We start from the raw sequence: 54,972 nt of genomic DNA on the forward strand, positions 1-54,972 counted from the left end.
AATACTGTTTGACAACAGGCTCACATGGAACTTCGTCAATCGTGTATTCTACAGGCTTTGGAGCAAGATAGTTCACACGAATTGTTTTTCCGTCCAGCAGGGGACAGGAAAGAAAAAATTCCCGAATGCCCTCTATAATAGAATTCATTTTGGCTGACCTCCTACATAATGCGCTAGACTGTTGAGAAGTTCCCGGCCGTGATCGGCAATCATACGCTTATCCCAATATTTCCCGCGCTGTCCATTATCACGATTATTTTCGTAGTATTGCTTCCTGGCGTACGGCTGCACATATAAGACACCGTCTTGCTGAACCTGTGCGGTGTTCTTTAAAGGACCATGTAAAAGTGGAACATATGGATCGCAGAGACGTTTGATTTCAGAAGCCATGAATTTTTGCGCCGGACCGTTATTATTTAAATAACGTCTCGCAAGAATCGTCTCAACTGAATCGAGTTGAATTTTAACGGATGTTCCCATTAGACCGCCTCCAGCTTCCAGTGTGCGCCCTGTCCGCGCCGATTATCATGTACGGCCGAAATTGTCACAGCATTATAAGTGCCCCTCAGATCGGCGTCATTTGTTCCGATAGGGGCGTCACAATCACCGAGAACCAGCATATCGTCTTCGTGTGGTGAAAAGCAGCGGGTGTTTTCTACTGGAATTCGGCATTGAATCACTTTCCCCAGGGAAACGCTTTTGTTTGAAACCGTTGCTACCGTATGAGCGTACCAAGACGCGCCGGAAATTACAGTGCGGGATACGGCGTTTCCGTCATCATCCAAGTGATAATAAGTGACCGTTTCATTTGCCATCTGCATATCAGTCCACCCCCGCATAGCGCAGAGGGTGGGAAAGAGGAAGGTACAGATTTACTGCATCCTCTTTCTGTGCTGCATACTGGCTTTTAACAATCTGCATGGATTCATAGGTTTCGCTGTAGCCGTCATTGCTGTATGATTTGATATCCTCATGGGATGCGGCCTTTTTAGCTGCCGCATGTTCATTCAGTACGACATTGGCGACTGCACAGACTGCCAGTTTTACTTCATCGGGAATATCTTCCGTATGGTTCCACTTTAACCGCCAGTAAGTCAGTAGGTTAACGTACCCTTCGGCTTCTCTCTCAATAGTCGGCCAATCGGCTTCCGATACGAGGGAACCATGGTAGGTCCCCTGATAGTAAGCAAAATCTGCATACATGTATTTTCCTCCTTAAAATTAGGCGTTTGCAGGTAGAGTAATATCTTTTGTAACAGCCGTACCCGCGACTGTGATGGTATCACTTACAGTGCGGTATCCGGACTTCTTGACCGTTACAGGATAAGTGCCGGCGCGCAGGTTGTACACAGCTTTACCGCTGTCATCCGTCTTTGCACGTGCACCGTCAACATCTACTGTTGCACCGGAAACTGCTGCAGGCGTTTCTGCGTTGTCCTTAACCGTTAAAGTTACCTTTTGATCAGTAAAAGCAGTAGACGGCTCTATATAAGCGAACGGTACGGCGAGACGATCGCTGTCCAAACGGGTTGCATAATTTGGCAAAGCCCAGCCGAGACGCATCACCACACGCAGGGCAATCATGTCCTGCTGCGCAAGGTTATAGACAATTTCTTTTGTGGCAGGATCCTGGATAACGCCCTGATCGAGAATTTTAACAGTGATGTCTTGCCGCATTGCGTAAACGGCCTGAGACCAGTCGCCGGCGACCATGAGTGCAACGGAATTATCAAAACTCCCGTTTACAGGGAAAGAAATTGGTGTGCCGTCCAGCGTGTAAGGAGTTGCCGCTTTCATGTCGCTCATAAACAACGGATGTCCAGTTGTATCTTTGATTCCGCGCAGAGCAGAACGAGTCTTAACGGAAGCGATAATTCCATTGACCATATGTCCGGTATCTTCAACTTTGGAAATCAGACCGCCGGTTCCGAGTAAAGAGTCGTATGTAATACCGCCGGAAACGTTATTCCCGGCATTGCGTGCGCGGGTGATAATATCGGTCTGCCATTCGTCCGGGCGGTTGATGCCGAAAGCGATTGCCTGATCAATCCGCAGTCCCATAGCTTCATTGACACGTGGGGTAACTTCGCCCATGATGTCGTAACTGGAATCGTCGAGGACTGCTTCCGGGATAGGAACAATGACGGCCAGTTCTGCGGCAGTCATGTAAACATTGTCCCATGCCTGCATGCTGGTCTGCTTAAAACCGTTGTCTCCATTAACCCAATATGCCATAGGCAGCATATCGAGAACTGGAATTTTAGTCTGTTTGCTGGTCATGTTCGGCATTTTGCGCATAAGCGGCAGTACCGAGGACTGTTTTGGAACGTCCTGAAAAATGGTCTGTGTAAGCTGCTCCTGAATTAATGCAGAAGCCTGTTCTCTTGTAATCATATGTTATTCCTTTCCGCCGCCCAGAGCTTCTCGCAGGGCGGCATTTGCTTTTTCATGATCTGTGAGTGTCCCAGTATTGGGACCGGGAGTGCGTGCTGAAAATTGTGGTGGTTTTTCGTCAGACTCAAAAAGAAATCCATAATCATTTTTGACATTATCAAGCTGTTCTTTGAGTCCGAGAATCGTGTCACCGTCAAGTTTCAGCGCATCTGTCTTAAGGTGTGCTTTTACTCCGGTTACGTCCTTGGCTTTTGCCGATTTTAGCGCATCGCTCAAAGCGTAGTCGAATTTTAGAGCATCGACCTGTTTTTGAGCGTTTTCTGCGGCCGTGTCGGACTTTGTTTTCCACTCCGGATCATAACCGGTCAATTTTCCGTTGGCAGTATCCAGCTGCGTTTTGTAGTTATCACGCTCAGTTGTGAGTGTGCCGACGGAATTCTGCAGTTTCGTGATATCTTTTCCATGCAGAACCATTACTTGAGAGGCCTGTTCGTCAGTTAAACCAATAGATGTGAGTTCTTCTGTTTTCATAATTTGTCCTTTCCTCATAAAAGCAATAACTAGGCGTTTTAAGTGGTCGCTGGCACTCGATTATTGCTTTCATGCTCTGCTTTATTAGGGCTGCAGATTGTCCAAAAATTAAAGGTATGAAAAAAGCAGCCCTCAAAAAAGGCTGCCTGTTTCTAAAATTGAGCATAAAAATACCGCCGAGCAATACGCCGGGCGGTTTAAACATTTATTTAAAAAATGGCTCTAATGGAATATCAGATTTAACATAAACAGCATCTATTGAGACGTCATTATAAACTCGAATTGTACTTTTTCCGCTTCTATAGATTTGAATTAGTGAGTTGTCTACATCGGTCAATAATGAATCTTTATCAAGGTTAGGAATGTGCTTTTCAATTGCTAAACATTGTTTATAAAAAATGTTTTCATCTGCTCTATTGCAAATATTATAGTCGCACATACTCTATTCCTCCAATCCTAGCTGCTTATTAACTGTTTTGTTAGGTTTAGCTGATGTCTTAACAATATCCGCTAAGGCTTCATCTCTGCTAATTCCTTTTCTCTTCATTTTATCTTGGACTGTCTCTTCAAAGCTTTTATTTGAATGTTCAATATCCAATGCTTTTCTCGTCTTTTGATCCCGCATTAAATCTCTTGCCTGAGTTCTATATCTATTTCGCAATTCGCAGGCTTGCCTTGCTTGCCCCTCGAGTGAAAGACTTTTATCGACGATTTCAGGTATTTTTTTATCATGAGCAATATACCACTTGCGAACAGTGACATTGTCAAGGGATTCAACAAAATCAGTTAATTCACTAAAGTCACTATTTATAACTTTTTCTTTGAACTGGTTTTTAATAACTTTCCATTTTTCAGGTTCATTATATCTCAATTTTTGAAAATCTTCAACGGTTTTAGAGAGAGTTGGTGAACCTAAAAAAGATGCGTATTTTTGGAATTCTTTTTTATTGACATATACAGCTTTTTGTGCCGTACTCCGTCCGAATCCAAATACCTGTTCCAGGTTTCGCTGGCGTTCGAGTCCTGTCTTCTGCGTAAAATCTTTCAAGATTGATTCCTGCTGTTTGAGTTTTACCGCTGCAGAGTTAAACTCCTGCTTCATGGCTTTTGCAGTGGCTTCATCTTTTGCGGACTTTACTGCCTCATCATATCCGGCTGCCTGCCGCTTGCTGTCACGAACGGCGCGTTCCATTGCCCGCTGCCGTTGGGTAGCATCGTAATAGCTCATTTTTTCGCCCTGATATTCGACGGTCTTGTTCTTGTATTCATCCAGCTTTTGCTTTGGATAAGCACTTTCGGATATTCCTTCAAAATATGGGTAAAAGTTGTGCCGGCAGTTCCATCCACAAAGGCCGTCTCCATATCCATACCGTGTGTTTTCCACAAAGTCAGGGTATTTCCGATTGTTTCCCGATCGGCTGAATACTTTACCCTGCCAGACAGCATGTTCCGGGCGTGCACCAATATGCGCCGTCGTTTCCACGAGATCGCATCCCATGTCATCGGCATAAGCAAGACTTACCTGTGCCGATGTTTGATTGACGCCGGTCATCACAGCGCGGCGGGTTGCAACGTCCAAACGGTCGTGATGGCCGGTAGGATACGTGATCCAGTTCCCGCCTTCAATAGCAGAACGTACTGCGTTGCGGATCGCTGTCGTGTAATCAAAAGCGCCGCTGTCAACCTGCATTTCTGCAATTGTTGCGGCATGGATATAAGCTTGCTGTGCGCCGCTGGCGGTCGTCTGAGTTAGGTTCTGCAGATATCCGCTTGTCTTGCGAAGACCAGCATTCAATACCTGCTGTGCTGTGGGTGACATGGCAAGCGGAGGAGGAGAAAGGCCGGCTGCTATGTAAATGGTACGATCGTAGTTGATCGCTTCCACTCCAAAGTCTTCGAATAACGCGCGGACTTGTGATTCTGAAGCTCCGCTGAATTTTGAAACTTCGGCGATTACCTCATTGTAAAGAAGGCCGGAGTCCTGTACTCTATCAATCTGCCATGCCGCTGTGTCTGTAATGCGTCCGGCTTTCATGATGCGCCGCACAATATCACGGATGATGATCTGATCAAGCTGACTGTACAAATCAACAATATCATCCGTGACGTGTTCAAGATATTCAGGTGGCAGCATTGTTATCACCAGACTGTTGTTTAAAATCAAACGGATTACTTAGACTGCTGGCAGCTTCATTCGCAATCTCTTTGGCATCCTTTTCGGTATAGTGTTCAAACTCAACCAAATAGCGCCAGAACGGGAATTTCCCAGCAGTAACATACTGCCAGTACATTTGCTTGCGCTGCTGTGGATCGTTGACGATACTGTCATCCCAATCATAGGCAGTTTGGTAACTTCCCTGCGGCGCTAATTGATACAGCGTCGCAAGTTTATCCATGGAATAAATAAGATCGTCCAGAGCGCTTTGCAGGGACTTCTGAATATCCCGTACAGTGGAGAAGCTGCGCTGCTTTGATGCCTGAATTTCTGTTGCAGTTTTAGCAACGTCCTGCGGATCGGATAGAGTTCCATAAGCAAGCCCGCACTGCATTTCAATCTGTTTCAGCATAGTATTCATGCCGCGTGCAAGACTTTCGTCTCGCAGTTGAGGTGCAAAGATTTCATAGAATGACTGATCCTGTGCACGAACGCTGTGTCCACGGTAAAGACGCTTATCGCGTTCCGGCATTTTAATGGTGCCGTCTAATTGGGTCTGCAGTAAATCATCTGCCGCATCAATAGCCAGTTCGCCGCCTTTAAACTCCCAGAGATATCTTCCATACTGCTCATCAAAGTTGTGTATGGTATCGACGGCATCCGCAAAGACTGAAGTCCCAAGTGGTGAATGCCGGTCCTGACGGTTTGCCTGCGGTACTCGGAAATAAGCAAACAGAGGACGATCAACCTCTTTAATTTGCATATCCGGTGTAAGCTGCGCCCATTCCGGCACGTCGGACAGGGCAATAGGAGTTCCGATGGATTCGGAAGAATGACTTTGGAACGCTCGGTTTTGAATGGTATAGGTTCCGTTTGAGTATTCATGATGCTCTGCACGGGTAAAGATATTGTTTTTACGCTTGATTTGCTCAACAAATACACAGCCGGTCATTTTCCCAGAAGTGTCAAATGAGGTAGGAAAGAAGTCGTCCCCCTGCACTGAATCAATTACAATCTGGTTATTACTCACATATGGTTTAAATACAATGCCGCCCAGGGCGCATCCAAATTCTATATAAGCGCGGATATCAATTAGAAAGTTTTTAATCTGTTCCTGCAGAAAGTCCGCACGCGGAGATCCGGTTATATCAACTTCCATCTCCAACGTAACCAGCCTGGCAAATTCAGAAGAGATAATGACGGGCAATTTGCAGCTGTGCAGTCCTGTCTTTTCGTTGCACCAGGGACCACCATCTTCATACATTCGCGCCCAAAGATCAATGGCTGCACTCATCTTTTCAGACATCATCACGTCTTGCTCGGTATTTTGATCAAATATCTGATTGAGCATTGATCTAATCCATTTCAATAACTTTTTGAACATTTAAATCACCTCGCTTTCCAGTCAGCCCAACGGAACTCACGTGCTAAAACGGTATAGCAGAAGTACCGCATATCATCCATGGCGTGATCGTTTTCTTTGATAACTGTATCTGAGTTTTGCTTTTCATCCCATCGGTATAGTCCAAATTCCCGGATAATATCTTTACAGGATTCGTGAAACTGCAGCATGCCTGCGTGGAGCAGGGAAGAAGTTACTCTGATACCGTCAAGAACGTCATTATCTGCAGCCCAAACACTGAACTTTCGATGTCTCCGGATGCATTCAAGAAATGATGCGGCCGAAGGATCAACAATAACTTTTCGTATGTAATACCCAGCGGCCAGTTTTTCGAGAGCTTCGTAGTATTCCTCATCTGTCCACTGGCCTTCTTTGCGCCCGTCATGGTACCATTCTTTTACTCGGGTAGCTTTGTGATCCTGTACGCACCATAGTCCCATACTACAGGGATTGAGAGTACCATAATCGATACTGACAAACCATTGCCCATCCATACCGGCGAGTGATCCGTGCCGAATAAAAGAGTCTGGACTATCAGTGAACATAGGATAAACTCTACCTTCGGCAACAACCCACAGGCCGAGAATATAGCGATCATAAAAGACGCCGGTATAACTGCTGTAATACTCCTGCTTTTTTTCTTCGCTCAATGAGGGATTATCGTCCAGCAGGAAATGCAGGTGCAGGGCGTTATGTTTTTCGGGATGCAGCACCCAGTCTTGATAGAACCAGTGCTGTGGCCCTTCCGGGTTACAGTTGAACCAGTATTTTGAACCGTCCACACTGCAGCGGGCAAGCGCCTGATTCACAAATGATTCAGGCATTAAGGCCACTTCATCCAGCAGCACTCCGGCTAATGTGATGCCTTGAATCAGCTGATAGCTGGATTCGTCTTTTCCTCCGAAAATATAAAAATGATTGCTTTTATTTCCACGGGAAACAGTAAGCACATGATTCGCAAAGTGAATTTTGAATTGCTGCTGTAGATAGCGAATTCCCATTAGTGGGCGGATAATGTTGCGTTCTGCCGAAACGACGGTTTTGCCGCAGATTCCAAAATTCTGTCCGTTAAAGCTGCCCATTGCCCAAAGGACAAATGATAAAGACATCACGCAGGTCTTGCCGGCACGAACGGCGCCATCACAAATAAGCGCAGAATATTCAGAGTAAGGGAAAGTGAGAATTTGCTTTTGCTTTTCAGAAAAACTCATTTTTTCTCGAACTCCTCCTTCAGTGATTTTGTAATTGGATCATCTTCGACGGCAACGGTAGACTGCTGTGCTTCTGGATGTTCAGACCAGCCCTTAAAATTGTTTGCAAGGCTGAACTTTGCACCATTGCTTCCGTCTTTATCGTAGAGCCTTGCTTCCGCGTATTCTTCGCATCTGGACTTTGCGCGCGTAAGCGTGTCATTAAATGCTTTACTCCTTGCTTGGTAATTAAGAAGCGCCTGCCTGGAATTGAATCCTAAAGCAAGCGCTAAGCCTGTTACAGTGGGGGGCTTTCTGTTTAAAATGATAGGATAGCCGAATTTATTAAGAACGGGATTTCCTGTTTTTAAGTCAATTAGAGGTGCACCTTGGCATTCCTTAAAATACTGATCAATCGCTTCCTGCATTTCTGTGGCATTTTTATATTTTCTAGGACGTCCAACAGATTTCATTCAGGACCACCACCCGGAGGGCGCTGACCAATCAGCATCAAGTCAGTAGCCCATTGTGCCCGAAGGCGACGAAGATCAGCCTCTTGCTGGATAGAACGATGGGGAAGACACTCAAGATTGCGTATCTGCTTATCGAGGTCGATCCGGTGATGCGGATCCAGCGGGCAATAGGGGAGGGCACACGCTGGAATGCCGGTCTTTATAGTGTTATTCTGCGGACAACGATCACATGGCAGCATGGTGCCACCTCCTTAAAAATGAGTATAAAAAAGGACGGCCTGAAGGTCGTCCAAAAACAAATCCATTTTTAGCTATTTGACTGTTGTATTATAAAAACTTTTAACTTCATCTATAAATGGTTCCATAATTTTAAAGGCATCAATTGCCTCTTTGATTTTTGGCCTGTAATTAGTTTCATAGGCTTTTAAAATATGGACATTATTTCTCAAACGATATAAACTAACGATTTTGTCTTTTGTATTTTGTGAAATTATGCCTTTACTGACGGCAAAATCCGTCTTAAGATCTATTGTTTCTAACTTTATTGGCTTTTTGACCATTTTTTTAGTACATGGCAGATAGTTCTGCGATTTATATGTGACTTTCAATACTTGCATTATAGACTTGTTTAAATGGTACTCTGTTCGCAGATACTTTTTTTGAAAATCATTTTTAAAATATTTTTCAATCGTATATTCGAGGATTGCTTCATATATGGAAGCGTACTGTATAATTTGAAATTTTAAAATAGCATAATACTTAGCCTTTGATAACCTAAGTCCGCTCATAATTTTATACATAAAACGAGCTTGATAAAAAGCTTCCCCTAAATGCTTTACTATATTAGTATCATGCAGAAAACTAAAATAGTTTTCAAACCATTGTGATGGATAGTCAAATTCGTCTCTTGAGGTTTTATTGGGTATAATATCCAAATTACAATAATTTACAACCGCTTTTCTAACTTTTTCGTCTAACATTTTCTTATCCCCTTTTTACATAATATCCATTATATAGACGAAATTCAAGAATAAATTCGCATAAAAGTGAGTGTCAATTTTTGAGTATAAAAATGGTGCCAGCCACCAAAGGGGAGGGCGCTTGAAACATTATTTGTACAGTCTGTTAATTATTTCATTGCTTCCTTTAATTCCGATGTTATCTCTTGGGCATCTTGAGTGGCTCCGATACAAATAACCTCCGTAGACACGATGTCTCTGTGATCATATATATATTTGCCATTTTTATAATCCCTTGCACTATTGCTTGAACGACGGAAATCGGTAATTCGCTTTTCCAAGCCTCTGCCGGACTCAGTTGCACAACCAAAGCAAATTACGTTCCCTTTAGGATCCTTGAATCTGTAAAGTCCAAAAACACCTTTTAATTTTGATAAATCTGCGCTATCCAAAATACCTATCGGTTTCCAGCAATTATTCCATTCCGTAACCGTTTTACCATGAATTAGTATTTTCATGCTTTTTCTCCTTTTTCCTTTCATAATATTTCCAATTATTGAAAAAGTAAAGAGAGATCCTATATTTCTACATAATGCAACAAAAATGGTTGCAGACTTTGTAAAGTAAAAGCACCTAGCTTATTGACCAGGTGCTTTAGGGGGTAGGAAAAAGACTATTTGTCTTGTAATCGGTTTATAGCTGTTTGGTAATACTGCCGGTCAAATTCCCAGCACACATAATTTCGCTGGGATTGTTTGCATGCGACCGCAGTCGTTCCGCTTCCGCAGCAGCTGTCGAGGACGAGTTCGCCCGGGTTCGTGTAAGTTTGAATCAGGTAGTCAAATAGCGCTACCGGCTTTTGGGTTGGATGTAGGCCGCGCTCGCACTTGATTTCCAATAGCTGACGCGGATAATGTACGAAGCAGGTTTCTGTGTCATGGGATAGACTGTTGTCCATGCGGTAAACAGAGTCTCCATGGGCGGGAATCTTTTTGCCGTTTCTTTTGATTGGTTTGTCCAAAATAATTAGTCCCTGTGGATTGTAAGTGGGAAGGTGCTTGTAAAATACACACACTTCTTCAATACACCGCAGGGGCATTCTTTTGGCGTTGGCGAATCCGGTCGGCTGATTTTTGTACCAGTACCAGCAATACCGAAAAAGTTTTGGTTGACTGCTGATAAGCTGCGTCGTGAAAGGCTGGCATCCGGTTAAACAGATTGCACCGTGATCTTTGATGACTCTGAGATATTGTTCCCATAGTTGATCAAACGGCAAAAGGCTGTCCCAGCGACACCCCGTGATCCCATACGGGAGATCGGTGAGAATCATGTCTACACTGTGATCGGGCAGCCGGTGCATTCCGGCAATGCAGTCTTCGTTAAAAATATGATTGATATAGTTTTCCATGTGTAATCTCCTTTTTGTCAGAGACCCGCATGGCCTGCACTAAAAACGGTATAGAAAAAGGAGCTTCTTTTAAAAGCCCCTCTCTGCGAAATTCCGTAATTATATGTTAGCACACATTGATGCCGGAGTGATCATGAGAAGCTTTGAGTCATAAAGAGAAATGTCGAGAAATTGGGAGTGTTTTCAGTTTATCCAGCTAAAGACCTCTTGCGGAGATAAATCAGACAACTCTTTTAAAAGAGAATCTGCTTTTTGACTGACCCATCCGGCGTCACAGTATTCTGTATCGGCGGCAATTTCTTTCCATGCTGGACGACGCCCACTCCACTTTTCACGCTGACGCCGATCTTTCGGACCCATATATGCCAACTCTAGAATCCTTCGTTCAGCTCGTCCCAATGTCCCTAATGCCACTCGGCACCAGTCACGCTGTTCCTGTAGGCGAGAGATGCGCTTTTGACAGGATTCAATCTGCCGGTCAAAATAGACGGTATTATCCCGCATGGCTGCGTTTGCGGTTTGATCGCTGGTGCTGCCTTTTCCAGTTGGTAACCCAGAGAGGATGGGGGAGGAAAGAGAAAACTTTCCGCGCTCTTCCTGACAGTGCCTGATCGTTGCCAATTCTTCATCAATCATTTGAGGAATGTCGTAATATTTCTGCAAAAGTTTCTTGATCTGATCTGGCGTCATTGGTTCCATTCAAAACATTCCTCCTAATTTCAGTCTACAATAATTTCTCGGAAAGCCCATCCATTTGGACGGCAGTATTTTTCGATGAATAACCTTCGGCGGTATATGTAATCTCTTTGGAGCCTCCGTATAGCCTTTGATTTCGTTTCTATGGCTTCTATGGTTCCATTGCGGTAAGTTATGAGAAAGTCGGGAGTGTAACGCGCTGAGGGCAATTTTAGGCCGCAGTACTCGCTTTTCGGAAGCAACTCAAAACTTTTGTGTAACTCTATATCAATGATCTGCCCGCTTAGAATTTTCGGAAGGAGATCGGTTATGTAAAAGTTGCGTTCCAGCTGACTGTCAAATTCATCGGATCGTTTCGGTTTGCAGTGCTCTTTTTGCTCATTTTGCTTTTGACGTTCTTTTATTTGCCGTTCTAGTTCGGCACGGACAGCCGGACCAAGTTGACTTAAGTCGTCAATTCTCATGGAAAAACGTTTCTCCCATTTTGCATTTCTTTTTTGCGCCGAAGGAGTTCGGCCTGAATGATTTCAATTTCTGAATTGGCAGCGGATACCGATTCCTTTTTCCCAAGTTGCCGGTTAAAATTGAGCGCTTCTTTGAGACTATCAATGCGGTGCTGAAGCCTTTCAACAGGGAGTGTATGGTAATCAAGACTCATTTTTCATAACCTCCAATTTTGGCAGTATGTATTTTTCAAAATCCAGCCGTTCGCTGTCAGAGAGAGGACACCAGTCCGCAATCCCCTTCCAGTGTTTGTAGCGCTTATACAGCGGCAGAACGGCCGGGTGGTTGATATTGACCCGAAACCCATATGGATTGTGTTCCAACAGCAGCCCGGTTTCTGCCGGATCGTTATTATAAATCATGGGTCATTTCCTTCATACTGTTTTTAAGATATTCGTCCCAATCATTTGTTATTCCGTTTTGGGGCTGAGGGATTTCCTTCTGACCCTGTGACCTGGAAAGCCATGAATTAATAAATTTTTTGATCCCGCTTTTCGTCTTTCTGCGGCTTGGGTTGGTATCACACCAACCTTTCATTTTCCGAAATTCCTGTTTAATATCGACTGCTGGATATAACGCTCTCCATTCCTCAATCTGGCGTTCAGTAACCTGATATTCGGAATTATCACGAAGAATAAGAGAGATGAATGGAGGAGAGGCGGGTGAAACCGCTTTTGCGGTTGAACCTATCTGTTCTATACTCTTCTCTCCTTTACTCTTCTTTCCTTTACTTTGGGGATTAATTTGCAAATTAACGGCATTATTTTCTAAATTAACATTGGTTTTCTCTGAATTTACAGTTTTAAAGGTAACCTTATTAAGAATGCTGGTTGGAACGTCTTTTTTATCAGATGAATCCAGTAACCAGTATTCTTTTATGATCTGTATTTCTTCACGGGTAGATACTGCACGTATGTACCTGCGCTGGATACCCGCCGATGTCAAAATGCCGAACATCTGAAAAACCCCATTATTGAAAATGGAACGTCGCAGACACCCTTGCACCACCTGCGTTATGTTCTCGGGGACGATCCCACAACCGACAGCGTCAGCCATGAGGAGGCAGGAATCTTTGTCCCACACTTTGTAATATCCAGTCGTGCGATAAATATCGCACAATAGAGAGATCACAATTAGGATCCCTTTTGATCCGAATTCGGCTTTAATCAGCCGGATTTTATCATCTTGGAGAAAATCAACATCAAGAGGAAAATAATCAATCCCGTCCTTAGCAGGACGAGCCATAAGATCACCTCCCGAATAAGAGCCTGTACCACAATCCACCCACCCGGCTCTGTGCCTTGCCTTCTGCGAAAACGGTTATGGTTCTTTGACCTCTCCGGTTTCTTCGTCGACTTCAACGCTTTCCGCTTCGATGTATTCAGTAGGAACGCTGAACATATCGTCGGAAATCTCAGTCTTAATGGTTTCATCTGCTGACATTCCACGGACAAATTCGGTCTTTAATGGAGCATATTTGAGGGCACGTTTCAAAACAGTTTTCTTTGCCATTTCTTCAAAGTTGGTTGACCAGGGGGAATAGCTGCTGCTGTATGCTTTGCTGTATCGTTTAGCAAAGGCGCGTACGTCATCGACGCTCATTACTTCAAATCCATATCCGCCGTCTTTTGTCTTGAACATGCCGTAGAAATAAACAGCGTTTCCTTTGTCGGCGTCTTTGCACGGTACATGGTGAAGCTTTGGTTCAAGCCCCAATTCATAGTCGAATTCATCATGTTCGTAAACGGTGTGCGCTTGGATAACGCTGATTTGGCCGGATCTGTATGCAAGGTCAATTAACCCTTTATAGCCGAGTTGAAACTGGCATTCCAGAGTCCCGTGATTTTTATATGGAATCAGATAGGCTTGCCCTAAAGGGGTATTCGGTTCAACGCCGAGCTGTGCGGCAGTCATCATTGCGCCGAGGAAAGACTGCGGTGTTGTTGCTCCCAACTGCGGATTGGTAGAGAGAGCCGATAAAATAATTCTGGTAAAGCGTTCCGGCGTCAAAACGGAAGGAAGGGCTTTCTTGATTTCTCCCTGCATCTTTTGAATGTAGGTTTGAATAGTGTGCTTTTCGACTTTCGCGGTTGCTGTGCTTTCAGTAGCTTTTTGGATGGAGGTCATTTTGAATTCTCCTTTATATCAAATTTTCTGAATGTTGATTCTTTGAGATAGGAATGGAGGTCTATTTCCGGATGATCGGAAGCAAATTGTTTGAGATTAAAACTGCTCCTGGTTTGTGGCTTCCAGCTGACGGTATAATTTCTGCATATTCCTGACTCGCGCTCTCCAAGCTCACTTTGCAGCGCCTGTTTATATTGATTGAGTTCTTGCTGATAGGACTTAATGAGATCTTTGGTGCTGCAGTATTGCTGAATGAGGTTATTACAGGTCTGCAGATCTGCCGGCCCTTTTGCTGGATCACTGTTTTGAAAGATGGTTTCGAGTGTTTCACTGGTAGGGGGGAGGCCATCTACCGGAGGCGGTATATTTGGGACAACATATGTATTCCAGAAGTTGGATTCCGCTTTCATCAGCGCGTCAATCTCGGCTTGATCACGTTCGATCGTGAACCATTTGAATCCCTGTCCCAAAATCACGCATGCTAAATACCAGCGGTCCCATCCGGTCACGGCCAGATAATGAACGCACTGGACGTAATAGTTTTCCGGGAATTCTCCATTTTTGAACTTTTTAAGGTTCATAACATTGGTGGTCTTGCATTCCAGTCCTGCACGTTCCCCGACGACTGCGCGGTCAATGTTCGCATGGGCGAACGGAAATGACTTGCCGCGGAAAAAATCAGTCCGGCGCCGCACTCTTTTTCCGGTTTCTCCCATGAAACGGCTTGCAACATACTGCTCCAAGTCCCGACCTTGCCGCATGGCTTCGTTGTCCGGTTTGTCCGGAAGTTTACCGGTCTTATCCGCCCAAAGCATATATGGAGTCACATAATGGTTTAAACCAACAATGGCGGCGGCATCGGAACCACCGATTGACTTACGACGCTCAGACAACCATTGCTTGTGCGTTAACTTCAAAGCAGATACTCCCTTTCTATTGTGATGGGCATCCAGTTTCCGGAATAAAACCAATCGACTAGCGTTTTGACAAATTCCTGTCGGCAGTCGCCTATGTTTTCAGAGCAATCGAATGTGATTCCACAGCGAAGCATGGCATAGGGAAGAGCGTCATCTGCGGACACAGTCGTTCCTCTTTCTGGACCGATCCCTTTGTAAGCGACGATATTCCGCTTGACAAATCCTTTATTCTGCGGTACTTTTAAATTATCGGTAGCTTTGTTTTCCGCCCGAGTGTTGGTAGCGCTCTGGGCGGTATTTTTATATTCGGACATTAGTACATCTCCATTTTTAGTCTTTAGCTTTTTTAGCAGCGTTTCATTCAGACCCTGTGATTTTTGTAGTAGTTCTTGATATGCCTCTAAAACTTCTGTATTGTCGCTTTCCCGAGCGGCACTCAACGCGTCAATGGCTGCTTTTAAAATTTCTTTGTCATGCTCAAACACATTATCGGGTTCATTCTGGTCAATAAATGAATTTCGATCTTTTATCAGGTCTTTAAGGCCATCAATGATTTCAGGTGTTTCCATTGGATTTCCTCCTTATCACGTTCAAAATGTCAGCCGGATTATTTCCAGATGATCGACAAGCACAGATCAGTGCTTCCTTGAGTTCTGTGGTTGTCCATGTTTCTGGTTCATATTTTCTCAGGACGATACAATCACCATCCACAAAGATTTCCACCGAGTCACCATTTTTAATGCCGCGAGTCTTGCGGATTTCCTTCGGGATTACAATACGACCGAGATCGTCAATTCTGCGGACTATTCCTGTTGCTTTCATTAGTACCACCTCCATTCTTCACGATTTTGTGTTTTTTTGCGATCAATTTGCCTTTGCTCGTGAGCCCAATTACGAATGGCCTTTTTGCGGTAACATTCAATCGAGATTGCTTTGACGGCACGGATCGCAATTGTGATTACCGCGACGAGGCCGATATACTCAAATAGATTCATGCCGATTCCTCCTTTCTAAACTTGTCCTCTTCCGCTACCGGTGGTATTATTTGGGCGGGGAGGAGGTGATAAGAATGAGTGCACAAGCTAAAATACATTGTTTTAATTGCGGATATGATTATTATGCTTACAAATCTGAAATGCGCAAAGAACATGTTGTTAATTGTCCTCACTGTGGTGCTAAAATGGATGAGCACATGTGGGAGATGATTATCAATGCTGTCTGCGTAGTGGACGAAGTAAATTACCATTTCCGCAAATACCACAGTGAAAGAAATGAAAACCAGTTTGCAATCAATGCTGAAAGCCACGAAGTTCCCTTAGAAAAATTCAGATTCGAGAAATAGCAATATCATTAGCAACGTAGTCTAAAAGATCTTTCAAAACCCCTGGTGTGGCGTCCAGATTATTTGCAGTAATCGTGGACGCTATTTCTTTACACACAGAATGAAATTTGCTGTCTCCCATAAACGCACTTAGGGTTTTACCTGATTCCATATGTTGTTCAATATTCATAAAATCTTCTCCCTCCTTTTTCAGGTTAATTAGGGCTTGTCCACGTTTGAAAATTTAAACGTCCTGGTTCTTTAATTACTTTTCCTTTTTCTTAGCTTCTTCTTCCATCTTTTCTATACACGCTTGGGCGATGAGATGATAGGCGGGAAGCGTTGTCTCATTAACAGGTACTACATATCCGTCCATCGATTCTCTGATGGTTCCGTCTTTCATGCGATTAGTAATATGTACGGTTTTTCCCCCGAGTTGCATATACATAAAATCACCTCCCAAAATGTATATGATTGCTGGATTGTCCGACTTTACGCCGATTTTTCGGTTAAGCCACTTCTTGCTTTACCCGATCACGTACGTTTGCCATGCCTTCGGCAAATGTAGTTAATCGGTCTTTATCATCATCAGAGAGCTTATTATAAATAGCAGCTAAGTTCTTAAGAGCTTTTCTTTCCAAATCGGTCATTGCATTTTCACCTCACTTTTATCTCTTTTGCAATATTATATTATCACTATAGTAATTAAATTGCAATACTTTATTGAAAAAGTTTAATAAAAATATTGCTTTTGTAATATTTTAAGATATAATAATATCTGAAGGACGTGATATAATGACTATTGGAAGTCGAATTAAAGAAATAAGAGTATCTCTTGCAATGAGTCAAAAAGAATTCGGATCAAGAATTGCGGTTGCTCAAACATACTTGTCTCAAATTGAAAATGGAGAGAGAGAGGCAACTGACAAAATCATCATATTAATTGCTCAAGTGTTTGGTGCAAATGAAAATTGGATCAGGACTGGAAAAGGAAAAGCCTTTCCAGACCCTGATCCAGCTGAGGAAGTAGCTGATTTTTTAGGTAAAGCATTAAAGGATGAAAATAGTTTTAAAGCACGATTTATTTCAGCTTTATCCCGTCTCAATGAGTCAGACTGGGAAGTTATAAAAAAATTTGCAGAAGACTTACAAAAAAAAGACGATGCATAAGCATCGTCCTTTTTCATATCCAACTCTCTAAAAATTGTATTAATAATTTCAATTGTCTGTTAGTTGCCCCTTTTAACTCCTTTTTAATTTCATCCATTAACAATTGTCTTAATTCCATTTATCCCCATCTCCAAAAATCCGCACATTTGTTCCGGTAGCGTGCTTTTATTATAGAACGTCTATTCGACCAAATCAACTAAAAAATCGACTAAATTTAGAATAACATTTTTGTATGGGACAAATTTGGGACATGAGATTTTAAATTGATGGTAAATTGGAAATAAAGTATTGCATGCTGTCATATATTGGGATATATTGTAAATATCTATAGTTAAAGGAGAGATATTTATGAAATGCCCAAAATGTAATGCTGACTTAGGAGATCAAGATTTTGCTTTTTGTCCTAAGTGTGGGGAGAAGCTCCCCGGCAAAAGTGAGCAAGAGAATCAATCCGAGCAAGGGTCTGACACTACTAGCCAGACAGATTCTAAAACTTTTGAAAAGTACCAAGATCCATCAGATAAAGTTGCTAAGCCTAAAAAGAAATACGTATGGATAGTTGTATTGGTTCTTGTTATTCTCCTTTTATTTATTTTAATTAGAGCTTGTTCGGGTGGTGGAAAGTCAAATAATAACTCTGGGGCTTCATCTGCATATTCCAAAGACATTAGTACGTCTTCTGCGGAAAAAGTGGATTTGCAGAGCCTTTCAACTTCACAACAATGCTTTTATTTTGCCCCTAAAAATGCCTATTCAAAGGAAGATAAAATCTACGGAAGTTATGCTTTTGAAGTGACAAACACTTTTGATGTTCCAATTATGGTTTCTAGTTATACAGTGGATTTTGTTGATGCTTCTGGAACAATTTTAGGTCACGATGACAACGCTAATTTAATTCCGCATATTTTACAACCGGGAGAAAAGGGGTATTGTGGGAGTTTTGCTAGAGCAATTACTTCTGATCCTGCAAATGTTTCTCAGATGAAAGTGACACTAAATGTTGAAAGAACTAATAAAAAGGTCGAGATGTTTGACTTTGAAAACGTTAATATGCTATATTCACAAAATGATGTCAAAGCAACAGGGACTGTGATAAATAATACTTCTTCGGATTCAAATAATATGACATCAATCGTAGTTGTATGTTTTGATAAGGACGATCATTTAATTGGGGCACAATTTGCTGCAGTTAACAGCAAAATTGAAAAAGGAAAAAGCGCAACATTTGAAGCGAATTTTTCTAATACTAATTTGACAAAAGATAAAGTAGCAAAGGTTATGGCTTTCGGATATGCTAGTCAGTTGATAAGATAAATTAAATAAAAAACCGCCCTCCGGCGTTACCAGCACCAGAGAGCGGGATCAGAGGTGATACTTTGCAGCAATCGTCGTTTTCCCATGTTGGGTGTTATGTCCGTGTGTCAACGGAAAACCAATTAGAGAATTATTCCATACCTGAGCAAAAAGAGCGGTTAGAAGCCTATTGCAAAGCGAAAGGATGGAGAATATATAAGATCTATCCGGATGCCGGATTTTCAGGTGGAAATACTGACCGTCCGGCGCTACAACAGATGCTAAAAGATATACGCTTACGCCGGCTTGATATGGTAGCAGTCTATAAACTTGACCGTCTGTCCCGTTCTCAGAAAGATACACTGACTTTGATAGAGGATGAGTTTATCGCGAACGGTGTGGAATTTGTCAGCATGTCAGAAAATTTTGACACGTCAACCGCGTTTGGGCGTGCCATGATTGGAATCCTGTCTGTCTTTGCACAGTTGGAAAAAGACCAGATTACGGAGCGCTTTACGATGGGCCGCATCGGGCGCAGTAAAGCCGGATATTTCCATGGAGGGGGAAATGCTCCGCGGGGATATGATTACATCGACGGAAAATTGGTTGTAAACGAGTTTACGGCAAAGCAAGTGCAAGAGGTTTATCAAAAATTTTTGGCTGGCGAATCCGTCAACTCGATTTATAAGTATATGCACAAAAAATACGGTGGTTGGAATTCATCACGAGCCGTGCTTAACACTTTAAAAAACAGTGTGTACATTGGAAAAGTGAAATTCAAGGGAAAGTCTTATGATGGAGTACAGGATCACATCGTATCAGACGCCGAGTATCATCAAGTACAAAAACTGCTTAGTTCATCAGCGCGGGAAGAAGCCAAAACCAGCGCCCAGAAAACACCTTTTCGAGCGGGGTATCTTTTATCCAGTCTCGTCTATTGTGCTCGCTGCGGGGCGAGATACAGCGCTAATCATGGGTATTATAAATGCTATTCCCGTTCTAAGAGCAGTCAGAAATTTATAACTGATCCGAATTGTAAAAATACCAATTACAAAATTGAGGAATTAGATGAGGCCGTAATTGCGCAAATAAATCGTTTGCAGTATGATAAAGATTATTTCAATGAAGTGGTTGGAAAGCCTAGGAGTACGAAAGATGAGACCAAAGCGTTATCAGATAGACTTGCGGAATTGGATCGGCAGATATCCAGGATGCTTGATCTGTACCAGGTAGGAACAATTCCGATAGACCAAATCTCTTCTAGGCTGCAGGAGCTGCAGAGTAAACGGGATACCGTAAAAGAGAAACTGATATCTGCACAACAAGGGGCAGACAACGGACGAAAAGAAGATTTTATAAAGGCCTTAAAATCTGCAGATGATATCCTTGCTTCTAATTCGCTGGAGAAAAAAAGATTACTCTTATCTACCATGATAGAGTCTATTTGGATTGATGGAGAGTCCGTAGAAATTAGCTGGAGAATCTAGTACAAAATTGTGACATCTATGTGCATGGGATTTGGGTGCAATGCGGCCGGAATTGTCGGGTGCCGAATTATTGATTCCCCAAGAGAGAGATTACTCGCAATTTTGACAAATAATTTTGTACCATGTAACGGTAGATTTCCAACGCTGATTGCGATCATTACCATGTTTTTTATTGGTGCGGCGGGCAGTACAGCTTCTTCTTTCCTTTCGGCGCTGCTTTTGACCGCTGTGATTGTGCTAGGAGTCCTTGTAACTTTGTGGGTTACGAAATTGCTTTCTAAGACGCTTTTAAAAGGAATTCCTTCCTCATTTACACTAGAGATGCCGCCTTATCGAAAGCCGCAGATTGGAAAAGTAATTGTACGTTCTATTTTTGACCGAACCCTTTTTGTTCTAGGAAGAGCGGTTGTAGTGGCAGCACCTGCCGGCCTTATCATTTGGTTGATGGCAAATGTTACCGTTGGAGGAGTGAGCCTTTTAAATCACAGTGCAGCTTTTCTCGATCCATTTGCAAAGCTTATGGGATTAGATGGCGTGATTTTAATCGCGTTTATTTTGGGATTTCCTGCAAATGAAATTGTAATTCCAATCATTATCATGGCATATATGGCAAAGGGAAGTATTTTCGAATTGGGCAGTTTGCTGGAGATGAAACAGCTGTTTGTTGCAAATGGGTGGACTTGGCAGACTGCAATTTGTATGATGCTTTTTTCCTTAATGCATTGGCCTTGCTCAACAACACTTTTGACCATTCATAAAGAGACTGGCAGTAGAAAATGGACAGCACTGGCGGCGCTGATCCCAACTGCTCTCGGAATTCTCAGCTGTATGGCATTTCATTTGATTACAATCCCATTTTTGTAAAAGTCAGAATACACATATAAATTCACCGGCTTAGGAATGTTTTTTCTAAACCGGTGAATTTTATATTGTAGAACACAAATCAATCAAATTTGGACTGCCGGCCTTGTCGATCTTGGTCATCGCGGGAATAACTGTAAAAACATCTATATTTAGCCGGGAATTTATCAGTTGTTTGTTCGTGCTTTTTCGTTTTTCTGCTTTATTCCTGCAACCTTTTGTGATAAAATAAAAAAATATGGCATACCGTGATTTTTCACGGGAATCATTGTTACAATGAGTCGATCTGAAGGTCGGCGGAACGGGGGAACGAATGTCAAAGGTCATCAGAGTATTTGTAGAAAAAAAGCCCGGATTTGATGTTGCGGCGCAGCAGATGCGGAAGGATCTTGTGGAAAATCTGGGACTTAAAAACCTCGAAGAATTGCGGCTGATCAACCGTTATGATGTAGAGGGACTTTCCAGGGAGGATTTTGTACGCGCACGGGATCAGATTTTTTCTGAGCCCAATGTGGATAACGTTTATGAAGAAATCTATCCTGTGCCGGAGGGCTTTGAAATTTTTGCAATGGAATATCTGCCGGGACAGTATGATCAGCGTGCTGATTCCGCTGCCCAGTGTGTTCAGCTTTTAACCCAAGGAGAGCGGCCGCAGGTCGTAACTGCTCGTGTGGTTGCGGTTAAGGGAAAGCTTTCTCAAGAAGACCTTGATAAAATCAAATCCTATATGGTAAACCCTGTCGAAAGTCGTTTAGCTTCTCTCGAAAAGCCGGAAGATCTCAATCTTCGGGCAGAAGTTCCGGCAAATGTTGCTCGAGTGACGGGCTTTACAATATGGGACGAAGAGAAGCTTAAGGAATACTATGACTCCATGGGATTTGCCATGAGTTGGGAAGACCTTTGCTTTGTAAGGGATTATTTTAAGAAGGATGAAAAGAGAGATCCTTCCGTTACGGAGCTGAGGGTCATTGATACCTACTGGAGCGATCATTGCCGCCATACGACATTCAGCACTCGTCTAAAGAAGATCGACGTTCAAAAATCAGCGGTTAGTAAATCGATTGAAGAAGCGGTCAAGCTTTATTTTGATACTCGTAAAGAAGTATATGGAGACCGTGATAAAACGGTTTCTTTGATGGATATGGCCTGCATCGGAGCAAAAGCTTTAAAAAAGCGTGGCTTGATTCCGGATTTGGATGAGAGTGAAGAAATCAACGCCTGCTCGATCGAAGTTCCGGTCACGATTGACGGAAAAACTGAGCAGTGGTTGGTACAGTTTAAGAATGAGACCCATAATCATCCGACGGAAATTGAGCCTTTTGGCGGTGCGGCAACTTGCTTAGGCGGTGCAATCCGCGATCCGCTTTCCGGCAGAGCTTATGTTTATCAGGCGATGCGTGTTACCGGCAGCGGAGACCCCCGTACTCCGTTTGAGAAAACACTGCATGGAAAACTTCCGACACGAAAAATTACGACCGGTGCAGCCCAGGGCTATTCGTCTTATGGCAATCAGATTGGTCTTGCTACCGGACAGGTGCAGGAACTTTATGATCCCGGCTATGTTGCAAAGCGGATGGAAATCGGTGCTGTTATTGGGGCGTCTCCCAAGAAGAATGTCGTGAGAGAAGAGCCGCAAGCAGGTGATGTGATTGTTCTTTTGGGCGGCAGCACCGGCCGTGATGGAATCGGCGGCGCAACGGGATCTTCTAAGGCACATACAGAAGAAAGTGTAGAAGAGTGCGGTGCGGAAGTACAAAAAGGAAATCCGCCGACAGAACGAAAGCTGCAGAGAATGTTCCGCAGACCCGAAGTTTCTACGCTGATTAAACGCTGCAATGATTTTGGAGCCGGCGGCGTTTCGGTTGCAATCGGAGAGCTGGCCCCCGGATTAAAAATTGATCTTGATAAAGTACCGAAGAAATATGAGGGCCTTGATGGAACAGAACTGGCGATTTCCGAAAGCCAGGAACGCATGGCCGTCGTTTTAGCACCGGAAAATGTTGATGCATTTATTAAGGCTGCCGGAGAAGAAAACTTAAATGCTAAAATTGTGGCGGTCGTCACAGAAGAGCCGCGTTTGCAGATGTTGTGGCGCGGAGATGAGATCGTCAATATCACCCGTGCATTCTTGGATACGAACGGCGTTACACAGGAGACAGATGTAGAAATCTGTGCACCAAAGGGCGGAGATGATCTTTCGAAGGTAAAGGCAAACGCCTATCGCGAAATCGTTCCGCAGGAACTTTGCGGAAAGCCTCTTTCTGAAGCATTTGAAGAAAACCTCTGCCGCCTCAATGTTTGCAGCCAGAAAGGGCTTTCGGAACGCTTTGATTCTTCCATCGGCGCTGCAACAGTGTTGATGCCGTTTGCAGGAAAATTTCAGTTGACGCCGGAAGAAGCGATGGCAGCAAAACTGCCGGTAGAAGGTGAAACGGATGATGCTACGGCAATGGGCTATGGCTATATTCCGGGAATTTCAGAGTTTTCTCCGTTCCATGGAGCACAATGGGCAGTCGTAGAAAGCCTTTCGAAACTTTGCGCGATCGGTGCAGATCCATTAAAAGCACGGCTGACCTTTCAAGAATATTTCGGACGGATGACAGAAGACGCAAAACGCTGGGGAAAACCGACAGCAGCGCTTTTGGGCGCTTTGACCGCACAGTTGAAACTTGGACTGCCTTCCATCGGTGGAAAAGACAGCATGTCCGGTACTTTTGAAGACTTGGATGTTCCTCCGACTTTAGTAAGCTTTGCAGTTGCGATGACAAAAGCAAGCAAGACGATTTCGGCAGCATTACAAGGAGCCGGCCATAAATTGGTGCTGATTTCATTGCCGCAGGATTCCGAGACTGGATTGCTGCCCAATTTTAGCGGCATTCAAAAAGTTTATCAGACGGTTCATCAGATGATGGAAAAAGGAGAAGTCGTTTCCGCTTCCGTTGTCAAAGAAGGAGGCGCAGCAGCTTCTGTTGCAAAAGCTGCTTTTGGCAATAAGATCGGTGTTCGCTTTGCGAAAGAAGCCGAAAATGAAACACTTTTGTTCCGTCCGCACAGCGGAGACCTAATCTTGGAACTCAAAGAAAATATTTCTTTGCCGCAGGGGGCAGTTCTTCTTGGAGAGACCACAGAAGAGTCTGTAATCGAACTGCAGGGACAAAAGATGGAAATTGATTCTTTGATTTCCCACTGGATGGGAACTCTTGAGAAAATTTTCCCGAGTCATGCGAATGAACAGCCGGTTCAGTTTACAGTGCCGCTCTTTACACAACGCAATCAGAAAGCGCCGGCGATTAAAACGGCCAAGCCCAGAATCTTCATTCCGGTATTCCCTGGTACTAACTGTGAATATGATTCCGCAAAGGCATTTCGTCGCGCTGGCGGCGATCCTCGGGTATTAGTGGTTAAAAACCTTTCTGCTTCGGGAATTGAAGAGACAATCCATAAAATGGAGCAGATGATCAATGAAAGCCAGATTATTATGCTGCCAGGAGGATTTTCTGGTGGTGATGAACCGGATGGTTCCGGTAAATTTATTGCGACTACTTTCCGCAATCCGAGAATTGCAGAAGCAGTTTCTCGCTTGCTGGAGCAGCGGGATGGCTTGATCTTGGGAATCTGCAATGGGTTCCAGGCGTTGATTAAGCTGGGACTTGTTCCATATGGAAAAATTACGGAGCCCAGCGAGGAAGCTCCAACCCTGACTTTTAATACGCTGGGCAGACATGTTTCCCGAATGGTTTATACGCGTGTTGCCAGTGTAAAAAGCCCATGGCTGTCGGGGGTAGAGGCAGGAGATTTGTTTACGATTCCTGTTTCTCATGGAGAAGGACGTTTTGTAGCAAGCGATGCTGTGATGAAGCAGCTGATTGAAAATGGACAGGTTGCTACACAGTATGTAACGCCATGCGGAATTCCTTCTGGGAGCGTCGAATGGAACCCCAATGGTTCTGATTGTGCAGTTGAAGGCATCACCAGCCCCGATGGCCGTGTGTTTGGAAAAATGGGCCATTCTGAGCGCAGAGGAGAAAACCTTTATCGGAATGTTCCGGGAGAAAAAGATCAGAAAGTGTTTGAATCGGGTGTAAAGTATTTTGGATAAGTATTTAAAACGTACTTGGGCAGAAATTGACCTGGATGCGGCAGAATATAATTATCATGCAATCCGCAGTGCACTGCATCCGGGGACTAAGATGTGCTGTGTCGTAAAGGCGGATGCTTATGGACATGGTTCCGAAGTGTTGGCTCGTCTTTATGAGAAACTGGGTGCTGATTGGCTGGCAGTTTCCAATTTGGAAGAGGCTATCCAGCTGCGAAACGAAAAAGTGCATCTGCCGATTTTGATTCTTGGCTATACGCCGCCTAAGATGGCGGGACAGCTTTGTGCTTTAAATATTTCACAGGCATTGCTTTCTGAAGAATATGCCGAAGCATTGAACCAAGAAGCGGTTCGGCAGGGGACAACCGTTCGCTGTCATGTAAAATTAGATACCGGCATGAGCCGAATTGGGTTTGTTTATCAGCAGCCTGAGCGCGATGGAGCTTCGCTCGACGCGATCGAGCGTGTCTGTAATCTGCCGGGTTTGATTCATGAGGGAATTTTTACCCATTTTGCAGTAGCGGATGAAGGAGAAGCAGGAAGAGCATTTACAGAGCATCAATTTGCATGCTTTTCCGGTGCAATTAAAGAACTGGAGAAGCGTGGAGTTACTTTTAGGCTTCACCATTGCGATAATTCGGCAGGTGTTACGGAATATCCGCAGATGCAGCTTGATATGTGCCGTCCGGGTGTAATCCTTTATGGAATGCAGCCTTCTTCTGCCCTACAGAATCCGCTGCAGTTAAAGCCGGTGATGGCGCTTAAAAGCGTAATTTCACTTGTCAAGACACTCGAAGCTGATACGCCGCTCAGCTATGGCTGTACCTGCAGAACAAAGCAAAAAACAGTGGTGGCAACCGTGCCGATCGGCTATGCAGATGGCTATCCTCGGATGCTCTCCAATCAAGGAGAAGTCTTGGTACATGGCCACCGAGCAAAGATTCTTGGAAGAGTCTGTATGGATCAGCTGATGATTGATGTAACCGGAATCGAAAATGTTCATGCGGATGATGAAGTGATACTGATTGGCGACGAAGGGAAAGAAAGTATTTCTGCAGCAGAGATTGCAGACCTTTGCAAGACAATCAATTATGAAATCACCTGTGATATCAATAAGCGGGTATCAAGGGTTTATCTGAGAAATGGAAAGCCAGTTTCCGTAACAAATCTTATTTGCTGAACTTGATCATAAAAAATGCTCTCTGCAGTTTTTGGCTGCAGAGAGCATTTTTATTGTGTAGATAATTTTTAAGAGAGCAGCATGCGGTCATTTGTAAGCGCTGCACCTTGAGCAGTATGAAAGCGTGCTAAAAGATCATCGACAGTAAGAGATTTTTTCTCCTCTTCTTTGATGTCAAAGAGGATCGTTCCCTCATTCATCATGATAATCCGGTTGCCATATTTAAGAGCATCGCTCATGTTGTGTGTGACCATCATGGCGGTAAGTTTATCTCGTTTAATAAATTCGTCTGTTAGATTTAAAACAGTTGCAGCTGTTTTAGGGTCAAGTGCTGCTGTATGTTCGTCTAAAAGCAAAAGCTTGGGCTTTTGTAGGGTCGCCATCAAAAGAGTCAGCGCCTGACGTTGCCCGCCGGAAAGAAGACCGACCTTGCTGGTCAAACGATTTTCCAGTCCCAAATCTAATACTTTTAATTTTTCCTGATAGAGTTTGCGCTCTTCTTTTGTGATGCCCCAGCGCAGTGTCTTCCTTTGTCCACGACGATAAGCCAGTGCAAGATTTTCTTCGATGCCCATGTCGCCTGCAGTACCGCGCATCGGGTCTTGAAAAACACGGCCAAGATATTTTGCACGTTTAAACTCAGGTAAACGAGAAACCTCTGTGCCGCCCAAGACAATCGAACCACTGTCGCAGGGAAAAACACCTGCCACTAAATTTAGTAAGGTGCTTTTTCCGGCACCATTTCCGCCGATAATGGTAACAAAATCTCCAGGGTTGAGATGGAGATCAATGCCAATTAGCGCTTTCTTTTCATTGACGGTTCCTTTATTAAATGTTTTACATACATTTTTAAGTGTTAACATCTGGCATTCCTCCTCACTCTTTTTGATCAATTTCGTCCGGATCTTTATCCGAATCATCAATGCTGTCTTCCACTGCGCGGTCAGGGACAAGCGGCGGCGGAAGTTTTTCCTTGCGGCGTGCAGACCATATTTGGACTTTCTTTTTCAATGTTGGGAAGAAAAGTGCCAGTGCCACGATGATGGAAGAAAGCAGTTTCATGTCCTGTGATTTGAGGCCCATAAAGAGAACCAAAGCAATAATGATACGGTAAACAACAGAACCTCCCAGCATAGCGATGAGCCGTGCAATAAAGCTGAGGTGATGTCCGAGCAATACTTCACCGATAATGACAGAGGCAAGACCGATTACGACGGTACCAATTCCCATGCTGACATCACCAAACCCCTGTACCTGTGCGACAAGGGCACCGGAAAGACCCACAAGACCGTTGGAGAGGACCAATGCCAGAATGGTCATGGTGTCTGTGTTGACGCCCAAAGAACGTACCATGTAGGGATTGTTGCCGGTAGCGCGGATAGAGCAGCCGATTTCGGTACCGAAAAACCAATACATCAAAGCAATGATAATTGCGGCAATAATACCGCCGAGAAGCAGTTCACAATTATATTTGGAAACGCCGGGCAGCATTGCTTCGACCTTCATATCAACGGTATCAACGCCTAAAAGCGGAATATTTGCCTTATCTCCCATAATGTGCAGGTTAATGGAATAAAGAGCAGTCATAGTAAGAATGCCAGCTAAGATCCCCGGGATTTTCATTTTGGTATTGAGAAAACCTGTTAAAAATCCGCAGACCATTCCACCCAGAAGTGCCACCAAAAGCGACAAGAACGGGTCCATGCCCTTTGCGGTTAAAATGGCAGAAATTGCACCGCCGGTCGCGAAAGACCCATCTACCGTCAGATCGGCAAAATCCAGTACCCGAAAGGTAATGTAAACGCCTAAAGTCATGATGCCCCATAAAATTCCCTGCGCGGCTGCGCCGTGAACGGCACCCAGTAAGTTTGAAATATCCATATTCTATAACCCCGATATCATTGATTTTCAGCGCAATGGGCGGTGAGTTGCCCCACCGCCCGAAAGTGCAGATCTAGTTTTTCTGTATGTTAAGAAGCACTGGAGACATCTTGCCCTTTTGTGATTTTTTCGGGCAGTGTAATACCGAGCAGTTTTGCAGTAGCGCTGTTGTAGGAAATATCGTAATTTTCCTGATATTCAATAGGCATTTCGCCGACCTTTGCTTCACCGCGCAAAACCTTTGCTGCCATTTTGCCTGTCTGTTTGCCGAGTTCTTCATAATTAATACCAACAGTGCACAAACCTCCATTAGAAACCATGCCGCTTTCGCCGACGATAACGGGCAGCTTATTTTGGTTGGTGATTGCTGCTACGTTTTTCATACCGGAGGCCAGCATATTATCAGTTGGAATGTAGACTGCCTGCACTTTTCCAACCATGGACTGTGCTACTTGCTGAATTTCATTGGAATTGGAAACCGTAAATTCCTGAGACTTGATTCCCAGAGCATCGCAGGCTTCTTTAGCCCAACCTGCCTGAATCTGGCTGTTTGTTTCACTGGAGCAATACATAATCCCGATCGTTTCAACATTCGGAACAATTTCTTTAATTAGGTCAATCTGTTCTTTAACCGGCGTTTTATCGCTGGTTCCGGAAACATTTTTTCCAGGCGCTTCGTTGGAAGCAACCAATTTGGATTCGGCTGGATCAGTGACCGCTGTAATGAGAACCGGTGTATCTGTAATGACCTTTGCAACAGCCTGTGCCGCAGGAGTGGCAATCGCAAGGACTAGATCCGGCTTTTTATTGGCAAACGTATTGGCGATTGTTGCACAGTTTGATTGTTCCCCTTGAGCATTCTGCACATCGTAAGTAACGTTTACGCCCTCTTTAAAGCCTTCGTCTTCAAGCGCTTCTTTAAACCCCTTGAGAGAAGCATCCATCGCAGGATGGGTCATCAGTTGTGCAACTCCGATTGTATAAGTTTTACCGTTCGCAGTTGAAGTAGCAGTGCCGGAAGTGGTGGCAGAACTGCTGGAGTTTCCTCCGCATGCCGTCATCGAAACAGCACATACCGCAGCCATCATGCCAGCTAAAATCTTATGAAACTTTTTCATGTTGGTTCCTCCTCCATCGCTTTTGGTAGTTAAACCGTTTAATGCTTTAAAGCAACGATTAATAGTAGTATTTTACAAGGAAAGCAGGCTGATGTCAATAGAAAATCAAAAATCTATTAAAATAGAAGAATTTTTTTAAAAAGCGTAAGGAGCCGTGTTATAATAGAAAAAAACAAATCGGAGGAACCGGAATGGAAGCTGTATTATACTGTTATGACGGGGAAAAGCCGACTTTTAAACTGACTGCAGATCCGGATGGAAATGATGATGGAGGAAGACCATATGATCTTCCAAAAGGATATCATGTGGAAGAGACGAAAGACGGGCCTCAAATTATGGGAGAACTCCCCTGCACATTGGAAGAACATAATGGAAAGCCGGTTTTAGTAGACCGTAAAAGCCGAAAGGCTTATCTTTTGGAACGTAGCCGCCGGATTACGCAGCGGCGCGAAGAGATGGGAATGACCCGCCAGGAACTGGCAGATGCGCTGGGAGTTACGTTGATGGAAGTGTATCAGTGGGAGACCTATGAAGTAGAGATCGGCACAGCTATTTTGGGGCGGATTGCGAAAGTACTGGATTGCGAAACAATGGATTTAATTAATTAAAAGAGAAAGCAAATTTTAAACAAAAAAAGGGTGTGATTTTCGATCGAAAATCACACCCTTTTTTAAAAGAATTATTGTCCTTTGAGAATACTGTTTAAAAATTCTTTTGTGCGGGGCTGTGTTGGGTTGGAAAAAATCTGTTCAGGGGTTCCCTCTTCCAAAATCACACCTTGATCCATAAAGATCACTTTATTTGCGACTTCTCTTGCAAAGCTCATCTCGTGAGTGACCACGATCATGGTCATACTGTCACGGGCAAGCTGCTTCATGGTATCGAGTACCTCGACGGTCAATTCCGGGTCCAAAGCCGAAGTTGGTTCGTCAAACAGCAGAATATCGGGGTGCATCATCAGTGCACGGGCAATCGCGACCCGCTGTTTCTGTCCGCCGGAAAGCTCGCGCGGATAGCTGTCCGCTTTTTCCGAAAGTCCGACTTTGTTTAGGTATAGCGCACAATCATCGGCCGTGATTTTAGGATCCTGCTTTTTCACAAGTTTTGGGGCCAACTCCAGATTCTTTCGAACGGTCAAATGAGGGAAAAGATTAAAGTGCTGAAAAACCATTCCAGTTTTTTCCGTTGCCGTCATAATTTCAGAAGGTTTTCGGTAAACTCCATTTTCTACTAAAGGATCTTCATCAATCCAGATAGAGCCGCCGTCTATTTTTTCGAGGTCGATCAGTGAGCGCAGCAGCGTGGATTTTCCGCCGCCGGATGGTCCGATTACGGCAACAACTTCTCCTTTTTCTACTTCAAAAGAAATATCCCGGAGAACGCAAAGATCGCCAAAAGATTTTTTTAGATTTTTTGCTTTTAAAACAGGCATCATTGTTTCCTCCTTAAAAATTGAATTTCTTTTCTAATTTTTTGAAAATAACAGATGGGATAGTGGTCAAAACCAAATAGAAGATAGCGGCAAAAACATAGGGGACGAAGGTTGCCTGAGAGTTGACAATGTTGGTGGCATTCTGCAGCAGCTCTTCAATTCCGAGTGCAAAAATCAGCGAAGTGTCTTTTACAAGTGTGATCGTTTCATTTGCGGTAGAAGGCAGTGCAACCCGGAACATCTGCGGAAAAACAACGTGCAGATACATTTGACTTTTGGAAAGGCCAAGCACTTTGGAAGCTTCGTACTGTCCGGGGTCGACCGCTAAAAGCCCGCCGCGGAAAATTTCGGCAAAATAAGCGGCATAGTTTAAGGTAAACGCCAATGTACAGGCAAATGAACGGCTCGTAATGACTAAATGAGGGCCGATTCCCGGTATGTAATAAAGCCCGTAAAATAAGATCAGCATCTGTAGAAGTAAAGGTGTTCCGCGAAGAATATAGATATAAAATTCAAAAAGCCAACGAACGGGCTTGATCGAACAGCGAACACCGAGCATTACCAAGATGCCAAGAATTAACGACAAAGGGAGTACAATGATAAAAAGCTGCATGGTTACCAAAGATCCCTTGCACAGTTGTTGGAACATGACGGAAAAGTCCATGAAAGAACCTCCTCAAAAATAAGATGGAAAAAGGCCGCGATATCGCAGCCTTTCAGCGCTTTTTAATGGATTTTAAAAAATTAGCCTTTGTACATTGTATCAGAGCCGAACCAGTTGGTTGCAATCTTTGCAGCGGTTCCATCGCTGATTGTCTCGTCAAGTGCTTTCTGAATTTCTTCCATGAGAGCTTCGTTGCCTTTCTTTACAGCAACTCCATAAAGCTCATTTGCAAGAGAATCATCAAGAATGACGAAAGGATACTGATCGGCTTGCTTGGCAAGATAATAATTGGCAACAACCGAATCCATAATGGCGGCGTCTGCACGTCCGGTAGAAATTTCATTGAGGCACAGAACGTTGTCTTTCAGCTCCGTCACATTTGCGGTAATGCCGGCGTCTTTCCAAGCATCAACTGCTGTGGATTCTTTCTGCATGACAACATTTTTGCCATTGAGATCCGCTTTGCTTTTAATATCGGAACCTTTCTTGACGACAATCACCTGTTTGTTTTCCATATAGGGCTTTGAGAAACACATTTTTTCTTTGCGTTCATCGGTGATGGTCAGACCGTTCCAAAGCAGGTCCACTTTTCCGGTATCGAGTTCTGCTTCTTTAGAGCTCCAGTCGATGGGCTGAATCACAAGCTTTTTGCCCATCTTATCTTCAATGACCGCCTTTGCAAGATCAATATCAAAACCGACGACATTATCTCCATCTTTAAATCCCATCGGGGCAAAATTGACATCGCAGCCTAAAACTAAGGTGTCTTTGCTTGCTGTAGAAGCAGCGGCAGAAGAAGCAGCTGTTGATGCGGAACTATTGGAACTACTACCGCAAGCGGACAACGCCATTACAGTAGCGGCCGCGAGTACCAAAGAAAGTATCTTTTTCATTTTGTAAATCCTCCTAAATTCCTGAGTTAAAAATATTCAGTAATTCACTTTTTCACTTTATCATGCTATCATGATAATTGTCCAAAACTTATTATATCGAATTTTTCTTGATTTGGGAAGAGAAAAAGAAAGATTTTTTTGAAAGAATCGGTTTTTATAGTATTTTTGGAGGATTCGTTTGAGAATTCGTCTTTCTCTTGAAAAAATTCATCAACAATGCGATAATTAGAAGAAAAGAAAAATATTCAGAAGGAGGAACCCAAAATGAGGGCAATCTGGATCGTTTTAGATAGTTTTGGAGCGGGTTCTTTACCGGACGCTGCAGATTATGGAGATGAAGGCGCTAATACACTTTTGCACATTGCACAGAATGCAAAAAACTTTTCTTTGCCGAATCTTGAAAAAATGGGATTGGGAAAGTTTTTTCCGACCCCTCACCTGAGAAATGATCTGCCGGCAGAGGGTGCTTTTGGCAGAGCAGAAGAGCAGTCCGCCGGCAAAGATACCACAGCGGGGCATTGGGAAATGGCCGGTGTGATTACAAAACAAAAATTCCCGACTTTTCCAAACGGTTTTCCAAGCGATTTTATCGAAGCGTTTGAGAAAGCCTGCGGACGCGGCATCTTAGGAAATAAGGCGGATTCTGGTACGGCTATTATTGAAGAGCTGGGAACTGAGCAGTTAAAAACCGGAAAACTGATCGTCTATACTTCTGCGGATAGCGTCCTGCAAATTGCGGCACACGAAAAAGTGATTCCGCTTTCGGAATTATATTCTATCTGTAAAATTGCGCGTGAGATGATGCAGGGACCGCTCGGCGTCGGCAGAATCATTGCACGCCCATTTATCGGGGAGCCGGGACATTTTGTGAGAACTTCTAATCGTCGTGATTTTTCTTTGGAGCCAATGGGGATAACGGTGCCAGATCTTGTGAAGAAGTCTGGACTGCCCAGCATTGCTGTTGGAAAAATTTCCGATATTTTTGCGGGTCGTGGTTTTACCGAAAGTGTTCATACGGTTGATAATGCAGATGGAATCGAAAAAACGCTGCAGATGATGGGACGCTATGAGGAAGGGTTGATTTACACCAATCTTGTGGACTACGATATGAAATACGGCCATCGCCGCGATGTGCAGGGATATGCAGATGCGCTGATGGCATTTGATCATCGTTTGCCGGAAATTCGTGCGAAAATGAATGATCATGACCTTCTGATCATCACTGCAGATCACGGCTGTGATCCAACGTGGAAGGGAACCGACCACACGAGAGAATATATCCCGATTTTGGCAGTGGGTACATCTGTACCTGCAAATACGAATCTTGGTATTCGGGAGACTTATGCCGATATCGGTGCGACTGTCACGAAATTCTTGGGCTGCGGATCACTGCTGGCAGGAACTTCGTTTCTTAAATAAGAAAGAAAAAAATCCCGCTGATTATTTTAAAAGCGGGACTTCCTTATTTTCTAAAGGGAGTAAGACATGATATTTCCAAACCAAAATCCACTGTAGCGGCGATTATATTGCAAAAATTCTTCCAGACAAAAATATCCTTCTTTTCCCCACGAGGCTGCGTGCAGAAAATGACCTTTTGGAGAGATGATTTGATCGCCGAGAAATAGCAGATAGTGGGAACAAAGCCGATCAAATGGGATAAAATTACCATTTTTAAAGGAATAGAAGGGGATGGAATGTCCCCCAAACGGATTGGGGAAATTTTGGCCGACTTCGACAATAGAGGGACAGCCTTCTTTGAGAAGCTTTTCGAGAGCTTTAAAAAAAGCAGTTTGTGTGGTTTCCCAATGCGTGTGAAGAGAAAAATTGTAACATTCAGCATAGTGATTGATTGCGTGAGAAAGCATGGGACTTTGGATGCCGATTTTTGGAAAAATGGGAAGATAAAGTCGATACAGCAGCAGTAAAAAAGAGAGATACTCTTTTTCTTCAATCCAATCATTTTTAATAAAGGAAACTTTTTTGGTAAGAGGGGTTTCAGGCAAAAGACCATTTTTAGTCAGCAATAGGAGAAAATCTCCCATAGAAACAAGCCCACAGCCTGATTTGCTGAGGATATCAGCCCGCCTTTGAGAGATAAGGGGGGAGCTTTTGAGCCAGGCTTGGTTTCCAAAAAAAGAAAAAGAACCATCTTTGCGGTGGATTCGTATCATGTTCATGGAGAAAACTCCTTTCAGTTGGAGAGTGAATGAAATAACGGAGGGTAATACATATGGGGGTACAGGCAGGAACACAGGAAGAAAAGTTTGATCTAATGACAAAGACACCAGTAGACCGCTTAATCTGCAAATTAGCGGTACCGACAATTTGCAGTATGCTGGTTACAAGTGTCTATAATATGGCTGATACCTATTTTGTTGGACAAATTGGGACCAGTGCAACGGGAGCGGTTGGAGTTGCATTCTCAATGATGGCGATCATTCAGGCACTGGGATTCTTCTTTGGACAGGGTTCAGGCAGTTATATTTCCAGGCGGCTGGGGGCAAAAGATCTCGATGATGCATCTAGAATGGTGACAACCGGCGTCTTTTCCGCAGCGATCTGCGGAGCAATTGTCGGGACGTTAGGACTCATTTTTTTGAAATCACTTGCATGGGCGCTTGGTTCTACCGAAACCATTCTTCCATATGCCTGCGAGTATTTGAAGTATATTTTGATTGGTACACCGTGGATGGTAGCTTCTCTTACCTTAAATAACCAGCTGCGCTTTCAAGGACGTGCACTTTATTCCATGATCGGGATCATGACCGGTGGAATTCTAAATGTCGGGCTTGATCCGCTTTGTATTTTTGTATTTCATATGGGAATCGGAGGAGCGGGTTTTGCAACGATGATGAGTCAGGCGGTCAGCTGCGCACTTTTGGTAGCAGGAACTTTCCAAAAGGGAAATCTGCGGATTCATTTCCGTAATTTTACCCCCAACGCCAAGTATCTAAAGGGTATTTTTCAGGGCGGGTTCCCGTCCCTTTGCCGTCAAAGCCTTGCAAGTATTGCAACGATCTGCCTTAATTTTGCGGCGGGGGCCTATGGAGATGCTGCAATCGCTGCTATGTCCATTGTCATGCGTATTTCAAACTTTACCGGCTCAGCTGTTATCGGTTTCGGCCAGGGATTTCAGCCGGTTTGTGGATTCAATTATGGCGCGAGAAAATTTGACAGAGTTTTAAAAGGATTTTGGTTCTGCGTGCGAATTGGAACGATTATAATGCTCTGTCTCAGTGTTTTGGCTTTCATATTTTCACCACAGATTGTTATGCTGTTTCGAAGAGATGATCCGCAGGTTATTGAAATCGGAGCGCTGGCCCTTAAGGCGCAATGCATGGCTATGCCGCTTTTGGCGTGGATTTCTCTTGGCAATATGATGCAGCAGGTTATTGGTCAATCTGTCCGTGCAACCATTATGGCACTTGCCCGTCAGGGATTATTCTTTCTTCCGCTTCTGGCAATTCTGGTGCCGCATTTTGGCCTTTTTGGAATCCAGATTTGTCAGCCGGCTTCTGATTTTTGTACAGCATTGCTGGCAATTCCGGTTTGTGGGAAGACGATCAAAGAATTAAAATTGGGTACGATTATCGAGCCATCAAAAAAAGCGGAAAAAGCAGGCTGATTTTTTAATTTTGCTGTCCGTAATTGTAAAGTGCAAAATGGCGCATCGCAGCAATATCATTTGGGTCGAGAGGATCCGGCATCTTTCCGATTGCACGGATACGCCAATAAATTTCAGATGTCATTTCGAGAACTTTGGCTGCTTTGAATGCTTCTTTCTGTGTGCGGCCAATGCAGACTGCGCCGTGTGATTTTAGAAGGCAGGCATTTTCTCCATGGGAGAGCGCATTTGCGCAGGCTTTAGCGAGTTCTTTACTTCCAGGCAGCGAATACGGACATACTTTTACTGGAGCACTGAGCGCCTGTGCGGCTTCATCAAGAAAAAGCGGAATTTGTTCTCCAATACAGGAAAAAATGGTCGAATAGATCGGGTGTGTATGAATAACCGCATTGATTTCTGGTCGGGTGCGATAAATTGCGAGATGCAAATCTTTTTCGACAGAAGGCTTTCTAGTGCCGCAAGAAATTCTGCCATCCGGAAAAAGCACAACAATATCTTCTTCCGTGCAGGTTTCGTAGTCCATCGCGCTTGGAGTTAAATAAATGAGTTCAGTTTCCGGATCACGGAGACTCAAATTTCCCCATGTTTCCACTGTTAGTCCGGAATGAAGAAGTGTTTTTCCGGCCTCAATCAATGCTTTTCGATAAGGATACATGATAAAACCTCTTTTTTATGATAAACTCTTTTATCAGTATAAAAAATCTGTTTGCAAAAAACAAGGACAAGAGAGAAAATTTCTTTTTAATAAAAGCTGCATATTTTTGCGCGAAAGGATGAATTTTTGTAATGACTGTTTTTCAAAAATTAGAACGCTGTTTTCAAAGCGTAGAGAATAAAATTCCGTTTGTCCCAAAAGTAGCTTTGATTCTGGGTTCCGGATTAGGTGATTACGGAGATTATGTAAAGATGGAGGGAACAATCGATTATCATGAGATCGAAGGGTTTCCGGTGTCTACCGTTCCCGGACATAAAGGGCGCTTTTTATTTGCCCATATTGGAAAAGTCCCCGTCGTGATGATGCAGGGAAGAGTTCATTATTATGAAGGATATTCTATGCAGGACGTAGTATTGCCGACGCGTTTGATGAGACGACTTGGTGCGGAAATTCTGTTTCTCACAAATGCTGCGGGCAGTGTAAATCCGGATTTTTGTGCGGGTGATTTTATGCTGATTAAAGATCAGATTTCGGATTTTGTGCCGTCTCCGTTGATTGGAAAGAATCCGGACGAGCTAGGTCCCCGTTTCCCTGATATGAGCGAAATTTATGATCGGGATTTACAGGAGCTTCTGAAAAAGGAAGCCGAAAATCTTGGAATTTCGCTTCGGGAAGGGACCTACCTTCAGTTTACCGGCCCCAATTTTGAGAGTCCTGCTGAGGTTCGTATGGCACGCGTTTTGGGTGCAGATGCGGTTGGAATGAGTACCGCTTGTGAGGCAGTTGCTGCCAATCATATGGGAATGAAGATCTGTGGGATTTCGTTTATCTCGAATCTTGGGTGCGGAATCGGAGACCATCCGCTTTCTCATCAAGAAGTAGGAGAGGCGGCTAAAATTGCGGCGCCCCGGTTTAGAAAATTGGTGACGGCCGGGATTACTGCTATGGGAGAGACTGTTTTGCAGAAATAATGGGAGGAGAAAAAATGAAATTTCAGTATCCGGAGAATGTTGCACTGAATGAATCGGAAACGGCAGTGGTGATCTTAGACCAGAGCATTTTGCCCAATGAAACCCGCTTTTTAACGCTCTTAACACCGGAATCATGCTATGAGGCAATCCAAAAGCTTCGGGTTCGGGGGGCTCCGGCGATCGGGATTTTTGCGGGATATGCACTCTATATCCTCTCTAAGACAATTCGTGCGGATTCCTTTCCTGTATTTTTTCAAAAGCTTTGTGAAGTTGGTTCCTATCTCAATTCCTCGCGGCCAACAGCGGTTAATCTGAGTTGGGCGATTAAGCGAATGGAAAAGACTGCCGAAAAGAATCAAGAAAAATCGATTGCTGAAATTATTGCCATATTAGGGAAAGAGGCTCATGCCATTCAACAGGAAGATATCGATATGTGCCATTCTATTTCGGAATATGGACTTTCGCTTTTTAAAGAAGGGGATGGCCTTCTGACTCATTGTAATGCAGGACCTTTGGCAACTTCCCTTTATGGAACGGCGTTAGGACCGATGCTTCTCGCAAAAGAAAGGGGCAGAAATTTTCACGTCTTTTCGGATGAGACAAGACCTCTTTTGCAGGGAGCCCGACTTACGAGTTACGAACTGCAGAAAGCGGGCATTGATGTAACGCTGATCTGTGATAATATGGCTTCTCTGGTGATGAAAAATGGTTGGGTAAATGCCTGTTTTGTCGGTTGTGACCGAGTCGCAGCAAATGGGGATGTCGCCAATAAAATTGGAACAAGCGGAGTGGCAATTCTTGCAAAGCATTATGGCATTCCTTTTTATGTGCTCGGACCTACTTCTACCATTGATCTTTCCTGCAAGAGCGGAGATGATATTCGGATTGAACTGCGTGATCCGGAAGAAATTCGTGAAAAGTGGTATCGGGAACCGATGGCGCCGGAGCATGTAAAATGCTATAATCCGGCGTTTGATGTGACAGATCATACGCTGATTACTGCGATTGTAACGGAAAGCGGAATTTGCCGCCCGCCTTTTACAGAGAGTTTAAAAAAAGCATGTCAAACTTCTAAATATCAATCTGCGAGATAAGGAGGAAATCTCTATGAAAATTCGGATACGAAATGTAAAAATAGAAACCATGGAAGAGGGAAAATCTGTATTTCTCGGAGAACTTCGGACAAATGATGATCAAATTACTTATGTCGGTCCGGAAAAAGAGGATGAAGAATCTTTTGACCGTACGATCGACGGCAGAGGAAATCTGATTCTGCCTGGATTCAAAAATGCGCATACCCATTCTCCGATGACCTTCTTGCGTTCTTATGCGGATGATTTACCGCTTTTAGATTGGCTCAATCAGCAGGTGTTTCCGATGGAGGCACAGCTCCGAAAAAAAGATATTGGCCCACTTACTAAACTTGCCATTCTGGAATATCTAACAAGCGGGATTACGGCATGCTTTGATATGTATCTTTTTCCGAAAGAGGCAGCACAGGCTGCTGTTGAGAGCGGATTTCGAATGGTCCTCTGCGGCAGTGTCAATGATTTTACCAGCAGTCCCGAAGAACTTTCAGAAGACCATAAGACGTTTAATCATTTTGACCCGTTAATCACGCATCAGTTGGGATTTCACGCGGAATATACCACTGCTCCGGAACGTATGAAAAAGATTGCAAAATTGGCATATGAATTTGAGGCACCGGTTTATGTGCATAATTCTGAGAGCGTTTCTGAGGTGGAGCAGTGTAAAAAAAGGACCGGGATGACGCCGACCGCTTTTATGGATAGTCTCCATTTGTTCGATTTCGGCGGGGGCGGATTCCATTGTGTCCATATGACGCCTCAGGATCTTGATATTTGCGTAAAGCGCGGAATTTCAGTCATTACGAATCCGGCTTCCAACGCAAAGCTTGCCAGCGGAATTGCTCCGCTGTGCGAGATGGAAAAGAAAAAGATTAATCTTGCGATTGGAACGGACGGACCAGCCAGCAATAACTGCCTTGATATGTTCCGAGAGATGTTCTTGACGACGGCATTGCAGAAGCTTTCACTGAATGACGCCTCTGCAATGGATGCCAATACGGTTCTTCGCATGGCAACGGTAGGCGGTGCAAAAGCCATGCGGCTGTCAAATTGTGAAACACTTTCTCCGGGACAGCAGGCCGATTTAATCATGATTGATCTTCATCAGCCAAATATGCAGCCCGAGAATAACCTTTTAAAGAATCTGGTTTACAGCGGCAGTAAACAAAATGTAAAGATGACAATGGTTGCTGGAAGAATTCTTTACGAAGATGGAAAATTTTCAATTGGAGAAGATCCGGAGAAAATTTATCAGCAAGCAAATGAAATTATCGCCGAAAAAAAAGAAATGGCAGAACAGGCCGCAAAAAATAAATAAAAAAAGTCCCATTCGGCATATTTGCAGCCGAGCGGGACTTTTTATTTTGATTAATTAGAAAGATGCTTTTGGGCGATTGGAATCAGTCGCGGATATAAAAGCTCAATGCCCATTGTGATAACTGGTACCATAACGGCACTCTTGATAAAGCGAACAGAGAGCAGCGCTGCAAGGGAAGTATCTGTGATCATCGAAAGCCAGAAGCTGTTAAGAAGCAGCTGTGTGGTGCAGACACAGAAAGCGGCGGTCAGGGAGCGCAGCCAAGAGATCGGGCGTTTATGAAGGATCAGCCCATAAAGAGCGCCTGCGAGAAAACTGGTCAGTGTGATTCCGGGAAAATAAGCACCGGTCGGAAAAAGAAAAGTTCCAAGGATATCTGCAACAGCACATCCAAGGCCACCCACCAAAGGGCCAAAAAGAAAGCCCAATAAAGAAGCAGGGATAAAGCCAAACCCGATTCGGGCGATTGGGGTGCTGATGGAACAAAACCGACCGAGAATGATATCCAGCGCTACAAGAAATGCGATTGTAGTCAGCCGGATCAGCGTGGAATGATTTTTCATATTGATTCCTCCTCTGAAATCGGCGATGCCACAAACAGAGAAGACTCTTTTGTGACAGCGGATGCGAAAGCACATCATCCGGTCGTATTTCGACCGCGTCGTCCGACAGCAACTTCCCGTCCATCGGCACTTTATGCGTACTTTCTACTCTGTACAAAGATTTACAATCTCATTCTACACGCTTTTTTATTTTTTGGAATAGCCAAAGCCCAAAAAAATTAAAAAGGGCAATCTTAATAGAATGAGGAAATTCACTTTCAATAAAAACAGAAAAAATCACGAAGAAAAGGGCCAAACACATAGGGTGAAAAATTTCACTCGCTGTGTTTGGCCCTTTTTATTTATGTTTTATGAAACTGAATGAATCAAAATAAGTCTGTGCTTTTAAAAGTCACAGCTTAATTTCACCAAAACTTTTAGAATCTTTGGCACATGGGACTCATCCCTTAATCTTTATTTTTGTTGATACAGAAGTTTCGCCCGTAAGAACTTGGTGCATTGGAATCCACTCCCCGTAAAATTTTGCCGCTTCCGGAATACGGCGTTCCGTTTTTTCTATGCCATTGGATTCACCCCTTTTGTTTTTCTTTGTCTGTATTATAACAGGCCGTTTTATAAATTGCAAGCTTATTTTGCAATATTTTAAAATAAAATTGCAAAATTATTTTAAAATAATTAATCTATGAACAAATTTTAAACGTTATTGAAAAATTATTAAATAATTATTCAAAATTAACTTTGGATGAGCTTGAAATTTTTCAAAAATTTAAACAAAAAAGTTAATTTTTTTGAGGTGAGCCTCCATAGAATCTCGATCAAAACAGCGTTCCAGAGCAATCCTTTTGGTGATTTTACCAGCTTTGCAAAGATTAAAAATGCTGGTATCCATTGAGATCATTCCTTCTTTAGTACCGGAGAAAATAACAGAATCCAGTTGATGAACTTTTTCTTCGCGAATCATATTTTGTACAGCCAGATTACAGATCATAATTTCAAAGGCTGGCACCATCCCACCATCGACAGAGGGGAGAAGCTGCTGTGAAACAACGGCCTTGAGCACCATCGAAAGCTGTAAGCGGATTTGATGCTGCTGATTGGTAGGGAAAACGTCGATGATGCGGTCGATTGTGCTGACGGCGTTATTGGTATGCAGAGTGGAAAAAATCAGCTGTCCGGTTTCTGCGGCAGTCATAGCCGTTTCGATTGTATCGAGATCGCGCATTTCCCCCAGAAGCAGAACGTTTGGTGCTTGCCGAAGTGCGGCGCGCAGAGCAGTTACATAGTTTTTGGTATCGGAAGCGACCTCCCGCTGAGAGACAATACATTGATTATGGCGGTGAATATATTCAATCGGGTCTTCCATTGTAATAATATGGCCGCTGCGGGTTTTGTTAATTCGATCGATTAAACAGGCAAGTGTCGTGGATTTTCCATTCCCGGCAGGGCCTGTAACAAGTACCAGCCCGCTAGTTAGTTCGCTTAGTTTCATTACTTGGTCCGGAATGCCCAGTTTCGCTGGGTCCGGCAGCTGAAAGAAAATGATGCGGATCACGGCAGCAAGAGAACCACGCTGACGATAGGTGTTTGCCCGAAACCGACCTAAGCCATTAATGGAAAACGAAAAATCATCATCTCCGGTTTGCAGAAGAGAATCCATTTTTCGGTTTTCTGCAAGAACATAAATCTGAGTAATCAGTTCTTTTGTTTCCTGCGGAGAGAGAAGCGTTTTATTTGCATGGGTAAACTTCCCATTACATTTAAATGTGACCGGCAGATGAGAAATAATAAACACATCAGAACAAGATTTTGTAACAGCTTGTGTGAGCAGTTCTTCAATTTTCATAAGATCAATTCCCTTTCCAAAGATTTTGGGACTGTCCGGAGAGATCATCGGGCAGAGAAATCGTATGGGTAGATAAAACGGTATAGCGCGTTTTTTCGGATGGCGCATTAATTTGGATCACTTGCAGCAACTTGGATTTTTCGCTGATAGAATAAGTCAATGTAACCGTATGATCTGCTTCTTCATATTTGGCATCCTGCCCAAGTGTTCCCAGGAAGTTTGAAGCCTGTGCATAATATTGAGCAGGATCGCTGGTATTTTGTTTAATCGTAGAAAGTTCAAGATCAAGTTTTTGCAGGGTTTCCTGACTGAATTCGTCTGCCTGATAATAACTTTGCGTATAATCAAGACTTCGTTCTGTAAGGCGGCTGTCTTTTGAGGCGGTTGAAAGAGCCAATACGCAGAAGCAGGTAAGACATAGAGTGAGAAAAATCATCAGCAGCGAGACAAACCCGATATTGGTGCCCACTCCAATTTTTTCTCTGTGATTCCATCGATTCATGAAGCTGCCTCCTTAGGAAAATATTTTTTTGTTTCCAAAGAACAGAGAGACGTGCTTTCTGAATGAACGGAAATCTGAGCGGTTTTCATAATACCGGTTTCGTTTTGCTCCTCGTTTAGAGAGGCAGTGAGCTGATAAGCGTCGGAGTCGGAAGAAGTGGGCTGCATATCTTTGTCTAACGGGATTACGATTTGGTTTTGCAGAATAGAAGCATTTGGATATTGTTCTTTGATCAGCTCATCAAAATCTTCATTAGAACGAAATAAATCAGCAACCGATTGTGCACAGTTCATGGCCTTCGTTTTAAGCACGGAATTTTCACTCATCGTTTTTGCATGAACAAACAGCTGCAGCGCAATGGCACAGAATAAGGAAAAAAACAAAACGGAAATGGAAATTTCGATCAGCAGACCTACTGATTTTGAGTGGCTTTTCATCTGCTAAGAGCCTCCTTCCCAAGATAGACAGTACGCGTATCTTGTTTTCCATCTGTTCCGGTGATGGAAAACGAAAGAAGGTCAGAAGCAATCCAATGAACGGAAAAATCGGAAGCTTCTACAATCTTTTCAGAGTCGATTGGTTCGCTTCCGGAAAGAACGGTACTTTCCCAAAGAGTATTGTCAGAAAAATAAATATCCGTTTCATAAGTGCTGCCGTTTTCATTTTCAGTAAGAAGGATGGTGTGATTGTCCTTTAGAGAGATAGCTCCTTCAGTTCCACGCAGACGGTTTGCAAGATAGGAGGCACCTGTACGACTTTGATAGGCAAGGTCGGTGTCTTTCTGAATCTTCAGATAAGTCTTCAGACCCAAAACCGTCACAATAATCGTGCAGACTGCAAAAAGGCAAACGAGAAGAAACGGGATCAAAAGTCGTGGAATCGGATGTTCCTTTTCGGTTATAAAATGCTGCATAGGTACCTCCTTTCTGTTGATTAATCCTATTTAAAAGATTTAGGTAGAGCGCGGGATTAGGTGAACTTCCGGCATTAAATTGGTGGAAAATATGCGGTAGTCCACTAGGTATTTTTTATGGTCAATATACAATCCGTAATTTTGTTCCAAATAATCTGTGCTGGAAGGATAGCAGCCTTCCACCGCATAGCAGGTCATCAAGGCCTGATTGACGGCAGTTTGTGCTGCTTGTTGAGATTGCGTTTCCAGAGATTTAGAAAGAGCGCCGGTATGATGAAAGAGCAACGCAAAAAGAATTCCCAACAGACAGATGGTCAAAAATAGAGCTTTTAATCCGCCGGAAGAGCGTTTTTTCATCTGAAAACCACCCCTTTTTTAGCCCATAGAAGACAGAATACCGATTAACGGCAACATAATGCAAAGAAGAATGATACCGATTATTACTGAAAGCACCGCAACTAGAATGGGCTCAATCAAACCCATTGTATTTTCGAGGGATTCCATGGAATCCTCCATAATCTCTTCGGAAAGCTTTTTTAATGCTTGGTCGGTTGCGCCGGCTTTCGCGGAAGTTAGGAGAATACTGGTATGAAATGAGCTGAAAATTTGATTTTTTGCCAAAGCCTCTGCAATAGAAGTTCCATTTTTAAAATCTTTTTTGCAGTTGATCAGTCTATCATCCAGAATTTCATTTTGAATAACACTGGAGGAAAGGTCCAGAGCACGTTCAGGGTCCATGCCGCTTTGCAGCAGCATCGAGAGTGCGGAAGAAAACTGCGAAACTAAAAATCCAGAAATGATTTTTTTGACTTTTGAAATCTTAGCAATCATATGAAGCACCTGCTTTCTTCCTCCGGGGGACAGCGTCATAAGCGCACAGATTCCTAGGAAAAGAAGCAGAATCAAAGAGAGAATCATCGCAGCTTTTCCAATGATCAATGCAGCCAAAATCATAGAATTTTGCTCCATGTAAACGCCTAACTGTGCATAGACGTTCTTAAAAATAGGAAGAATTTTAATAACCAGAAATGCAATCACAGCACTTACTATGCAGATTAAAATTACAGGGTTTAAAATGGAATGCTTGATTTGTGCAGTAATGGTATTTTTTTGTTCGTAATAATCTGCAAGAGATTCACAAACTGTTTGTAATCGCCCGGAAGTTTCTCCGATTTTTACCATCTGTATCGCATATTGAGGGAAAAGGCCAATTTTCTGCATAGCAAAATGCAGCTGAAAAGTTGTTTGAATTTCTGCGTTGAGCTTGGAGAGGATTTCTTTTAGGCTGTCGTCTTTGGAATCCTCCAACATTAGGGAGAGGCAATTCTGAATTGGAATTCCCGCTTTTAGCAGAACCCCCAGACTGTTAAAAAAGAGAGAAAGCAGAGTAGGGGAAAGTTCTTTTTGTTTATGAGCGCGCATGAAATCCCTCCTAGTGTATCGTATATTAAAAATTATTTTAAGAGTCAATAAATATAGCGATTTGTATAGTGAGAACCGTCTCCGATAAAAGTTGACAGGGAGCTGTTGCTCATGCTGGCTGCAAAGGTGGGGTCGATCCGGTTCCATTCATTGGGATCCGCTTCGAATTTTACCGAAATCCATCCGGCGTTTTGCAGATAAACCATATCCCATGCGTGGTAAAGATCGTTTTCTCCTACATAGCCAAAAATCATTTTGGTAGGAATTCCGTTTGAGCGCAACATCACGGCTGCAAGAGAAGCATAATCATAGCAGATTCCTTTTTGACTGCTGAGCGTCTCATCCGGATTCGGAATATAGATCATTTTTAGAGAAGCAGCCTTTTCTTTATCGTAAGAGATATGGTCTTTGATATAATTATATATTTTTGATAGAACCTCCGCATCTGAATGACAATCAGAGGAGAGCTCGTACGCTTTCTGCACAGCGGTACTATCGCTGGAGAAGGGAATATATTGAGTGGAAACCAAAAACGGAGAAAATTCATCTTTGAGTTCTACGGAAAAGGAACTGGTTAGAATTGCAGCATAACGGTCATCTGCAATCTGCTGAAAAATGGTCGCTTCGTAAGTTCCGTTTCCGAGAGAAAGCGGAAATGCATCTGTTTTTCCATAGACCAAATCATAGTAATACGTTTGATCGTCTTTTACGACGCGCAATTTAGCCCGCTTTGTCTGATCACCAGAATAGGAGGCCAAAAAATATCCCTGCGAGATATTTCCAATATCTAAGGCGGCATTGTTTTCTTGAATTACCTGATTCGTTGCAGAAACTTTTGGAAGATTCTGAATCGGAAAGGAAGTGGCTCCGACTATAGTTGAAGCAGGAGAATTTTTTGCATTGAGATTTGAGGAATCTCCACAGCTGCAAAAAAAGATAGTACAGAAAAAGAGGAGACAAATCATTTTAAGAACAAAATGATAAGAAGATATTTTAAATAAATGGCTCGGTTTGCTTTGTTTGAAGTGAGTCATATCTTTTCGAGATTTAATGAATAGCCCTCCTCCCCAGAACAGTCAAAAATAGAAAATGATGGCTGCTTCCATGTGGCATGGCAATTTAATCATTATAAATTCCTTTTTTATGATAGCATATTCAATCATAAAGTAAAGTTTTACCATTCATCTATTCAAAAATCTTCAGGCCTAAATAAATTGATTCCGTGGGCGGGTTTAAAATTAAGATTTTATAAAAGGCAGTTGCCTTTTAGTTAAGGCTAATTTGTTGCTGTTTATAAAACAATAATAATTATTATTTCTTTGATTAAACTAAACAAATTTAAAAATATTTTAGTTGAAATTAAGTATAATTTATGCTATTATAATTAATAGAAACGAAAAAGCTTTTATGCGTTTTAATTTTAGAATTTTGAATTATAACAACAGAGTTGTTTAATCCTATGGGGGTGATCATGCTTATGAATGGATTACATTTAACGGTATATATTTTTAGTGATTCCTTAGAATTGGAATCTTGCTTGCGGAAGGTGCCATTGGAAAAAGATGTTACCTGCGGATTTCTAACATGTCAAAAAATTTCCGAGATTAATTTTAATGAGGGGATGAGTCTTATTATTATTGATCGGGTATCTCTACTATCGGAAATTCGTGCTTTTAAACAAAAAAATGTTACTTCGATTTTTTATGGGCAAGAAAAAGAATTATTACAACTTAATGAAGAAACGTTGTTTTTAGTAGACGGAATCTGGGAAAAATCATCTTCTGAAAAGATGCTTCAGTTTTATTTTGTCAACCGGATCAAAGAGACACGATATAAATATGACGCGTGGCTGTATCAGAACCTCCTGACGGTAACGATTGATAGCATGCCGGAAATGGTTTGGTATAAAAATATTGCCGGTACCCATATGATTGTAAACTCCCAGTTCTGCAAGACCGTACATAAGACAAAAGAACAGATTAAGGGGAAAGGACACTGCTATATCTGGGATCTTCCGCCGGAAGAGTACAAAACTGGGGAATATGCTTGTCAGAAGTCTGATAATGCCGTGATGCAAAAAAGGCAGACATGTATTTCTGAAGAAGCTGTTAAAACAAAGGACGGATTAAAACAGCTTCGTACTTTTAAATCGCCATTGTTTGATATTGACGGCTCTATCATGGGAACTGTTGGAGTTGCACACGATATGACCGACTTTAGCAATATTGGAGTGGAACTGGAAATCTTAATTGAGAATTTTCCATTTCCGCTTGCAATCTGTGATAAGCAATGGAATGTTGTCCGAACCAACCAGAATTTTAAAGCTGTATTTGGGGCTTCAGATTCTGTGTTGGATTATAAAGTGTGGAAAACTTCAACATTTCAGAATGTTTATTTAAAAAAGCGTGATCATAAAAAAACAAAAGTGGAAGAGGTCGTTTTTCAGCGTGAAAATCAGCGTTTGATTTTTGAATTGATTGAACGGGAGATTATAGATGCATTTGGCTATGTATCTGGATATTATTGCCTTTTTACCGATATTACGGTAGAGCGTTCTTACGAAAACAAAATTATAAAGCTGGCTAATACGGATCCTTTGACGCAGGTTTATAATCGCCGTTATTTTTATAATTATATGAAAGATCATTATGGAGAACCAATGACACTTTTTTATATGGATCTGGATCATTTTAAATTGATTAACGATACTTATGGCCATCAGTATGGCGATTATGTGCTCTCTGTTACTGCAAAGCAGATTCAAAAAGTATTTCCGGATGGGCTGGTTGCACGTATGGGCGGAGATGAATTTATAGCTGTTCTTTGTGGCGAATATGATATTTCTGAAATGAATCGGCGGGCACGCCAGTTAGCGAAAATTGAAAGAAATGCGTTTTATAAGAACATTGTTTCAGACGAAAAGTTCCGCAAAAATATTACAATCAGTATTGGAATTGCGCAGACAGATGGGACGAATAAGAGCATTGACGCATTGATTTTAGAAAGTGATGCGCAAATGTACCATCAAAAGAGCAGTATCGAATAAGCATGGATTGATCAGTCTGTATCAAAGAAACAAAAAGGCATGACGTTTACGAATCAGTAAGGTCATGCCTTTTTGTGCGATTACAAAGGTCTAAAATTTCTATTTTTATGCAAAACACGATTTTACATAATCAATGGGGACATCCATACGAATAGCTGTTTCTTCAATTGAAAGTCCAGTGTTTATGAATCTCTTAACGACCATATTCATGTTCTCACCGACTTCAATGATATGTTTATCCAAATCATAGAAACGAACGACTCGTTGGCCCCATGAATGTTCAAGGAGTGGGTGAACATATAGAATGCTTTTGATACTGTTTAATTTTTTAATAAAGCCGTCCATGTCATCCTCTTCAAAATATAACTCACAAGCATTGTTTCCAAAGACAATTTCTTTCTCTTGCTTATGAATGAAATTTCTCCAAGTATCAACAGTCTGCAATGCGATACCGCCTGTCAGAGTGACATTTGCTCCAAAATCAGAAACAACTTCTAATCCTAAAACATCGTGGTAAAATTGCTTTGCTTTTTCCATGTCTTTTACCGCGATTAACGTGCAGGTATATTTCATCCTCATATCCTCCAGCGCAGATTTTTAAATAAATTCAATATAACATAACAAACGAGACGAAAAAATCCATGTGCAGGTTTAATCCCTTACACATGGATTTTTGTGGTGCGCCCGACTGGATTCGAACCAGCGGCCTTCCGGGTCGGAGCCGAACGCTCTATCCAACTGAGCTACGGACGCAGATTGACAACGCTTGTTATTATATCACAGGGCTCTTTCTCTGGCAAGTTGTTTTCTTGTGAAACATGCAGAAAAATTTTTAGTGGTTGACTTTTTTCGTCAAGATATAGTATACTGAAACCATAAAGATCATATGACTGACGGAAGTGGGAATAACCACATGGAGTATGATCGGAAAATGCCGACCGTCTGGGCGTAAATACCCGGATGATCGGTATTTTTATTTGCGTTTGTCCGGAAAAGGAAGGAGCAGAGAGATGACGCTTGCTCGAATCCATTCGATTGAGAGCATGGGATTAGTAGACGGCCCGGGAATTCGTGTAGTCGTGTTTATGCAGGGGTGCCGACTGCGGTGCAGATTTTGTCATAATCCGGATACATGGGACTTATTAGGCGGCACACAAATGTCACCGCAGGAACTTTTAAAAATGCTTTTGCGCTATCGTCCATATTTTGAACGAAGCGGCGGCGGAGTGACTTTTTCCGGCGGAGAACCTTTGATGCAGCCACAGTTTCTTGAGGAAATGCTTTTCCTTTGCAAAGAGGCGGGAATCCATACTTGTTTGGATACAGCCGGCTGCGGAATGGGGAATTATGAGGCAATTTTAAAGAATACCGATTTAATTCTTTATGATGTAAAAGAGATTACATCGGAAAAGTATCAAAGTATGACAGGTCAAAGCTGGGACGAAACAAATCGCTTTTTAAGAGCGGTACAAAAAAGCGGAACACCAGTATGGGTGCGCCATGTAGTGGTGCCGGGACTGACGGATTCGCAGGAACATTTAAAAGAACTGCGTCAATTCATTTTGGAACAGGTGCCAAATGTGAAACAGGTGGAACTTTTGCCGTACCATTTGCTGGGAGTCAGCAAATATGAGACGATGGGGATTCCCTATTCCTTAAACGGGGTTCCTGCTATGGATCCCAATGTATTGGAAGAAGACCAGAAAAAATATTTTCAGAACTTTTCAGGAGGAATTTAAAATGCAGAAAGCTTGGGAAGGTTTCCATGAAGGAAACTGGCAGAATACAATTGATGTTCGCAATTTTATTCAGAAGAATTATACCCTTTATGAGGGAGACGAAAGCTTCTTAAAAGGGCCTACCGAAAAGACTCAGAAAGTCTGGGGAAAATGCACCACACTTTTACAGGAAGAAATGAAAAAAGGCGGCGTCCTTGATGTTGAAACGGAACGGATTTCCGGCATCAACAATTTTGAACCCGGCTATATTGACCGCGAAAATGAAGTGATCGTCGGGCTTCAGACAGATGCTCCGCTCAAAAGAATGGTGAATCTTTATGGCGGAATGCGCATGGCGGAACAGAGCCTTGAGCAGTATGGATATAAGCTTAATCCGGAAATTGAACGTCATTTTTCAGAATACCGCAAAACCCATAACGAGGGCGTTTTTGATGCTTATCCCCAAAGGGTAAGAACGGCGCGCCACGCAGGATTGCTTACTGGGCTTCCGGATGCTTATGGACGCGGCAGAATTATTGGAGATTATCGCCGGATGGCGCTTTATGGGATTGATTTCCTGATCAGCGAAAAAGAAAAAGATCTCGACGAGCTGGATGGCCCGATGGATGATGAGAGAATTCGTTTGCGGGAAGAAGTCAGCATGCAGGTTAGGGCTTTAAAAGAGATTGCAAAAATGGGTGTAGGCTATGGGATTGATTTGACAAAGCCTGCTTCCAACGCCAGAGAAGCCGTGCAGGCGGTTTATATGGGATACTTAGCGGGCGTAAAAGAAAATAATGGTGCTGCAACTTCTCTAGGCCGCACCTCTACTTTCCTCGATATTTATATTGAACGTGATCTGCAGAACGGACTTTTGGATGAAGAGGGCGCTCAAGAGCTGATTGACCAGTTTATCATCAAGCTTCGTCTGGTGCGCCATCTGCGTACCCCGGAATATAATGAGCTTTTCGGCGGCGATCCGACGTGGATTACAGAATCGCTTGGCGGCGTCGGTGTAAACGGGAAGCCGTTGGTCACCAAAAACTCTTTTCGTTATCTGCATACGCTTAAAAATCTCGGTACTGCGCCGGAACCGAATCTGACCGTTCTTTGGAGCGAACATCTGCCGCAGACATGGAAGAATTACTGCGCAGAGGTTTCTATTGAAACAGATTCCATTCAATATGAAAATGACGATATTATGCGTCCAATCTACGGAGACGACTATGGAATTGCATGCTGCGTTTCCGCTATGCGCATGGGCAAACAGATGCAGTTTTTCGGTGCACGCTGCAACCTTGCCAAGTCTTTGCTCTATGCGATTAACGGCGGAATCGATGAGAAAAAGGGAACATTGGTTGTGCCGGGAATTGAGCCGATGACGGACGAGATTCTCGATTATGATAAGGTTTGGAAAAGCTATCAAAAAGTGCTGGAATATGATGCTCAGCTTTATACGGATGCCAATAACATCATTCATTTTATGCACGATAAGTATGCTTACGAAGCAAGCCAGATGGCTTTGCATGATACAAAAGTAGAGCGTCTGATGGCTTTTGGTGTAGCAGGCCTTTCGGTTGCTGCGGATAGCCTTTCTGCAATTAAATTTGCAAAAGTAAAGCCAATTCGTGATGAAAACGGAATCGCAGTGGACTTTGTGACCGAAGGGGATTTTCCCAAATACGGAAATGATGATGACTGCGTAGACGATCTTGCGGTCAATGTCATGACAACGTTTAGTACAGAGCTTAAGAAGCATCCGCTTTACAGGGGTGCGATTCATACGCTTTCTGCGCTGACGATTACCAGTAATGTTATGTATGGCAAAAAGACCGGGACGACACCGGATGGCAGAAAAGCCGGACAGCCTTTGGCGCCAGGCGCAAATCCGATGCACGGAAGAGATCAATCAGGCGCTCTGGCTTCTTTAAACTCTGTTGCAAAGCTACCTTATCGCAATATCTGCCAGGACGGCGTTTCCAATACATTCTCGATTGTCCCGAATGCTTTGGGAAAAGATGAGACCCAGCGCCAAAATAATTTGGTATTTATTTTAGGTGGGTATTTTGCACAGGGTGCACATCATCTGAATGTGAATGTACTTAATAGAGAGACTTTACTGGATGCAATGGATCATCCGGACAAATATCCGACTCTGACCATCCGCGTTTCCGGATATGCGGTCAACTTTAACCGCCTTTCCAGAGAGCAGCAGCTGGAAGTCGTCGCCCGTACGTTCCATGAATCCATGTAAGGAATTGCTCTTGACAGTCATTCTTTTCGGAATATAATTAGAAATCAGATAAAGATAAAAACACGTTCCGGTTGGTAGTCCGGAAGCAGCAGAGATGCTGTCAGTAACCTGCCTCCTTGGTTGTCCGTTCTTTATCAGGCAAACGGTCAAAAAGGAGGAATTATCGTGGGAACAATCCGTACTTCTGTTACGGTTCTGTTCGAAGATCCGTTTTGGATCGCGCTTTATGAACGGTGGGAAGATAGACGGTACGAAGTTTGTAAGATCACTTTCGGGGCGGAACCCAAGGACTATCAAGTGTATGCGTTTCTGTGTAAAAATTGGAAAAGGCTACGTTTTAGTCTGGCGGTTCAAACGGAGAAATCTGACGCAGAGAGAATTAATCCAAAGCGGATGCAGCGCCTGATTCATCGGCAGGTTGGGAATACTGGAATCGGGACTAAAGCACAGCAGGCACTCAAACTTTTTCAGGAACAGAACAAACTGGTTCGAAAAGAAAACTCCCGCGAACGGCGTGAAGAAGAAAAAGATCGTCGCTACGAACTTCACAGAGAAAAAGCAAAAGAAAAGCACAAAGGCCATTAAAAGCCTTTGTGCTTTTTTGTTTGATCGGGTTGATCAGAAGAATTTTTAGGCGACTTTCTTTTTCATAGAAGCGGCTACCGGGATCGAGATAAAATTTTGAACTGGTTTCCAGACTGCAACCGCGATGGTGAAGTCCACCATGCTGTGAAGAATGGTGCCGCCGCCCACCAGCAGAATGACCGAAAATAAGAAGCCATTTGCATACCATTTTCCAGTCATTGCGCCGCCAAAATAGAAGGCAGTTACGACGAGAGTTTCGCAGAGGGCATGTACTAAAGACAGCGCGAAACCGAAGCCCATAGCGGAAGATGGCTTTTGCAGAACGTCACTTTTCTTTTTCAGGATAAGGCAGCCTACCAGTACAAACCCAATATGCGAAAGTGCACGCATAGCGATCACTGGAGAAGTCGTGATGAAAAATCCAATTGCAGAAGCAATACAGGTAGCGATTGCAACGGCTGGCGAAATAAAGATTGCCAGAAAGGTCGGAACGTGACTCGCTAGCGTAAAGGACATCGGTTCAATTACGACTTTAGGAAATACCATTGGAATCATAATGCTGATTCCGCATAGAAGTCCGGAAAAAACCAGATACAAAAGATTGTTTGATCGACTCTTATTCATAAAAATACCCCCATAAAGTTGTCATGTGATTATATATGTGTCTTGACAACTATTCTAGGGGGCAAATAAAGACTTGTCAACTGTTTTTTTGCTTTTTACAAATTTTGTTTTAAGAGTTAAAGATTTTCCTCAAAAAGGATTCCAGCTTTTTTGAGTTCTTCTAAGACGCGTCGAAAAGAAGCTTCATCTGGGCAGGAGAGTGTATGGAGATGGACGCCTCCTGTCAGTGCAGAAAGCGGAACAGAATGGGTCTTATTTAGACGGCTTAAAAATTCATCGGCATCATGGCGGGAAAAAATATGTAGCTGACCAATAATTTGTCCGTAAAGATCATGATCAACGATGACATCAATTAGACCGCAGCCATTATCCACTACCAGATAAAGCTCTTTTTGAAGAAGAGAGAGTGATTCGTGCCGACAGGCGATCGTGTGCTTTTGAGAACCGGAATCCCGGTTGAGAACATAACCGCGGGGCGTTGCAAAAATTTTAATTTCAGACGCACGCAAAAGTGCAACATCACCGACAATGATCTGTCGGCTGACGCCGAATTGGCGTGCAAGTTTTGTAGCGCTCAATGGCGTTTCGGTTTCCTCGAGTACTTTTAAAATTCCATTTCGACGCTCGTCCGGTGTCATTGTCCTTTTCCTCTTTTCTTTTATAACTTAAAAGTATCCGGATCAAATTTTGGGAGTGGCGGCTGAACGACAGGCTCCCTTTTAAGGGGATCATACTGAAATTTTCTACAGTCTTTTTCTAGGCAAGAAAGACCTCTTCGGCAGCTGAGCGAACCATCATAAGAAAGGCTGTTTACGCAGTATTCACAGCTTGCTTCAATTCTGTTTCCAAAAAATTCTCCTTTTTTTGTTTTCATCAATCAGCCTTCTCCTTAATAAAAAATTATTTTTATTATAGCACGGGCTTATTGGAATTTCCAGCGATTTGATTGGAAGGCAAAGAAGTACAGGGTGGTTCGCAAGCTTCACGCTGGATGAGAAAAGTATTAAAAGAATCTCCAAGCTGCGTACAGACGGCGGATAAAAGCTGCAGTTCCTCATTGGAGAGGTTTTTTGCGAGGGCAGAAGCAAGAGAAGAGACAAAAACAGTCAGTTCACAAGGGTTCATATTAATCACCAATTTATTCTATGCTTTTTCCCGCCTTTTTGAGAAAGAACAGGTGTCCAATAGAACTGCGATACAAAGAAGCAGTAAAACAGCACTTCCAATCATTGGGCCGGAAAGGCTGGGAACGGTAGCGGAGTTACTTCCAAAAACGGGAGATGCGCCTGGGAATAAGTGAGCGAGTGGAAAAATAAGGATTGCTGATAAGATCCCATGAAGCAGGCGGCAAAGGAAAAATTGCCATAGAGAGACTTTAAATTTTAATCCCTGTAAAACTTGCAGATGGACGCAGAGCCCGCCCCAGCCGGTTGCCAGGGCAAAACACCAAAGCGGCATTCCGGAGAGAGCCATGGTTTTGCAGCCCAAAGTTACTTCACAGATAGCGGAGAGAGCAGAAAGCTGGGGAAGAGAAAGGAGCTTTTGGACAATTTGAAGGAAAGCTGCAAAAAGAATGACAAATCCACACATAGAGACCATGGAAGCTGCGGCACTGCGTGCAGCTGCAAGTAATGCTTTTGCAGGGGAAGGCAATGGCTTTTGAGGAGATTTTGGAAGAGAAAAATGTCCCCGA

The 54,972-nt window shown here is 43.2% G+C and carries 65 protein-coding genes, 1 tRNA gene, 2 pseudogenes and 2 riboswitches (2 of these 70 cut by a window edge); of the genes and pseudogenes, 18 read left to right on the plus strand and 50 right to left on the minus strand.

What is annotated here, in order from left to right; translation table 11 throughout:
- The 11 genes from OP489_RS02165 to OP489_RS02215 all read right to left on the minus strand — a co-directional run.
- Positions 1 to 148, minus strand: partial view of a hypothetical protein gene (locus OP489_RS02165; protein WP_266162739.1) — the start only. The gene continues 284 nt to the left of window position 1, outside the view; 148 of the gene's 432 nt are visible here — the first part of the coding sequence; its start codon is at positions 146 to 148; its stop codon lies off the left edge, out of view.
- Positions 145 to 480, minus strand: a complete 336-nt coding sequence (locus tag OP489_RS02170; RefSeq protein ID WP_266162740.1) for a minor capsid protein — start codon at positions 478 to 480, stop codon at positions 145 to 147. Before OP489_RS02170 ends, OP489_RS02165 begins: the two co-directional genes overlap by 4 nt.
- Positions 480 to 821: a DUF6751 family protein gene (locus OP489_RS02175; RefSeq protein WP_266162741.1), complete on the minus strand. Its 342-nt coding sequence runs from the start codon at positions 819 to 821 to the stop codon at positions 480 to 482. Before OP489_RS02175 ends, OP489_RS02170 begins: the two co-directional genes overlap by 1 nt.
- Position 822: 1 nt before the next feature.
- Positions 823 to 1,203 (minus strand): hypothetical protein, encoded by a 381-nt coding sequence (locus tag OP489_RS02180; RefSeq protein WP_266162742.1) that lies wholly within the window; start codon positions 1,201 to 1,203, stop codon positions 823 to 825.
- A gap of 18 nt (positions 1,204 to 1,221) precedes the next feature.
- On the minus strand, positions 1,222 to 2,394 hold the full coding sequence (locus OP489_RS02185; RefSeq protein WP_266162743.1) for a phage major capsid protein: 1,173 nt from the start codon (positions 2,392 to 2,394) through the stop codon (positions 1,222 to 1,224).
- Between the two features lie 3 nt (positions 2,395 to 2,397).
- A complete protein-coding gene (locus tag OP489_RS02190) occupies positions 2,398 to 2,925 on the minus strand; it encodes a phage scaffolding protein (protein ID WP_266162744.1) in 528 nt (175 codons plus the stop codon).
- 205 nt (positions 2,926 to 3,130) lie between these two features.
- The gene (locus OP489_RS02195; protein WP_266162745.1) at positions 3,131 to 3,364 is read right to left on the minus strand and encodes a hypothetical protein; all 234 of its coding nucleotides are present in this window, start codon (positions 3,362 to 3,364) and stop codon (positions 3,131 to 3,133) included.
- Between the two features lie 3 nt (positions 3,365 to 3,367).
- Entirely contained in the window at positions 3,368 to 5,059 is a 1,692-nt protein-coding gene (locus tag OP489_RS02200; protein ID WP_266162746.1) for a phage minor capsid protein, read from the minus strand.
- Positions 5,046 to 6,431, minus strand: a complete 1,386-nt coding sequence (locus OP489_RS02205) for a capsid protein (RefSeq protein WP_266162747.1) — start codon at positions 6,429 to 6,431, stop codon at positions 5,046 to 5,048. Before OP489_RS02205 ends, OP489_RS02200 begins: the two co-directional genes overlap by 14 nt.
- A gap of 38 nt (positions 6,432 to 6,469) precedes the next feature.
- Entirely contained in the window at positions 6,470 to 7,693 is a 1,224-nt protein-coding gene (locus OP489_RS02210; RefSeq protein ID WP_266162748.1) for a PBSX family phage terminase large subunit, read from the minus strand.
- Positions 7,690 to 8,145, minus strand: coding sequence for a terminase small subunit (locus OP489_RS02215; protein ID WP_266162749.1), 456 nt, complete (start codon positions 8,143 to 8,145; stop codon positions 7,690 to 7,692). Before OP489_RS02215 ends, OP489_RS02210 begins: the two co-directional genes overlap by 4 nt.
- Before the next feature lie 83 nt (positions 8,146 to 8,228).
- Here OP489_RS02215 and OP489_RS02220 point away from each other — a divergent pair, with 83 nt between their 5' ends.
- Complete coding sequence (locus OP489_RS02220) at positions 8,229 to 8,456, plus strand: hypothetical protein (RefSeq protein WP_266162750.1); 228 nt, start codon at positions 8,229 to 8,231, stop codon at positions 8,454 to 8,456.
- On the opposite strand, the gene OP489_RS02225 is transcribed toward OP489_RS02220, so the two are convergent.
- From OP489_RS02225 to OP489_RS02285, 13 genes and pseudogenes are all read right to left on the minus strand, one after another.
- Positions 8,457 to 9,125 (minus strand): hypothetical protein, encoded by a 669-nt coding sequence (locus tag OP489_RS02225; RefSeq protein WP_266162751.1) that lies wholly within the window; start codon positions 9,123 to 9,125, stop codon positions 8,457 to 8,459. It lies immediately after the preceding gene.
- A 149-nt stretch (positions 9,126 to 9,274) separates the two neighbouring features.
- Positions 9,275 to 9,622, minus strand: a complete 348-nt coding sequence (locus OP489_RS02230) for a hypothetical protein (RefSeq protein ID WP_266162752.1) — start codon at positions 9,620 to 9,622, stop codon at positions 9,275 to 9,277.
- A 155-nt stretch (positions 9,623 to 9,777) separates the two neighbouring features.
- Positions 9,778 to 10,512 (minus strand): DNA-methyltransferase, encoded by a 735-nt coding sequence (locus OP489_RS02235; protein ID WP_266162753.1) that lies wholly within the window; start codon positions 10,510 to 10,512, stop codon positions 9,778 to 9,780.
- Positions 10,513 to 10,695: 183 nt separating this feature from the next.
- Positions 10,696 to 11,211, minus strand: a complete 516-nt coding sequence (locus OP489_RS02240; RefSeq protein WP_266162754.1) for a hypothetical protein — start codon at positions 11,209 to 11,211, stop codon at positions 10,696 to 10,698.
- Between the two features lie 20 nt (positions 11,212 to 11,231).
- Positions 11,232 to 11,672 (minus strand): DUF1064 domain-containing protein, encoded by a 441-nt coding sequence (locus OP489_RS02245; RefSeq protein WP_266162755.1) that lies wholly within the window; start codon positions 11,670 to 11,672, stop codon positions 11,232 to 11,234.
- A complete protein-coding gene (locus OP489_RS02250; RefSeq protein WP_266162756.1) occupies positions 11,669 to 11,866 on the minus strand; it encodes a hypothetical protein in 198 nt (65 codons plus the stop codon). Before OP489_RS02250 ends, OP489_RS02245 begins: the two co-directional genes overlap by 4 nt.
- A complete protein-coding gene (locus OP489_RS02255) occupies positions 11,856 to 12,074 on the minus strand; it encodes a hypothetical protein (protein ID WP_266162757.1) in 219 nt (72 codons plus the stop codon). The genes OP489_RS02250 and OP489_RS02255 overlap by 11 nt, the downstream gene beginning before the upstream one ends.
- Positions 12,064 to 12,957, minus strand: coding sequence for a DUF4373 domain-containing protein (locus tag OP489_RS02260; RefSeq protein ID WP_266162758.1), 894 nt, complete (start codon positions 12,955 to 12,957; stop codon positions 12,064 to 12,066). The genes OP489_RS02255 and OP489_RS02260 overlap by 11 nt, the downstream gene beginning before the upstream one ends.
- 75 nt (positions 12,958 to 13,032) lie before the next feature.
- Positions 13,033 to 13,839: a recombinase RecT gene (locus tag OP489_RS02265; protein ID WP_266162759.1), complete on the minus strand. Its 807-nt coding sequence runs from the start codon at positions 13,837 to 13,839 to the stop codon at positions 13,033 to 13,035.
- Positions 13,836 to 14,756 (minus strand): YqaJ viral recombinase family protein, encoded by a 921-nt coding sequence (locus OP489_RS02270; protein ID WP_266162760.1) that lies wholly within the window; start codon positions 14,754 to 14,756, stop codon positions 13,836 to 13,838. The genes OP489_RS02265 and OP489_RS02270 overlap by 4 nt, the downstream gene beginning before the upstream one ends.
- Positions 14,753 to 15,325: a hypothetical protein gene (locus tag OP489_RS02275; protein WP_266162761.1), complete on the minus strand. Its 573-nt coding sequence runs from the start codon at positions 15,323 to 15,325 to the stop codon at positions 14,753 to 14,755. The genes OP489_RS02270 and OP489_RS02275 overlap by 4 nt, the downstream gene beginning before the upstream one ends.
- A 103-nt stretch (positions 15,326 to 15,428) precedes the next feature.
- Positions 15,429 to 15,578, minus strand: a pseudogene (locus OP489_RS02280) (AbrB/MazE/SpoVT family DNA-binding domain-containing protein); the annotation flags it as partial.
- Positions 15,578 to 15,751: a hypothetical protein gene (locus tag OP489_RS02285; protein WP_266162762.1), complete on the minus strand. Its 174-nt coding sequence runs from the start codon at positions 15,749 to 15,751 to the stop codon at positions 15,578 to 15,580. The gene OP489_RS02285 and the pseudogene OP489_RS02280, both read right to left, overlap by 1 nt.
- A 74-nt stretch (positions 15,752 to 15,825) precedes the next feature.
- Here OP489_RS02285 and OP489_RS02290 point away from each other — a divergent pair, with 74 nt between their 5' ends.
- Entirely contained in the window at positions 15,826 to 16,098 is a 273-nt protein-coding gene (locus tag OP489_RS02290; RefSeq protein ID WP_266162763.1) for a hypothetical protein, read from the plus strand.
- Here the strand turns inward: OP489_RS02290 and OP489_RS02295 are convergent.
- The 3 genes from OP489_RS02295 to OP489_RS02305 form a co-directional block, all read right to left on the minus strand.
- On the minus strand, positions 16,082 to 16,267 hold the full coding sequence (locus OP489_RS02295) for a hypothetical protein (protein ID WP_266162764.1): 186 nt from the start codon (positions 16,265 to 16,267) through the stop codon (positions 16,082 to 16,084). The two genes, OP489_RS02290 and OP489_RS02295, sit on opposite strands and share 17 nt — an antisense overlap.
- Positions 16,268 to 16,342: 75 nt before the next feature.
- Positions 16,343 to 16,525, minus strand: coding sequence for a BOW99_gp33 family protein (locus tag OP489_RS02300; protein WP_266162765.1), 183 nt, complete (start codon positions 16,523 to 16,525; stop codon positions 16,343 to 16,345).
- Positions 16,526 to 16,586: 61 nt separating this feature from the next.
- Positions 16,587 to 16,727, minus strand: coding sequence for a hypothetical protein (locus OP489_RS02305; protein WP_266162766.1), 141 nt, complete (start codon positions 16,725 to 16,727; stop codon positions 16,587 to 16,589).
- 145 nt (positions 16,728 to 16,872) lie between these two features.
- On the opposite strand from OP489_RS02305, the gene OP489_RS02310 reads away from it, so the two are divergent.
- The 6 genes and pseudogenes from OP489_RS02310 (at position 16,873) to alr (ending at position 26,164) form a co-directional block, all read left to right on the plus strand.
- Positions 16,873 to 17,247: a helix-turn-helix domain-containing protein gene (locus OP489_RS02310; protein WP_266162767.1), complete on the plus strand. Its 375-nt coding sequence runs from the start codon at positions 16,873 to 16,875 to the stop codon at positions 17,245 to 17,247.
- A 348-nt stretch (positions 17,248 to 17,595) separates the two neighbouring features.
- Positions 17,596 to 18,561: an FxLYD domain-containing protein gene (locus OP489_RS02315; RefSeq protein WP_266162768.1), complete on the plus strand. Its 966-nt coding sequence runs from the start codon at positions 17,596 to 17,598 to the stop codon at positions 18,559 to 18,561.
- 104 nt (positions 18,562 to 18,665) lie between these two features.
- Complete coding sequence (locus OP489_RS02320; protein ID WP_266162769.1) at positions 18,666 to 20,027, plus strand: recombinase family protein; 1,362 nt, start codon at positions 18,666 to 18,668, stop codon at positions 20,025 to 20,027.
- Between the two features lie 3 nt (positions 20,028 to 20,030).
- Positions 20,031 to 20,891, plus strand: a pseudogene (locus OP489_RS02325) (nucleoside recognition domain-containing protein); the annotation flags it as partial.
- Positions 20,892 to 21,201: 310 nt separating this feature from the next.
- Positions 21,202 to 24,987: a phosphoribosylformylglycinamidine synthase gene (locus tag OP489_RS02330; protein ID WP_266162770.1), complete on the plus strand. Its 3,786-nt coding sequence runs from the start codon at positions 21,202 to 21,204 to the stop codon at positions 24,985 to 24,987.
- On the plus strand, positions 24,980 to 26,164 hold the full coding sequence (gene alr, locus OP489_RS02335; protein ID WP_266162771.1) for an alanine racemase: 1,185 nt from the start codon (positions 24,980 to 24,982) through the stop codon (positions 26,162 to 26,164). The genes OP489_RS02330 and alr overlap by 8 nt, the downstream gene beginning before the upstream one ends.
- Before the next feature lie 68 nt (positions 26,165 to 26,232).
- Here the strand turns inward: alr and OP489_RS02340 are convergent, their stop codons facing one another.
- The 3 genes from OP489_RS02340 to OP489_RS02350 all read right to left on the minus strand — a co-directional run bounded on the left by OP489_RS02340 (position 26,233) and on the right by OP489_RS02350 (position 29,163).
- Positions 26,233 to 27,027, minus strand: coding sequence for an ABC transporter ATP-binding protein (locus OP489_RS02340; RefSeq protein WP_266162772.1), 795 nt, complete (start codon positions 27,025 to 27,027; stop codon positions 26,233 to 26,235).
- A gap of 13 nt (positions 27,028 to 27,040) precedes the next feature.
- Positions 27,041 to 28,045, minus strand: coding sequence for an ABC transporter permease (locus OP489_RS02345; protein WP_266162773.1), 1,005 nt, complete (start codon positions 28,043 to 28,045; stop codon positions 27,041 to 27,043).
- Positions 28,046 to 28,134: 89 nt separating this feature from the next.
- On the minus strand, positions 28,135 to 29,163 hold the full coding sequence (locus OP489_RS02350) for an ABC transporter substrate-binding protein (protein WP_266162774.1): 1,029 nt from the start codon (positions 29,161 to 29,163) through the stop codon (positions 28,135 to 28,137).
- 191 nt (positions 29,164 to 29,354) lie between these two features.
- On the opposite strand from OP489_RS02350, the gene OP489_RS02355 reads away from it, so the two are divergent.
- Entirely contained in the window at positions 29,355 to 29,771 is a 417-nt protein-coding gene (locus tag OP489_RS02355; RefSeq protein WP_266162775.1) for a helix-turn-helix domain-containing protein, read from the plus strand.
- Positions 29,772 to 29,842: 71 nt separating this feature from the next.
- On the opposite strand, the gene OP489_RS02360 is transcribed toward OP489_RS02355, so the two are convergent.
- The 3 genes from OP489_RS02360 to OP489_RS02370 form a co-directional block, all read right to left on the minus strand.
- The gene (locus tag OP489_RS02360) at positions 29,843 to 30,595 is read right to left on the minus strand and encodes an amino acid ABC transporter ATP-binding protein (RefSeq protein WP_266163458.1); all 753 of its coding nucleotides are present in this window, start codon (positions 30,593 to 30,595) and stop codon (positions 29,843 to 29,845) included.
- A 13-nt stretch (positions 30,596 to 30,608) separates the two neighbouring features.
- Positions 30,609 to 31,259, minus strand: coding sequence for an amino acid ABC transporter permease (locus OP489_RS02365; protein WP_266162776.1), 651 nt, complete (start codon positions 31,257 to 31,259; stop codon positions 30,609 to 30,611).
- Between the two features lie 80 nt (positions 31,260 to 31,339).
- Positions 31,340 to 32,152, minus strand: a complete 813-nt coding sequence (locus OP489_RS02370; protein WP_266162777.1) for an amino acid ABC transporter substrate-binding protein — start codon at positions 32,150 to 32,152, stop codon at positions 31,340 to 31,342.
- A 264-nt stretch (positions 32,153 to 32,416) separates the two neighbouring features.
- Here OP489_RS02370 and OP489_RS02375 point away from each other — a divergent pair, with 264 nt between their 5' ends.
- Complete coding sequence (locus tag OP489_RS02375; RefSeq protein ID WP_266162778.1) at positions 32,417 to 33,571, plus strand: phosphopentomutase; 1,155 nt, start codon at positions 32,417 to 32,419, stop codon at positions 33,569 to 33,571.
- Positions 33,572 to 33,621: 50 nt separating this feature from the next.
- Here OP489_RS02375 and OP489_RS02380 read toward each other — a convergent pair whose 3' ends face one another.
- The gene (locus OP489_RS02380) at positions 33,622 to 34,329 is read right to left on the minus strand and encodes a hypothetical protein (RefSeq protein ID WP_266162779.1); all 708 of its coding nucleotides are present in this window, start codon (positions 34,327 to 34,329) and stop codon (positions 33,622 to 33,624) included.
- Between the two features lie 53 nt (positions 34,330 to 34,382).
- Here OP489_RS02380 and OP489_RS02385 point away from each other — a divergent pair, with 53 nt between their 5' ends.
- Positions 34,383 to 35,777, plus strand: a complete 1,395-nt coding sequence (locus OP489_RS02385) for an MATE family efflux transporter (RefSeq protein ID WP_266162780.1) — start codon at positions 34,383 to 34,385, stop codon at positions 35,775 to 35,777.
- Between the two features lie 4 nt (positions 35,778 to 35,781).
- Here the strand turns inward: OP489_RS02385 and OP489_RS02390 are convergent, their stop codons facing one another.
- Entirely contained in the window at positions 35,782 to 36,432 is a 651-nt protein-coding gene (locus tag OP489_RS02390) for a class II aldolase/adducin family protein (RefSeq protein WP_266162781.1), read from the minus strand.
- A gap of 131 nt (positions 36,433 to 36,563) precedes the next feature.
- Here OP489_RS02390 and OP489_RS02395 point away from each other — a divergent pair, with 131 nt between their 5' ends.
- From OP489_RS02395 to OP489_RS02405, 3 genes are read left to right on the plus strand one after another with little or no spacing between them, the layout of a single operon-like run.
- Complete coding sequence (locus OP489_RS02395) at positions 36,564 to 37,403, plus strand: purine-nucleoside phosphorylase (protein WP_266162782.1); 840 nt, start codon at positions 36,564 to 36,566, stop codon at positions 37,401 to 37,403.
- Between the two features lie 14 nt (positions 37,404 to 37,417).
- A complete protein-coding gene (gene mtnA, locus OP489_RS02400) occupies positions 37,418 to 38,497 on the plus strand; it encodes an S-methyl-5-thioribose-1-phosphate isomerase (protein ID WP_266162783.1) in 1,080 nt (359 codons plus the stop codon).
- Positions 38,498 to 38,510: 13 nt separating this feature from the next.
- Complete coding sequence (locus OP489_RS02405; RefSeq protein ID WP_266162784.1) at positions 38,511 to 39,809, plus strand: amidohydrolase; 1,299 nt, start codon at positions 38,511 to 38,513, stop codon at positions 39,807 to 39,809.
- A gap of 50 nt (positions 39,810 to 39,859) precedes the next feature.
- Here OP489_RS02405 and OP489_RS02410 read toward each other — a convergent pair whose 3' ends face one another.
- The 8 genes from OP489_RS02410 to OP489_RS02445 form a co-directional block, all read right to left on the minus strand.
- Entirely contained in the window at positions 39,860 to 40,372 is a 513-nt protein-coding gene (locus tag OP489_RS02410; RefSeq protein ID WP_266162785.1) for a folate family ECF transporter S component, read from the minus strand.
- Positions 40,373 to 40,425: 53 nt separating this feature from the next.
- A riboswitch (THF riboswitch) is annotated at positions 40,426 to 40,526 on the minus strand.
- A 612-nt stretch (positions 40,527 to 41,138) separates the two neighbouring features.
- On the minus strand, positions 41,139 to 42,215 hold the full coding sequence (locus OP489_RS02415; RefSeq protein ID WP_266162786.1) for a type IV pilus twitching motility protein PilT: 1,077 nt from the start codon (positions 42,213 to 42,215) through the stop codon (positions 41,139 to 41,141).
- A gap of 4 nt (positions 42,216 to 42,219) precedes the next feature.
- Positions 42,220 to 42,717 (minus strand): hypothetical protein, encoded by a 498-nt coding sequence (locus OP489_RS02420; protein WP_266162787.1) that lies wholly within the window; start codon positions 42,715 to 42,717, stop codon positions 42,220 to 42,222.
- Positions 42,714 to 43,154 carry a hypothetical protein gene (locus OP489_RS02425; RefSeq protein WP_266162788.1) on the minus strand — a complete coding sequence of 147 codons (441 nt, stop codon included), beginning with the start codon at positions 43,152 to 43,154 and terminating at the stop codon, positions 42,714 to 42,716. Before OP489_RS02425 ends, OP489_RS02420 begins: the two co-directional genes overlap by 4 nt.
- Positions 43,151 to 43,630 carry a DUF4860 domain-containing protein gene (locus OP489_RS02430; RefSeq protein ID WP_266162789.1) on the minus strand — a complete coding sequence of 160 codons (480 nt, stop codon included), beginning with the start codon at positions 43,628 to 43,630 and terminating at the stop codon, positions 43,151 to 43,153. Before OP489_RS02430 ends, OP489_RS02425 begins: the two co-directional genes overlap by 4 nt.
- Positions 43,631 to 43,669: 39 nt before the next feature.
- On the minus strand, positions 43,670 to 43,987 hold the full coding sequence (locus tag OP489_RS02435; RefSeq protein WP_266162790.1) for a hypothetical protein: 318 nt from the start codon (positions 43,985 to 43,987) through the stop codon (positions 43,670 to 43,672).
- A gap of 18 nt (positions 43,988 to 44,005) precedes the next feature.
- Positions 44,006 to 45,052, minus strand: coding sequence for a type II secretion system F family protein (locus tag OP489_RS02440; protein ID WP_266162791.1), 1,047 nt, complete (start codon positions 45,050 to 45,052; stop codon positions 44,006 to 44,008).
- A 44-nt stretch (positions 45,053 to 45,096) separates the two neighbouring features.
- Positions 45,097 to 45,810, minus strand: a complete 714-nt coding sequence (locus OP489_RS02445; RefSeq protein ID WP_266162792.1) for a transglutaminase domain-containing protein — start codon at positions 45,808 to 45,810, stop codon at positions 45,097 to 45,099.
- 719 nt (positions 45,811 to 46,529) lie between these two features.
- Here OP489_RS02445 and OP489_RS02450 point away from each other — a divergent pair.
- Complete coding sequence (locus OP489_RS02450; RefSeq protein ID WP_266162793.1) at positions 46,530 to 48,098, plus strand: diguanylate cyclase; 1,569 nt, start codon at positions 46,530 to 46,532, stop codon at positions 48,096 to 48,098.
- A gap of 105 nt (positions 48,099 to 48,203) precedes the next feature.
- On the opposite strand, the gene OP489_RS02455 is transcribed toward OP489_RS02450, so the two are convergent.
- Both OP489_RS02455 and OP489_RS02460 read right to left on the minus strand, forming a co-directional pair.
- Positions 48,204 to 48,671 carry a VOC family protein gene (locus OP489_RS02455; protein ID WP_266162794.1) on the minus strand — a complete coding sequence of 156 codons (468 nt, stop codon included), beginning with the start codon at positions 48,669 to 48,671 and terminating at the stop codon, positions 48,204 to 48,206.
- A gap of 103 nt (positions 48,672 to 48,774) precedes the next feature.
- Positions 48,775 to 48,851: transfer RNA gene (locus tag OP489_RS02460), tRNA-Arg, on the minus strand.
- 123 nt (positions 48,852 to 48,974) lie between these two features.
- Positions 48,975 to 49,053: riboswitch (ZMP/ZTP riboswitch) on the plus strand.
- Positions 49,054 to 49,108: 55 nt separating this feature from the next.
- Between OP489_RS02460 and pflA the strand changes: the two genes are divergently transcribed.
- The 3 genes from pflA to OP489_RS02475 all read left to right on the plus strand — a co-directional run bounded on the left by pflA (position 49,109) and on the right by OP489_RS02475 (position 52,655).
- Positions 49,109 to 49,837, plus strand: a complete 729-nt coding sequence (gene pflA / locus OP489_RS02465) for a pyruvate formate-lyase-activating protein (RefSeq protein WP_266162795.1) — start codon at positions 49,109 to 49,111, stop codon at positions 49,835 to 49,837.
- A 1-nt stretch (position 49,838) separates the two neighbouring features.
- Entirely contained in the window at positions 49,839 to 52,070 is a 2,232-nt protein-coding gene (pflB, locus tag OP489_RS02470) for a formate C-acetyltransferase (protein ID WP_266162796.1), read from the plus strand.
- A 165-nt stretch (positions 52,071 to 52,235) separates the two neighbouring features.
- On the plus strand, positions 52,236 to 52,655 hold the full coding sequence (locus OP489_RS02475) for a YjdF family protein (protein ID WP_266162797.1): 420 nt from the start codon (positions 52,236 to 52,238) through the stop codon (positions 52,653 to 52,655).
- Between the two features lie 45 nt (positions 52,656 to 52,700).
- Here the strand turns inward: OP489_RS02475 and OP489_RS02480 are convergent, their stop codons facing one another.
- The 5 genes from OP489_RS02480 to OP489_RS02500 all read right to left on the minus strand — a co-directional run.
- Positions 52,701 to 53,279, minus strand: coding sequence for a hypothetical protein (locus OP489_RS02480; RefSeq protein ID WP_266162798.1), 579 nt, complete (start codon positions 53,277 to 53,279; stop codon positions 52,701 to 52,703).
- A 116-nt stretch (positions 53,280 to 53,395) separates the two neighbouring features.
- Positions 53,396 to 53,917 (minus strand): transcription repressor NadR, encoded by a 522-nt coding sequence (locus OP489_RS02485; RefSeq protein ID WP_266162799.1) that lies wholly within the window; start codon positions 53,915 to 53,917, stop codon positions 53,396 to 53,398.
- A 20-nt stretch (positions 53,918 to 53,937) separates the two neighbouring features.
- Positions 53,938 to 54,153, minus strand: coding sequence for a hypothetical protein (locus OP489_RS02490; protein ID WP_266162800.1), 216 nt, complete (start codon positions 54,151 to 54,153; stop codon positions 53,938 to 53,940).
- 35 nt (positions 54,154 to 54,188) lie between these two features.
- Entirely contained in the window at positions 54,189 to 54,404 is a 216-nt protein-coding gene (locus OP489_RS02495; protein WP_266162801.1) for a DUF6774 domain-containing protein, read from the minus strand.
- Between the two features lie 18 nt (positions 54,405 to 54,422).
- Positions 54,423 to 54,972: the 3' portion of a sporulation protein gene (locus tag OP489_RS02500; protein ID WP_266162802.1), read on the minus strand. Its footprint extends 497 nt past the window's final position; 550 of the gene's 1,047 nt are visible here — the last part of the coding sequence; its start codon lies off the right edge, out of view — the gene reads right to left on this strand; the stop codon is at positions 54,423 to 54,425.

Source organism: Caproicibacterium sp. BJN0003, assembly GCF_026314295.1.
Classification (GTDB): Bacteria; Bacillota; Clostridia; order Oscillospirales; family Acutalibacteraceae; genus Caproicibacterium.

Excerpts from the sequence above, each read along its gene's own strand:
- OP489_RS02170 (WP_266162740.1), bottom strand. The coding sequence starts at position 480 with ATGGGAACATCCGTTAAAATTCAACTCGATTCAGTTGAGACGATTCTT.
- OP489_RS02175 (WP_266162741.1), bottom strand. The coding sequence starts at position 821 with ATGCAGATGGCAAATGAAACGGTCACTTATTATCACTTGGATGATGAC.
- OP489_RS02180 (WP_266162742.1), bottom strand. The coding sequence starts at position 1,203 with ATGTATGCAGATTTTGCTTACTATCAGGGGACCTACCATGGTTCCCTC.
- OP489_RS02185 (WP_266162743.1), bottom strand. The coding sequence starts at position 2,394 with ATGATTACAAGAGAACAGGCTTCTGCATTAATTCAGGAGCAGCTTACA.
- OP489_RS02190 (WP_266162744.1), bottom strand. The coding sequence starts at position 2,925 with ATGAAAACAGAAGAACTCACATCTATTGGTTTAACTGACGAACAGGCC.
- OP489_RS02195 (WP_266162745.1), bottom strand. The coding sequence starts at position 3,364 with ATGTGCGACTATAATATTTGCAATAGAGCAGATGAAAACATTTTTTAT.
- OP489_RS02200 (WP_266162746.1), bottom strand. The coding sequence starts at position 5,059 with ATGCTGCCACCTGAATATCTTGAACACGTCACGGATGATATTGTTGAT.
- OP489_RS02205 (WP_266162747.1), bottom strand. The coding sequence starts at position 6,431 with ATGCTCAATCAGATATTTGATCAAAATACCGAGCAAGACGTGATGATG.
- OP489_RS02210 (WP_266162748.1), bottom strand. The coding sequence starts at position 7,693 with ATGAGTTTTTCTGAAAAGCAAAAGCAAATTCTCACTTTCCCTTACTCT.
- OP489_RS02215 (WP_266162749.1), bottom strand. The coding sequence starts at position 8,145 with ATGAAATCTGTTGGACGTCCTAGAAAATATAAAAATGCCACAGAAATG.
- OP489_RS02225 (WP_266162751.1), bottom strand. The coding sequence starts at position 9,125 with ATGTTAGACGAAAAAGTTAGAAAAGCGGTTGTAAATTATTGTAATTTG.
- OP489_RS02230 (WP_266162752.1), bottom strand. The coding sequence starts at position 9,622 with ATGAAAATACTAATTCATGGTAAAACGGTTACGGAATGGAATAATTGC.
- OP489_RS02235 (WP_266162753.1), bottom strand. The coding sequence starts at position 10,512 with ATGGAAAACTATATCAATCATATTTTTAACGAAGACTGCATTGCCGGA.
- OP489_RS02240 (WP_266162754.1), bottom strand. The coding sequence starts at position 11,211 with ATGGAACCAATGACGCCAGATCAGATCAAGAAACTTTTGCAGAAATAT.
- OP489_RS02245 (WP_266162755.1), bottom strand. The coding sequence starts at position 11,672 with ATGAGAATTGACGACTTAAGTCAACTTGGTCCGGCTGTCCGTGCCGAA.
- OP489_RS02250 (WP_266162756.1), bottom strand. The coding sequence starts at position 11,866 with ATGAGTCTTGATTACCATACACTCCCTGTTGAAAGGCTTCAGCACCGC.
- OP489_RS02255 (WP_266162757.1), bottom strand. The coding sequence starts at position 12,074 with ATGATTTATAATAACGATCCGGCAGAAACCGGGCTGCTGTTGGAACAC.
- OP489_RS02260 (WP_266162758.1), bottom strand. The coding sequence starts at position 12,957 with ATGGCTCGTCCTGCTAAGGACGGGATTGATTATTTTCCTCTTGATGTT.
- OP489_RS02265 (WP_266162759.1), bottom strand. The coding sequence starts at position 13,839 with ATGACCTCCATCCAAAAAGCTACTGAAAGCACAGCAACCGCGAAAGTC.
- OP489_RS02275 (WP_266162761.1), bottom strand. The coding sequence starts at position 15,325 with ATGGAAACACCTGAAATCATTGATGGCCTTAAAGACCTGATAAAAGAT.
- OP489_RS02285 (WP_266162762.1), bottom strand. The coding sequence starts at position 15,751 with ATGAATCTATTTGAGTATATCGGCCTCGTCGCGGTAATCACAATTGCG.
- OP489_RS02290 (WP_266162763.1), top strand. The coding sequence starts at position 15,826 with ATGAGTGCACAAGCTAAAATACATTGTTTTAATTGCGGATATGATTAT.
- OP489_RS02295 (WP_266162764.1), bottom strand. The coding sequence starts at position 16,267 with ATGAATATTGAACAACATATGGAATCAGGTAAAACCCTAAGTGCGTTT.
- OP489_RS02300 (WP_266162765.1), bottom strand. The coding sequence starts at position 16,525 with ATGTATATGCAACTCGGGGGAAAAACCGTACATATTACTAATCGCATG.
- OP489_RS02305 (WP_266162766.1), bottom strand. The coding sequence starts at position 16,727 with ATGACCGATTTGGAAAGAAAAGCTCTTAAGAACTTAGCTGCTATTTAT.
- OP489_RS02310 (WP_266162767.1), top strand. The coding sequence starts at position 16,873 with ATGACTATTGGAAGTCGAATTAAAGAAATAAGAGTATCTCTTGCAATG.
- OP489_RS02315 (WP_266162768.1), top strand. The coding sequence starts at position 17,596 with ATGAAATGCCCAAAATGTAATGCTGACTTAGGAGATCAAGATTTTGCT.
- OP489_RS02330 (WP_266162770.1), top strand. The coding sequence starts at position 21,202 with ATGTCAAAGGTCATCAGAGTATTTGTAGAAAAAAAGCCCGGATTTGAT.
- OP489_RS02340 (WP_266162772.1), bottom strand. The coding sequence starts at position 27,027 with ATGTTAACACTTAAAAATGTATGTAAAACATTTAATAAAGGAACCGTC.
- OP489_RS02345 (WP_266162773.1), bottom strand. The coding sequence starts at position 28,045 with ATGGATATTTCAAACTTACTGGGTGCCGTTCACGGCGCAGCCGCGCAG.
- OP489_RS02350 (WP_266162774.1), bottom strand. The coding sequence starts at position 29,163 with ATGAAAAAGTTTCATAAGATTTTAGCTGGCATGATGGCTGCGGTATGT.
- OP489_RS02355 (WP_266162775.1), top strand. The coding sequence starts at position 29,355 with ATGGAAGCTGTATTATACTGTTATGACGGGGAAAAGCCGACTTTTAAA.
- OP489_RS02360 (WP_266163458.1), bottom strand. The coding sequence starts at position 30,595 with ATGCCTGTTTTAAAAGCAAAAAATCTAAAAAAATCTTTTGGCGATCTT.
- OP489_RS02365 (WP_266162776.1), bottom strand. The coding sequence starts at position 31,259 with ATGGACTTTTCCGTCATGTTCCAACAACTGTGCAAGGGATCTTTGGTA.
- OP489_RS02370 (WP_266162777.1), bottom strand. The coding sequence starts at position 32,152 with ATGAAAAAGATACTTTCTTTGGTACTCGCGGCCGCTACTGTAATGGCG.
- OP489_RS02375 (WP_266162778.1), top strand. The coding sequence starts at position 32,417 with ATGAGGGCAATCTGGATCGTTTTAGATAGTTTTGGAGCGGGTTCTTTA.
- OP489_RS02380 (WP_266162779.1), bottom strand. The coding sequence starts at position 34,329 with ATGAACATGATACGAATCCACCGCAAAGATGGTTCTTTTTCTTTTTTT.
- OP489_RS02385 (WP_266162780.1), top strand. The coding sequence starts at position 34,383 with ATGGGGGTACAGGCAGGAACACAGGAAGAAAAGTTTGATCTAATGACA.
- OP489_RS02390 (WP_266162781.1), bottom strand. The coding sequence starts at position 36,432 with ATGTATCCTTATCGAAAAGCATTGATTGAGGCCGGAAAAACACTTCTT.
- OP489_RS02395 (WP_266162782.1), top strand. The coding sequence starts at position 36,564 with ATGACTGTTTTTCAAAAATTAGAACGCTGTTTTCAAAGCGTAGAGAAT.
- mtnA (WP_266162783.1), top strand. The coding sequence starts at position 37,418 with ATGAAATTTCAGTATCCGGAGAATGTTGCACTGAATGAATCGGAAACG.
- OP489_RS02405 (WP_266162784.1), top strand. The coding sequence starts at position 38,511 with ATGAAAATTCGGATACGAAATGTAAAAATAGAAACCATGGAAGAGGGA.
- OP489_RS02410 (WP_266162785.1), bottom strand. The coding sequence starts at position 40,372 with ATGAAAAATCATTCCACGCTGATCCGGCTGACTACAATCGCATTTCTT.
- OP489_RS02415 (WP_266162786.1), bottom strand. The coding sequence starts at position 42,215 with ATGAAAATTGAAGAACTGCTCACACAAGCTGTTACAAAATCTTGTTCT.
- OP489_RS02420 (WP_266162787.1), bottom strand. The coding sequence starts at position 42,717 with ATGAATCGATGGAATCACAGAGAAAAAATTGGAGTGGGCACCAATATC.
- OP489_RS02425 (WP_266162788.1), bottom strand. The coding sequence starts at position 43,154 with ATGAAAAGCCACTCAAAATCAGTAGGTCTGCTGATCGAAATTTCCATT.
- OP489_RS02430 (WP_266162789.1), bottom strand. The coding sequence starts at position 43,630 with ATGCAGCATTTTATAACCGAAAAGGAACATCCGATTCCACGACTTTTG.
- OP489_RS02435 (WP_266162790.1), bottom strand. The coding sequence starts at position 43,987 with ATGAAAAAACGCTCTTCCGGCGGATTAAAAGCTCTATTTTTGACCATC.
- OP489_RS02440 (WP_266162791.1), bottom strand. The coding sequence starts at position 45,052 with ATGCGCGCTCATAAACAAAAAGAACTTTCCCCTACTCTGCTTTCTCTC.
- OP489_RS02450 (WP_266162793.1), top strand. The coding sequence starts at position 46,530 with ATGAATGGATTACATTTAACGGTATATATTTTTAGTGATTCCTTAGAA.
- OP489_RS02455 (WP_266162794.1), bottom strand. The coding sequence starts at position 48,671 with ATGAAATATACCTGCACGTTAATCGCGGTAAAAGACATGGAAAAAGCA.
- pflA (WP_266162795.1), top strand. The coding sequence starts at position 49,109 with ATGACGCTTGCTCGAATCCATTCGATTGAGAGCATGGGATTAGTAGAC.
- pflB (WP_266162796.1), top strand. The coding sequence starts at position 49,839 with ATGCAGAAAGCTTGGGAAGGTTTCCATGAAGGAAACTGGCAGAATACA.
- OP489_RS02480 (WP_266162798.1), bottom strand. The coding sequence starts at position 53,279 with ATGAATAAGAGTCGATCAAACAATCTTTTGTATCTGGTTTTTTCCGGA.
- OP489_RS02485 (WP_266162799.1), bottom strand. The coding sequence starts at position 53,917 with ATGACACCGGACGAGCGTCGAAATGGAATTTTAAAAGTACTCGAGGAA.
- OP489_RS02490 (WP_266162800.1), bottom strand. The coding sequence starts at position 54,153 with ATGAAAACAAAAAAAGGAGAATTTTTTGGAAACAGAATTGAAGCAAGC.
- OP489_RS02495 (WP_266162801.1), bottom strand. The coding sequence starts at position 54,404 with ATGAACCCTTGTGAACTGACTGTTTTTGTCTCTTCTCTTGCTTCTGCC.